This is a genomic window from Aeromonas sp. S12(2024) (assembly GCF_041402305.1).
GTDB classification, from domain to species: Bacteria; Pseudomonadota; Gammaproteobacteria; order Enterobacterales; family Aeromonadaceae; genus Aeromonas; species Aeromonas veronii.
The window spans coordinates 1-57671 of the sequence record NZ_JBGLRB010000005.1; the positions used below are offsets into that span (position 1 = coordinate 1).

Genomic DNA, 57671 nt, shown 5'->3' on the forward strand with positions numbered 1-57671 from the left:
ACGGTGGAGCGGCCCTGAATGCCATAACGCACCTGAGCCTGTTTGTAGGTGAGCTCGCCTTTTTCAATCTGCTCGACCAGTGCCAGTTTAAAAGTCAGCGAGTAATCGCGCTGTGTCCGTTTCACACCTTGTCCCATCGGGTTCTCCATTTATTGGGGGGAAAGGTGTAAACCATATTCAGGACGGGACACTGACATATAAAAAGCCCTGATGATCAGGGCTTTGTTGTTTCTTCTGTGCGCGTAATCAGCTCAGAGGCGGGTCGCCCGGATGGAGACCTGCGGCAGCGCCATCTCATGCTGTGCCGCCACCAGTTGCAGCTCGTAGGCCCCCGCCAGCCAGGTCCGGCTCAGTACCGCATCAACGCTGGCGTTGGTAAGTTCGAACGCCGCCACCGGGGTACAACCGGCCAGCAGATTGGCCAGCATGGTGGCGCTCAGCAGATCCCCCACCCCGATGGGGTGGCGAGCAAAAGGGTAGAGTGGGCGGGAGAGATGAAAGGTTCCCTCCTCGCACACCAGCAACATTTCGAAGCGGTCCATGGCAAAACCTGCCTTGCCCAGATGCTTGACCATCACCAGCTTGACCCCTTGCGCGCGCAGTTGCTGGCACGCCTCGATGGCCTCCGGCACATTGCGGATATCGCGGCCGGTGAGCTGTTCCAGCTCCAGCAGATTGGGAGCCAACATATCGGCGCAGGCCAGTGCCCGGTTTTTCAGAAAATCGGCGACGCCGGGTGCCACTATGCACCCCTTGTCGGGGTGACCCATCACGGGGTCACAAAAGTAGAGGGCGGCCGGATTGAGCGCCTTGAGCCGGGCCACCGCCGCCAGGATCTCCTCCCCCTGTTCGGCCGAGCCGAGGTAGCCGCTCAGCAGCGCATCGCACTCGGCCAGCACGCCGATCTCCGCCAGGCCGTTTACCAGCTGACGGATATGACCGCCGGGCATCACCATCCCCTGCCAGCCTTCGCGGTATTGGGTGTGGTTGGAGAACTGCACCGTGTTCATCGGCCACACCTCGATCCCGAGGCGACGCATGGGAAAAACGGCGGCGCTGTTGCCGGCACAGCCAAAGACTACGTGGGATTGAATGGAGAGCACTCGCTTCATGATTGGCGACTCACGCAATAAGAACAGGAATTCCGGAGGGAAAAACGGGCCTTGCGGCCCGTTGTTGTCACTTTCGACTGTTGTCACTGTCGATTAACGCAGCACCTTGACGGTGTAGCTGCCATCGGCCTGACGATAGAGGCCGTGGATGTCGGTCTCGAAGCCCGGGTAGTGGGCACCGATCTCGCACAGCATCTCGAGGAACTCGAGCACCGGCAGAGAATCCTGGGTCACCATCTCGCCCGGCAGAACCAGCGGTACTCCCGGCGGGTACGGCAGGATCATGTTGGCGCTGATGCGGTCAACCATGTCACGCAACGGCACCTCTTCCAGATTGCCCGCCAGCTCTTGCTGCCATGCAGCATGCGGGGTCATCTTCATCTCCGGCAGCACGTCGAACGCCTTGAACATCAGCTCCGGCAGACGGTATTTGCAGGTCAGATCGTGGATGCTCTGGGCCAGCTCCTGAATGCGCATCCCTTCGTAGAAGCTCGGGTCTTCACGATAGAGGCTCGGCAGGATGTTCTTGATGGTCAGGTTCAGGTCGTAGCCACGCTTGAACTCGGTCAGGGCACGCAGCAGCTGCATCGCCTTGGACTGATCGATACCGATAGAGAAGAGGAACAGCATGTTGTAGGGGCCGGTCTTCTCGACCACGATGCCGCGCTCGTCGAGGAACTTGGAGACCAGAGAGGCAGGGATGCCCTTCTCCAGCAGCTGGCCGTCACGACCCATACCCGGAGTCAGCAGGGTGACCTTGATCGGATCCAGGTACATGTGGTTGTCATCGATGTCCTTGAAGCCGTGCCAGTCATCTTTCGGATCCAGCTTCCAGCACTCGACGGTGTCGATGTTGTCCGGCTGCCATACGTCGAAGAACCAGCCTTCGCTCTGATCACGCAGACGCTTGATCTCTTTGCGGAAGGAGATGGCGCGATCGATGGAGTCCTTGATCAGACGCTTGCCGGTGTTGCCACGCATCATGGCAGCGGAGATCTCGGTCGATGCCACGATGCCGTACTGCGGCGAGGTGGAGGTGTGCATCATGAAGGCTTCGTTGAAGGTCTCCTCCTCCACGTCACCCTTGATGTGGATCATCGAGGCCTGGGAGAAGGCCGCCAGCAGCTTGTGGGTGGACTGGGTTTCGTAGAACACCTTGCCCGGCATCGCTTCGCCGCTCATGCCGCACTTGCCTTCATAGATCGGGCTGAAGTTGGTGTAAGGCACCCAGGCACTGTCGAAGTGGATGTAAGGGGTATCCAGACTCTCCTTGATGAAGCCGGTGTTGTAGAGCAGGCCATCATAGGTGGAGTTGGTGACAACGGCGTAACGGGGAGCCTGGGCACCCGGTGTCGCGGCGACCTTGGCAGCGATGGTGTCGCGGCTGAATTCGCTCTGCGGGATACCACCCAGAATGCCGTAGGCGTTGCGGGTCGGACGGAAGTAGATCGGGGTCACGTCGTTCATCATCATCAGGTGAGTGAGCGACTTGTGGCAGTTGCGGTCAACCAGCACTGTGCTGCCCGCCGGTGCGGAGAACATGCCGACGATCTTGTTGGCAGTGGAGGTGCCGTTGGTGACGATATAGGAACGATCAGCGTTGAAGGTACGGGCGATGTACTCTTCGGCTTCCTTGTGCGGACCCGAGTGATCCAGCAGGGAGCCCAGCTCCGGCATGGAGATGGAAACGTCAGCCTTGAACGCGTTCGGGCCGTAGAAGTCATAGAAGATGCTGCCGGCCGGGCTCATCTGGAAGGCGGTACCGCCCATGTGACCCGGAGTACAGAAGGTGTATTTACCCTCTTCCACGTACTTGAACAGCGCCTTGGTGAACGGCGGCAGGATGGCGTCCTGATACTCCTGAGTGGCCTGACCCATCTTGAGGGCGATGTCGTCAGCCATGCCGAGACGGTACTCGAAGAAGTGCACGTTCAGACGCAGGTCGGTCAGGTGAATGTCCAGGGTGGACTGGTCGTTGGCGAAGGCGAAGATCGGCAGCTTCTCGTTGCGATCGTGGATCTCCTTGCACAGGCCCAGAGAGTATTTGTCCCAGTCGAAGATGGCGCCGCAAACGCGGGGGTTCTTCTCGATCAGTTTCAGCAGGTCGGCCACATCGACCGGATAAACAACCTCGAAACCCTTGCGCTCGAGGGAGGCTTGCAGCTGGCGAATGGGTTCTTCTTTAAAGAAAACGCCCAGGTGGTTGAGGATGGCAATGATATTCATCGTAATGCTCCACACGTAAAGGGGCGCTCTCCATCAGGGATGGTGAGTGAAGAGCGCTCGGAAGATAAAAGGGGGAATTAGTTGCTGGGTTGTTCGTTCAGCAGGGCGTCGTGCTGACGCAGACCCTGTTTTTTGGCGTAGAACATCAGGATGATGAGCGACACCACGAAGGTAGCGGTGAGGTTGGAACCCTTGGCACCCATCAGGGCTACCAGACAGAAGACACAGGCCACACCGGAGAAGATCATCGCGCCGATGCTGCGGGAGGTCATGCCCTCGAAGCGGATCAGGTTAATGCTGGAGTAGAAGTAGGGCAGCATGGTCAACAGCACCGCATCTGTGGTCAGCACGTTGAAGAGATCGGCTGCGTGAGCGGACTGGGAAGTGAAGGCGGTCAGGCCAACCATCAGGGCAGTCATCTTGAGGGAGCCCAGGATCAGACCCTTCTTGGCTACGCCGTTCTTGTCCACTTCGCCATAGATTTTCGGGAAGTTGCCGTCGTTGGCGGCACGCTTGCCCGCCTCGCCCACCAGCATCATCCAGGAGCCCAGCGAGGTGAAGCAGGCCAGGGCGGTGAAGGCAGAGACGAACGGCGCAGACCAGCTACCGAAGATGGCGGAAGAGGCCATTGCAAACGGGGCGCCGGAAGCAGCCACTTCACCGGCCGGGAACATGCCGCTGATCACCTGGGTAGAGAGGATGTAGATAACACCCGCGATACCGGTACCCAGCATGGTGGCAAGCGGTACAGTACGCTTGGGATTCTTCACCATGCCGGAAGAGACGGCGGCAGATTCAACACCGACGAAGGACCAGAGGCAGATCAGCACGGCGCTGATGACCGCATGCAGGTCGCTGCCGCTGGTGGTGTTCCAGTTCTGGCTGTAGACGGTGGCATCAAAATGACCCCAACCCATCACCGCAGTACCGACAACCGGCAGCAGGATCAGCACCAGACCCAGGGTACAGAGTCGGCTCACCCAGCTACCGCCAAGCAGGTTGACGAAGGTGAAGATCCAGACGGCAGCGATGGTGGCTGCGGCGGCCGGAATTGGGCTGTTGAGAATGGGGAAGAAGACCGAGAGGTAGGAGACACCGGTAATGGCGATGGCCAGGTTACCGATCCAGTTGGCGTGGTAATAGAGCACTCCGGTCTGGAAACCGAACACCGGAGAGATCTCGCCAGCGTAAGCAATGGGGCCACCCTCTTGCGGGTTCTTGGTAGCCAGGCGGGCGAAGACAAAGGCGAGGCCCATGGCGCCTACCAGACAGATTGCCCAGCTAAAAACAGAGATGGAGCCGATGGTGGCCAGTGCCGAAGGCAGCAGCGCGATGCCACTCCCCATCATGTTGCCGGCCACCACACCTGTACAGGCGATAAGGCCAATCTTCTTGCTCGTATCGAGGGACATAAGATCTCCGGTTCTATAAAAGGTCGGGTCGTCACATACACATTTGGCGGAACGCCCCGCCAAAGAATGGGCACAGACTAGGCCTCTCATCCCCGGAAAACATAAAGACCAGCTAAGGGATAAAAATATGAGGCAACTTTTTTCGCCGCCTCATCGTTTTTGATAAAAACCATTTAAAAACAGTAAATTGACATCACATCACACAGCCTTCTTGATAAAACCTTGATATCCGGCCAACCCGTTTTTGCCCCTTGATAACCCCCTTATCTCGCCGTCTTGATATTTTTGGTCAGATAAACCCGGGATAAAGCAGCGCCCATTGCGCCCCCTCCCCTTGTAACCATCCGAACGCCCAGCTGACCATCACCCTGAGTGGCCGCTCACCTTCTGTTCGCCCCTCCGCTCGTCTCATCACAATCCAAACTCAGAGGTAAAGCGCAACGGCGATAACCGGTAAGCAATGAGAAATGGGTCGAGACAGACAGCTTATCCCGCAACCGACAATGAGCAGATGTCACAAGCTGCGTGCGCGGCGTGAAGCCGAACAAACGCGAGTGCAGCGAATGCCGCGTGCAAGACAAAGGCAGATAGTGGGGAACTGCGGGGGGATAAATCGGGCCGCACCAGAGCGACTATCCCCGGTGGCAAACAAGCAGGATTGAAACAAGCAGAAACCGCACAGGCCGCCCGAAGGCAGCCTGTGGATGAGGTCGGCAACCGCACCGACCGGGGGAAAACCAACACTGCGGTGTTAGAAGAGCTTCACCTTGCTCTGGCCCAGCGCATTGAACAGAGCCGGAGTGAGGCTCTCCATATTGCTGTAGAAACCGAGCTGCTGGCAGAGCAGATAGGTCTGCTCGGTCGCCTCCATCAGGAAGGCCTGACTGTAGGCATCCCCCGCCGCCTCGGGGCGACCATCCAGCTCCGCCAGCTTGCCCTGCAGTATGTAGTAGAGCACCGAGCGGCCGCGACTCGCCGCCTTCTCCAGCAGATAGTTGGCCTGCTGTTGCTGGCCGTTGAGGATCGCCTGCAGGGTCAACGCCTCCCACACCCGAGCAGGGAGAGCACCGCTGTTTTGCACCACGCTGGCGAGATGAGTGCCAATCCCCTGCAGCCGCTCGCTCTCGGATTTGCCCGCCAGGGTGGCCAGCGCCTCGCCAGCCAGATAGCGCTCCGCCAACAGCAGCGGCTGATCCGGATGGGCAATCAACGCCTGCTCCAGCAGATCAATCCCACGCTTGAGGGCGACCGGATCCCGGCTGTTGATGTAGTACTGCGCCTCCATCATCGCCATCAGGGAGGCATCATCGGTCGGCCAGCCCATCCCCGGCTCGGCATCGGGTTGGTCGAGGGCGCGCAGCAGATCCTGGCTGCTGGCCTGCAACACGCCGTGCACACTGTGGCGACTGAGCTGGTACTGATGGCTGAACAGCACCCGGTTGGTGTTGATATTGCGATACTCCAGATCGAGATAGGTGCCACGGGGCTGGCGGGTGACCCGCACACTCAGCTCCTTGCCGGGCATGATGCCCCCCATCAGAGTGGTGGCGCCGTACTGCACCCGCAGCGGCGTAGCCACGGCCACCTCCCCCATCAGGGCGCGGGTAATGCCATCGGCGAGGCGCACGTTCTCGTTGTTGTCATCCATGCCGGAGTGGAAGCGGAACACCAGCAGATTGGGATCCAGCATGGCATGCACCTGGGGGCTGGTGTGCTGGTAGCTGAGCATGCTGACAATGGCGATCAGCACGATGGCCACGAAGATATCGAAACTCACCATCTTCCAGCGGCTGCGGGCATCCTTGGCATGGGTGGAGATGGCGCGAGTCAGGGGCCCGGCGGGAAAAGGGGCAACATTGGGCTGTGCATCATCATCCTGCTCAGCCGCGGGCGGGCTCAGATCGGAGAGCGTCGGGTTGTCTGAGAGAGTGGTATTGACCGCGGGCTGCTCGTCCGCCATCACTACGGAAACCACCTGCAGCGGCCGCACCGGTGCCACCAGCTTGTAGCCGCGCTTGGGTACGGTGACGATATAGTCGGTCGCATCGGTGCGACCATCTTTGAGGATCTTGCGCAGTTCGAAGATGGACTGGGTCACCACCTGATCGGTCACCTCGGCGCCATCCCACACCTCATTGATCAGGGCATCGCGGCCAAACACGGTGCCGGCATTGTGGGCCAGAAACCGCAACAGATTGACCAGTCTGGGTTCGAGGTAGACCTCGCGGTCGGGGCGACACAACATGTTGTCGTCAACGCTCAGGGTCCAGTCGTGGATCTCAAAAACCGATTCGCTCATGATTCACTCGCTGCAGATGGTGACAATGCACGATGAGAGAGACGCAAAACCCGGGCTGACTGAACGGAACAAGGCGCTATCACCACAGGTGACAGATAAAAAGAGAACCGAAGCAATCACATCTCTGAGAGTCAGTCTGGCCAGGCCATCCTGTTTACGTCTGAAGGGCATCCTTGCGGGCATTCCGACCACCGGGATCGGAAGGGATCACTTTAAGCAAAACGGGAGCTGGATCCCACTTTTTTTGGCTATAAATCGCCGTTGAGTTGATCCGACACCGCACTTTTCGGCAAATAGCGTGCCAACTAGTATTCATATGAACATCCCATATGCCGTAATCAAAAAGCCCTGAACATCAGGGCTTTCTCATTTCTTCGACCATCGGGGAGACGTTACTTCGCTACCGGAAGCGCATCCTGCTGACGACTGCGGCGCAGATGACGCCGCCACAACGAGAACCCGCCGTAGCCAAGACTGAGCACCACCGCATAGAGCACCTGAGTGGCGAGCGCCACCAGCACCAGAGCGCAGAGCAGCACACTCACCCCCGCCAGTCCCTTGCCCACCCCGCCAAGCAGGCGCCAGCCCGCCGCCATGCAGAGCAGATAGACCAGCACGAAGTTGCCGTTGGCGTAGCGGATCAGCTCATCGAGCGGCAGTCGCAGCCAGATGATAAGGGTGATGCAGAGCAGACAGATGGCGAGCACCAGACCGAGCGCCCGCAGCGGTGCGCCGCGGGCGGTGAGCATGGCCAGCGAAGCGGGCAGCTTGCCTTCCCGCGCCATGCTCCAGATCAGCCGGGCAAAGCCCTGAATGTAGATGTTGATGCTGGCAAAACAGGAGAGGTAGCCGAGCACCGCCACCAGCCACTTGGCGGTGGGGCCAAACAGCAGCGCCAGCAGGGAGGGGATGGCGGTGGCGTTTTTCGCCTCATCGCCGTAGAGGCCATATTTGAGCACCACCAGCGAGTGCACCCAGTAGATAAGTCCCGCCAGCAGCACCCCGCCGAGCAGGGCGATGGGGTAGTCCCGCTCCGGCCGCTTGAACTCCTCCCCCATGTGGGCGAAGGCTTCCAGCCCGACGAAACACCAGAACATCACCGCCAGCGCCGTAGCCATGGCGGGCCACTCGTCCGCGCTCGGCAGCGGCCGGGCCGCATCGCGCCAGCTCACCTCTCCCTTGAACCAGATCAGCAGGGTGAGCCCCAGAATAGCCAGAGCTATCAACAGTTGCAGGTTGCCGGAGGAGCGCGCCCCGCGCAGCCCCAGCAGGAATACCCCGAGCAGGGTCAGCAGCTGGATGGCCCAGAGGGTCCACTCCCCCATCTCGAACAGGGCATGCCAGAAGCCGGCGGCAATCATCAGGGCGGCAGGCAGGCCCACCGGCAGCACAGCCAGAAACAGGAAGGCGGAGAAGCGCTCGGCGCCGTTGCCAAAGGCGAGGCCAATCAGGTGCGGCGCACCGCCCGCATGGGGATAGCGACGGCCGAGGCGAGCGAAGGTAAAGGCGATGGGCAGCACCAGCGCTATCAGCAGCAACCAGGCCCAGAGCGAGGCCCCACCCGCCAGCGAGGCGGCAGTCGCCGGTACCACGAAGATCCCGGTGCCGAGCAGCGAGGTGGCGAGCAGCCCCATCCCCTGCCAGAGCCCGAGATCCTTTTTCAACCCAGACATATCCTTTTGTCCCGACTAGAAAAACATCCCGCCATGTTAGGCCTGCTCCGCCCCTTTGTTAAGCACGATGGTTAAGCGCGGCGGCGAGAATATGCAGCCTTTTATTCAGGCTCGGGCCCAGCTTGCAGGGATTCGGCCAGAAAATCCCCCAGCAGGGTGATCTTGAGCACCTGCCGCCGCGCCGCCGGATAGATGAAGTAGAGGGTCTTGGCCGGGCTCTGATAGCGGCCAAGCAGCGGCAGCAAACGCCCCGAAGCGATATGGTCACTCACCTGTTCGGCTGGCTGCAAGGTGATGCCAGCCCCCGAGAGCGCAGCCGTCAACAAGGCTGGCCAGTGATTGATGCGCAGGCGCGAGGCGACCCGCACCTCCTCGCTCTGGCCATCCTCACCGACAAACTGCCAGCGCTCATGCTCGCCCCAGTTGCCGTGCAGACACTGGTGGCGAACTAGATCGGCCGGATGACGGGGCACGCCGTGGCGATTGAGGTAGTCAGGGGCTGCGCAGAGCCAGTAGTGCTGGGTCAGCAGCGGACGGGCAATCAGCGCCTCATCCTGCGGGCGCAGGGTGCGGATAGCGGCGTCGAACCCCTCCTCCACCAGATCGACCCAGCGCGGGGTGAGCTGCAGATCCAGATCCAGCTTGGGGTAGCGGTCGAGAAAAGCGGGCAACAGCGGCACCAGCCGGTGGTGGCCAAAGCTGAGGGGGGCAGCGATGCGCAGCCGTCCGGCCGGCTCAGCCAACAGATTCTGGGTGAGCGATTCGGTCAATGCCAGCTCCTCCAGCACCCGCTGGCAGCGAGCCAAAAACAGCTGGCCTAGTTCGGTGAGGGTCTGCTGGCGGGTGGTCTTGTGAAACAGCTTGCCCCCCAGCCACAGCTCCAGTCCCAGCACATGCTTGCCCACCATCTGGGCGCTGATCCCCTCTTCGCTCGCCACCGCGCTGTAAGAGCCGAGATCCACCACCCGGATGAAGATACGCATGCTGGTCAATCGGTCCACAACCCCTCCTTTTTGCCCATTTCAAGGCCGTTTAGCCCGCGACAAGGGCCCTAATTCACAACCAAAAGTTTAGTAAGAAATGGATTTTAGCCAATTTATTCAACTTTTAGTTGCCAATACAGTGATGCCATCCCTCCCCCACAGGATAAATTCCCATGAAAAGCACCTATCTGGCCGCCCTGCTGGTCGGTCTGCTGGCCAGCGGCGCCAGTCAGGCTGCCGAGAGCAGCTTTATCAGCAACCACGATCAAGCCCCTGCCTCAGCAACTCAAGCCCGGCCCGATATTTTTAGGGTCAGCCTGCTCGGCACCGGCACTCCGGTACCCCAGATCAGCCGGGGCGGCTACAGCACTCTGGTCGAAGCGGGCAACCAGAAGCTGGTGTTCGATTTTGGCCGCAACTCCGCCACTCGCCTGTGGCAGCTGCATATCCCCATCGGCCGGGTCAACGCCTTCTTCCTCACCCACTTTCACTCCGACCACACCAACGGGCTGGCGGATCTCTGGCTGACCGGCTGGCTGCAACCGGCCTATGGCCAGCGCCACGCGCCGATGGAACTCTACGGCCCCAAAGGCACCACAGCTCTCGCCCGTGGCTTGCAGCAGGCCTACGCCACCGACATCGCCACCCGGGTCAAGGATGAGGGAACGCCGCTGGACGGGGTGGAGATCAACAGCCACGAGGTCACCGCCGGGGTGGTCTACAACCATGATGGGGTCAAGGTAACCGCCTTTGACAACGACCACGGGGTCAACATCAAGCCGTCATTCGGCTATCGCATCGACTACCACGGCCACAGCGTGGTGCTCTCCGGCGATACCCGCTACAGCCCCGAAGTAGTGAAGCAGGCCAAAGGGGCCGATCTGCTGGTGCACTGCGTCTCCATGACCTCTGCCGAGCAGATGAAGGCCAACCCCGGCTACAAGGCGATCGCCGGTCACCTCGCCTCCCCTGAGCAGGCGGCCCGGGTAATGAACGAAGCCAAACCGGCGCTGACCGTGTTCAGCCATATCGGCCTCAACGGCAAGATCAGGGTGAAGGATCTGGCGCAGGATCTGCGCGCCCGCTACTCGGGCCCCTTTGTCATCGGCAACGACCTGATGCAGATTGATCTGCCTACCACGGCCTCCGGCAAGGGCTATGCCCTCTGGCAGTCGGAGAATATCGACAACAAATAGAGGCACGGATGCCGGTCAGCCATGGCCGGCATCCGCAATCGACACCGGGGGCTATCTTTAAGGGGTGTTTGACCACAAGGAGTTATCCCTATGAGCCTGAAATGGAAGCACCTCGCCCTGGCCACTCTTCCCTTGTTCGGCATGTCGGCCGCTCAGGCGGCGGTGTTGACCAGCCTTGAATGGCCACCTTACACCAGCGCCAGCCTCCCTGAGCAGGGCAAGAGCAGTCAGGTGGTGACCGCAGCCTTTGCCCTGGCTGGCGACCCGCTGACCATCAAGTTCTACCCCTGGCAACGGGCCGTGGACGAGGCGACCAACAACCCCGAGGTACTGGGTTATTTCCCCGAGTATCTCGACCCCAAGAGCAGTTGCCTCTTCTCAGACCCCATAGGTAACGGCCCTCTCGGCTTTGCCCAGCGGGCCGATCAGCCGGTCACCTGGCAGAGCCTTGATGACCTCAAGGGCAAGAAAATTGGCGTCGTCACCGGCTATGTGAATACCACCGAGTTCGACGAAAAAGTGGCCAGCAAGGCACTCTCGGCCGATGCCACCAGCTCGGACAGCCAGAACCTGCTCAAGCTCGGCAACGGTCGGCTCGATCTGGCGGTTATCGACCAGAATGTGATGACCTATCTGCTGGAGAGCGATCCCCAACTCAAGGGCGTTGCCGCCAACCTCGGCTTCAACGGCAAGATCCTCGAGGACAAGTCCCTCCACGTCTGCTTTACCAACACCGCCAAGGGGAAAGAGGCGCGGGACAAATTCAACAAGGCGCTGACCAGTGACGAGGTGAAGAAGCTGATGAAGTAGCGATACCGCATCCGCTCGCAGCCCCAAACAGCCATAAAAAAGCCGCCTCTTGCGAGGCGGCTTCTTCATTCAACTTGGTAACCGGCGTTATCAGGCAATCAGCTTGTAGATGATACCGGACATGGCGATCAGGCCGATGATGGTCACGAAGCCGTTGCTGATGTTGCCAGCGTATTTGCGCATGGCCGGAACCTTGGTGATGGCGTACATCGGCATCAGGAACAGCAGCATTGCGATGATCGGGCCGCCCAGGTCTTCAATCATGCCGAGGATGCTCGGGTTGATGGTGGCGATGGCCCAGGTGGTCAGGATCATGAACACGGCAGTGACTTTGTTCAGTTGCTTGGTGTCAACGTTCTTGCCCTTCTCGCGCAGCGCCTTGGCCATCAGGCCGTTCATGCCTTCTTGCGCACCCAGGTAGTGACCCAGGAAGGATTTGCTGATGGCAACCATGGCGATCAGCGGAGCCACAGTACCGATAACCGGGTTATCGAAGTGGTTGGCCAGGTAGGACAGGATGGAGATGTTCTGTTCTTTGGCAGCAGCCAGGTCAGCCGGGGAGAGGCTCAGTACGCAGCTGAATACGAAGAACATAACGGTCATCACCATCATGACGTGGGCGCCCAGCAGGATGTTACTGCACTTCTTCTCGGCACCTTCACCGTAACGACCTTTGTTGTCCACCGCGAAGGAGGAGATGATCGGGGAGTGGTTGAAGGAGAACACCATTACCGGGATAGCCAGCCACAGGGTCTTGATGAAGTCACCGTTGAAGGCGTCGGACAGGGCCGGAGCTTCAGTGATGATGGCACCGTTCCAGTGCGGGATCAGGTAGAACGCCAGACCCATCAGGGTGAGCACGAACGGGAATACCAGCACGCTCATCGCTTTGACGATAACCTGGCCGCCCAGACGAACAACCGCCATCAGACCGAGGATCAGAGCCAGTGACAGAACGGCACGGGGAGGTGCAGACATGCCCAGCTGGTGAACAATCACACTCTCGACGGTGTTGGTGATGGCGACTGAATACATCAGCACGATCGGGTAGATGGCAAAGAAGTAGAGCAGGGTGATGAATTTGCCTGCGGTCTTGCCGAAGTGCTCTTCTACTACTTCAGTGATGTCGCCATCACGGGTAGAGCCGGACAGCACGAAGCGGGTCAGACCACGGTGAGCAAAGAAAGTCAGCGGCAGCGCCAGGATCAACATGGCAACCAGCGGCCACAGGCCACCTACACCGGCGTTGATTGGCAGGAAGAGCACACCGGCACCGATCGCGGTACCGTACAGACCCAGCATCCAGACCACATCGGCCTTGTTGACGCCGCGGGAGGTGTTGCTGGCTAAACGACCATCAGCTGCAATATTCATGTCAGACATACGTTGTTCCTGTCATCTAGGAAAATGGGATTCTTGTTTGGTCGGGCCTTGGCCCGGTTCCATCTCCCTGGAACGCCTGCTGTCCGTCCTTGATATTAACCTCTCGCCCCCCGGCAACCTGGCCATCACTCCTTGTGACAACAGGATTGCAACAAACAACAGTGCGAGATTTTGACCCTGAGGGTCGGCGCCCGTCTCACTTAACAACCGATTAACGTGCGCCACTCTTGATGGGCTGACTTTAATTAAATGCCCTTATTAATCACAGCGTTTTTTTGAATTAATCAACCAAAGTTTGATTTTGGTCGCCTTTCGGACGACCAAGATCACACTCAAAGCGCCTTATTGTGAGTTTTTTTTAACAATTCAACTTAGTTTCACTGGAATCAATGGCCTGCGAGCAGCTACATACTTGCAACAAGCCACCCGTTTAGCGCGGATTGTGTGCAGCACGGCCTTGGCGTACCCTTGTGACTCACGCCTTTTTGTTGATTGATGATGACCATTACCCGTACCGATCTCGCCGAACTGGCAGTGTTTGCCGCCGTCGCCCGTCACCGCAGTTTCAGCAAGGCCGCTCTCGAACTCGGGGTCTCCGCCTCCGCCCTCAGCCATAGCCTGAAGGGGCTGGAAGCCCGTCTGGGGGTGCGGCTGCTCAACCGCAGTACCCGCGCCGTGGTGCCGACCGAAGCGGGTCAGCGGCTGCTCAAGCAGCTGCTCCCCACCCTCAATACTCTTGAAGAGGCGCTTTGCGAGCTGGCCCGCAACAGCGATGAACCGGTGGGGCGACTCAAACTCTGCGCCCCCCGCGGCGCCATCGACAGCCTGCTGGCACCTGTGCTGATCGACTATCTGGCCCGTTATCCGCGGATGCAGGTGGAGGTGGTGGAGCAGGAGCTGATGCCCCGGCTGATTGAAGATGGCTACGATGCCGCGCTCTTTTATGGCGATCTGCTGCCCAAGGAGATGATCGGCATCCCCCTCGGCCCGCCCCAGCGTTATCTGGTGGTGGGCTCCCCGGCCTATCTGGCGGAGCACGGTACGCCGGAACACCCGAGCGAGCTGAGCCGCCACGCCTGCATCGGCTATCGCCTCACTCCGCACCATCACTATCGCTGGGCCTTTGCCGCCGACGGCACCATGCTGGAGATCGAAGTAACCGGGCCGCTCACCACCAGCACCCCGGCCCTCTATCTGGGCGCCGCCGAGGCGGGGTTGGGACTGGCCTACTGTCTGGAAGAGGAGGTGAGCCAGAAGGTCGCGGAGGGGAAACTGCTCACCGTGCTGGAGCCCTGGTGCCCTACCTTTGCCGGCTTTTACCTCTTCTATCCCAGTCGGCATCAACTGGGCAGCGGCCTGCGCATCCTGATCGACATGCTCAAGGCGCACTACCAAAACCCCGGATTAGTGAGTAATACTCAGCAATTCATCAAGTGAAACCCTGATTATCACCAAATAAGTATTAATCTAGACTAGCTGTTCGATAATCGAACTCCCCGAGAGAACAGATATGTCTGCCTATTTAACACTGCGGCAACGGGCCATGACCCGTCGCTTCTGGGCTTACGCCCTCCCCTCCATTCTTGCCATGCTGGTCTCGGGGGCCTACTACCTCATCGACGGCATCTTCGTCGGCCACTATGTCGGTGCCGCTGGCCTCGCCGGGATCAACCTGGTCTATCCGGTCATCATGGTGCTGATCGGCCTGGCCGCCATGATCAGCATGGGGGCGGCCACCGCCATCTCCTTCCAGCAAGGGGCGAAAAACGACAAGCTGGCCCGTCAGGCGCTGGTCAACGCCCTCTGGCTGCTGGCCGGACTCGGGGGCGTTGCGCCGGTGCTGCTCTATTACACCCACACCGATATCCTGCTGGGACTGGGGATTGAACAGGGCACCGAGACCTGGCAACAGGCGAGCGACTACCTCACCTGGATTGGCGGCGGTACCCTGCTGCTGGCCAGCAATCTGGCGGTCCCCTATCTGCTGCGCAACGATGGCCGCCCGAAACTGGCCATGGTGCTGGTGAGCAGCGGCGCCGTGCTCAATATCATCCTCAACTACATCATGGTGGGTCGGCTAGGGCTGGGATTGATCGGGACCGCGCAGGCCACCCTGATGGCAGAGGGTGCGGTGAGCCTGATCGGCCTTGGCTACTTCTTTACCCCCTGGGCGCGGCTTCGCCTCAGCTGGCGGGATCTGGTGCCCAACCTCCCCGCCATGCCGCACCTGCTCTTTACCGGCCTGCCAAGCCTGATTGCCCAGTTCAACCTCGGCCTGCTCTTGATGCTGCACAACAGCCAGCTGATGGTGTATGGCAATGTGAAGGATCTGGCGGGTTTTACCGTGGCCGGTTACACCGAAGCGGTCTTTATCGTCATCCTGCAGGGGCTGGCGTTCGGCATTCAGCCGCTCATCAGCAAGGCAGCAGGGGCCAAGCGCCATCGCAACCTCAAGTACCTGATGGAGATGGGGCTCAAGTTCACTTTTATCTACGGCATGCTGGTGTGGCTCACCATCCAGCTGCTGCCGGGACAGGTCGCCATGCTCTATACCGGCGACAAGGATCCCGAACTGCTGGCCGCCGCCATCAGCAGCCTGACCCTCAACCTCGGCGCCATTCCGCTGGAGGGGATCATCATGTTCGGCATCGTGCTGCTGCAATCCATGGCGCGTACCCGTCAGGCGCTGGTCATCTCCATCGCCAAAACCGTGTTGCTGCTGCCGCTCATCTTCCTGCTGCCGCAACTGTGGGGTCGTGATGGCGTGCTGATGGCCCAGCCCGCGACCGTGCTGCTGCTCACCCTGCCGCTCTGCTGGCTGCTGTGGCGCGAGTGGCTGCGCCTGAAGATGGCCTGCGCGCCAAAAGCCAAACACCGCCCACAACCGGCCCGCGCACGCACCGCCGTCCAGCTGGCCCGTTAAGGCCACCAGTCCCGCAAAACAATAAAAAACCGGCATCCATTGATGCCGGTTTTTGCTATATGGGCGGGTCTGCCTGCCCTTACACAAGGATTCAGGCCAGCACTGCTGCCTACACTTATGCCAATACTTCTGGCCTGAGCTGGGCCATCAGCCCCGGGTTGTCGGAGTAATCCACCGGAATGGCCACCACCGCAGGCCCCTCCACCGCCAGCGCGGCCCGCAGGGTGGCACGCAGCTCGTCGGCCGAATGCACCGCGAAACCTGCCGCCCCGAACGACTCGGCATAGCGTTTGAAATCGATGGGGCCAAAAGAGACGCCGGAGGTGCGGCAATACTTCTGCTGCTCCTGCATCGCAACCATGTTGTAGCCGTTATCGACCCAGATGATGTGGACGATATTGCTCTTGAGCCGCACCGCCGTCTCCAGCTCCATGCTCGACTGCATAAAGCTGCCATCCCCCGATACCGAGATCACCTTCTCACCCGGCCTTACCAGCGCCGCGCCGATGGCCCACGGCAGTGCCACCCCCATGGTCTGCTGACCATTGGAGATCAACACCTGACGAGCGCGGAAGCTGTAGAGGTAGCGGGCAATCCAGATATGGAAGCTGCCCATGTCGACGCAGAGGGTCATGTCGTCGCGCACCAGATCCTGCAGCTCGCGCACGATACGCAAGGGGTGAACCGGATTGCCGTGCAGATCGTCGGCCCGCATTGCCAGTCGCAGCCGCTGCTGGCGAACCCCTTGCAGCAGCCGATCCACCTCGGGGGGGCGGATTTTCGGATTGCCCATGATGCGGGTCAGCTGCAACAGGTTGGCGCGGATCGACCCCACCAGCTCGGCGGTCGGACAGTAGCTACTGTCGATATCGGCGGGCAGCACGTCGATATGGAGGATGCGCCGCTCCCGATCGCCATTCCACAGCACGGGGTCGTACTCGATGGGGCTGTAGCCGATGCAGATCACCAGATCGGCCCCAGCCAGCAGCTGATCCCCCGGCTGGTTGTTAAAGAGCCCCACCCGTCCGGCAAAGTCATCGAAGTGGCAGCTGTCCACCACCCCGGCGGCCTGATAGGTACCGGTCACCGGCAGCCGCGCCTTGTCGAGGAAGGCACGCACTGCCTCGGCATTCTCAGGCCGACTGGCCATCAGGCCGAGCAGCACCACCGGATTCTGGGCATTGCGCAGCAGGGTCAATGCCTGCTCCATATTCTGTTCGTCGGCGCAGCCCGGCTCCGGCACCTCGCGGGGCACCAGCACATTGCCCTGCACAGGCTTGTTGATGATATCCATCGGCAGGCTGACAAACGCCGCCCCCGGCCGTCCCAACTCGGCGGCGCGAAAGGCGTTGGCCATCACTTCCGAAATTGCCGCCCCGCTGTTGACCTGGGCGCTGAACTTGGTGACCGGACGGCAGAGGTTGACCGTATCCATGCTCTGATGAGTGAGCTTGAGGCCATCGGCACGGCGCACCGCACCGCCCAGCGCCACCATGGGGTCCCCCTCCGAGGTGGCCGTCGCCAGCCCGGTAATAAGGTTGGAGCAGCCGGGGCCCGAAGTGACCAGCGCCACCCCCGCCTTGCCGGTGAGGCGCCCCACGGCGGCAGCCATAAAGGCGGCGTTCGCCTCGTGGCGCACCACTATGGTCTCGATGGGGGAGTCCTCCAGCGCATCGAACACCCGGTCAATCTTGGCCCCCGGAATTCCGAACACCTGCTTGACCCCTTGCGCCTCCAGATGACGAACCACCAGCTCGGCACCGCACTTCCACTGTCTGTTTTCCATGATATTGCTCCTTGTCTATCAGCCTTCGGCGGCCTGAATGGCGCGATCGAGATCGGCAGGGTTGAGGTCGGCCTGCCGGAAAGCGGGATCCGATGGCAGGGCCAGATTGAGGTGACGCACCACAGAAAGCCGCAGGGTGCCGTGGGCCATGGTGTAGTCGAGCAGATGACCGCCCCCCTTGCGATCGGCGGTGATCATGTGCTCGTGAAAGCCCGCCACATTGACCCCCTGCACGAACGGCGGGCAGCGAAAACCCACCAGAGTCCCCGCCACCGCGGCAAAGCGGAACAGCGGTTGCTGTTCGATGGCTTCCAGCATGGGGCGATAGGGGGGTTCCTGACGCGGCACGGTTCGTACCTTGGCTGTTTCAAACTGGCCGTCGAGGCGCAGGGCGACAAAGACGTTGTCAGATCCCACCAGCCGATCCACCCACTGGTGGATCTCGTCACGGCTGAGGGGGTGATCGAAGCGACGCTCCAGACAGGGGCGAAAATGGGTCATCACCGCGAAGGGGGTCTTCTGATCGGCGCGGGCGGGCCGGGCCGAGCCATCGGAGCGCAACTGGTGGATCTGGCGCTCGAAGGCGATCAGCTCACCATCTAGGTGGTTGAAGGTGCCGAGGCCAAAGTCGCCGTGGCGCAGCAGCTCGCTCATGGTGGTCTCCCCTTCGTAGACCCCCGCCAGCAGGGCGCTCATCAGGGAACTCTGGTAGATCTCGCCACCGTCATGCTGCCTGCGCCAGCGGGAAAACTGCTGGCTCACTTCGAGGGCACAGCTGCACCCGGCACTGTCAGATGTTGCAATATGTTCCATTCGGGTTTCACCTCCACCGTGAATCCTGTTAGCGTTCGGATCCAATGGTGACTTGGTTCACATTTCAACACCAATACGCTGATCCCATGACTTTGAGACTCAATCGATATGGAACTTCGTACGCTCCGCTACTTCATGGCCGTTGTTGAAAAGCAGAATTTCACCCGCGCAGCCGAATCACTCAACATGGCCCAGCCGCCCCTGAGCCAGCAGATCCGCAAGCTGGAGGAGACCCTCGGCACCCCGCTACTGCGCCGTTTGACCCGCAGTGTCGAACTGACCGAGGCGGGCGAGAGCCTCTATCGGGATGCGGCGCAGATCCTGGCGCTGGCCGATGCGGCAAAACTGAAGGTAAAGCGGATTGCCCGGGGCGAGCAGGGGGCGCTGAGGATCGGCTTCGCCGGTTCCACCGTGCTCCACCCCGCGGTGCTGACCCTGCTGCACGACTATCGGGAGCGCTACCCCGAGGTAGCCCTCAGCCCGCAGGAGGGCACCATGCCGGCACTGGTGGAGGCGCTGCGCAACGATCGGCTGGATGCCGCCATCTTGCGGCTGCCCTGCCGCGGTAGCGAGGGCTTTGCCCACCACCTTATCGAGCAGGAGCCGCTGCTGATCGCCCTGCCGACCAGCCATCCCAAGGCCAGACCGGGCCCCTTGCCACTGGCCAGCCTGAAGGACGAGAGTTTCATTCTGTTCCCCCATGCCATCGGGCCCGGGCTCTATGACGGTATCGTGGCCCTCTGCCGGGAGGCCGGCTTCGAGCCGATATTGGGGCCCGAATGCCCGCAGGTGATCTCCACCGTCGGCATGGTGCAGGCTGGCTTTGGCGTGACTCTGGTGCCCAGCTCGGTGGCGGCGCTGCGCCCGCTCGGGGTCAGTTATCACCCCATTGAGGGCAACGGCATGATGACCAGCATCAGTCTGGCGACACGGCCACACCCAAGCAGTGCCGTGCTGCGGCACTTTATCGCCCAGATCCGTGCCGCCCAGATACAACAAGGCCTCCCGAAGGAGGCCCTGTTGAACAAGCTTGAACCGGTTTGATGACCAGCTTGCCTGATGCGACGGCTTATTTGACGGTACTGCTTATTTGACAGTCACGCGGGCAAACTTGCGCTTGCCGACCTGATAGACGGCGGTACCGGCACCGATGAGTGCCTTGCCATCTTCCAGCTTCTCGCCATCCACCTTGACCGCACCCTGCTTGATCATCCGCAGCGCTTCGGAGGTGGTGGCCACCAGATCGGCCTCTTTCAGCAGATTGGCAATGGCCAGCCCTTCGCCTTCCAGTGCCAGCTCGATTTCCGGCATCTCGTCCGGGATGGCGTTCTTGGAGAAGCGCTGGGTGAAATCTTCGTGGGCCGCTTCAGCCGCCGCTTCGTCGTGATAACGGGCGATGATCTCTTTGGCCAGCCAGATCTTCACGTCGCGCGGATTGAGAGTACCGGCAGCGATGCCTGCCTTGAACTCTTCGATTTCAGCCAGCGGACGGAAGGAGAGCAGCTCGTAGTAGTTCCACATCAGATCGTCGGTGATGGACATGATCTTGCCGAACATCTCGCCCGGAGCGTCGTGGACGCCGATGTAGTTGCCTGCGGACTTGGACATCTTCTTGACGCCGTCCAGACCCACCAGCAGCGGCATCATCAGCACGCACTGGGTCGCCATGCCGGCATCTTTTTGCAGCTCGCGGCCCATCAGCAGGTTGAACTTCTGGTCGGTACCGCCGAGCTCGACGTCCGCCTTCAGCGCGACCGAGTCATAGCCTTGCAGCAGCGGATAGAGGAATTCGTGAATCGCGATGGATTGGCCGCCGGTGTAGCGCTTTTTGAAGTCGTCGCGCTCCATCATGCGGGCCACGGTCTGCTTGGCCGCCAGCTTGATCATGCCGGTCGCCCCCAGTTCGCTCAGCCAGGTCGAGTTGTACTCAATGCGAGTCTTGGCCGGGTCGAGGATCTTGAACGCCTGCTCGGCATAGGTGAGGGCGTTGTGCTTGATGGCCTCTTCGGAGAGCGGCGGACGGGTGGCGTTCTTGCCGGAGGGATCTCCCACCATGGCAGTGAAGTCACCGATCAGCAGGATCACTTCATGGCCCAGATCCTGGAAGGTCTTCAGCTTGTTGAGGATCACGGTATGACCCAGGTGAATGTCGGGGGCGGTCGGGTCCATGCCCAACTTGATGCGCAGCGGGCGCCCTTCCTTCAACTTGGCGACAAGTTCTTCTTCAACCAGAATTTCTTCCGCTCCGCGCTTGATCTCGGCTAGCGCCACCTCGAGCTGGGACATTTTTTGACTCTCCATCACGATTCCACAGGGCCAAACATATTACTGGAATGGCGGGCCAATTGGAAAGGCTGTAAAATCCGTCCATTCTGCCCGACTTCATCTGCTTCTCATGGTTATTTGGCACGCCTTCAACGCACTCCCCCACTGGCACCGCAAGATGGTGCTGATCTTGAGCATCATGATCATGATGCTGGCTGCCTGGCCAAGCGAACAGGCAGTGGCAACACGGGTCGATGAAAACGGCAACGAAATTGCCCTGCGGGAACCGACCAACGACAACGCGCTGAACGACGAACTGCCAGCCGAAGCCGCCCAGCCCGTTACCCCGCCCAAGCCGCGCTACATCACCAAGCAGGTGAAGGTGCGCCGTGGCGACAACATGGGAGTCATCTTCCAGCGCATTGGCCTGAGCACCACGGATCTGCACCTGATCGATCAGCTCGAGGGCAGCGATCCCCTGCGGATGCTGCAACCTGGGCAGGAGCTCACCTTCAAGCTCACCGAGAACGGCGAGCTGCATAGCCTCTATTACCCCCACAGTCTGGAGCAGGCGCTCAAGGTAAGCCGCAAGGAGGAGACCTTTGTCGCCCGCAACGTCAAAATCGCCCTCGACACCCGCGAACAGGTGAGCAAGGGCGAGATCCGCTCCAGCTTCTGGGGCGCCGCGGTGGATGCAGGGATGACCGAAGATCAGATCATGGACTTGGCCGCCATCTTCGGCTGGGACATCGACTTTGCCCAGGATTTGCAGCCGGGAGACAGCTTCCGGGTGGTCTATGAAGACAAGTTCCGCGACGACGAGCGGGTCGCCTCCGGCGATATTCTGGCGGCAGAGTTCGTCAACCAGGGCACCGCCTACCGCGCCGTGCTCAATGAAGATGGCAACTACTACACCCCGGAAGGGAAGGCGATGCGCAAGAGCTTCCTGCGTGCGCCGGTCAACTTCAAATACATCAGCTCCAACTTCAACCCGCGCCGCCTCCATCCGGTGACCGGCAAGATCCGCCCCCATAACGGCATAGACTATGTGGCGCCGGTGGGCACCCCCATCATGGCGGCGGGCTCAGGCAGCGTGGTGGCTGCCGGTTACAACCAGTTCAACGGCAACTACGTCTTTATCAAGCATGCCGGCAACTATGTGACCAAGTACCTGCACCTCTCCAAGCGCACCGTCAACAAGGGGCAGCGGGTGAAGCAGGGGCAGACCATCGGCACTCTGGGTGGCACCGGCCGCGTCACCGGCCCGCACCTGCACTACGAATTCGTGGTGGGCGGCATTCACAAGAACCCGCGCACCCTCACCCTGCCGCAGGCAGAGACCCTGAGCGGACGCGAGCTGGCCAACTTCAAAAAGCTGGCGATGCCGCAACTGGCCAAGCTCGACAACCCCGAGCTGCAGCTGGCCCAGAACAAGCGGGATAGTCGCGGCAACTAAGCCATCAGAGCTGGCAGGGTGAAGGCCCTGCCAGCCCCTTTTATTGAACCCGCGCCAGGCAATCAGATTGAAATGAGTCCACTTTCGGACATAAGATGAGATGGAACACCGGGAGCGGCATGTGGCACGGAAGCAAGGGCTTATCTATCCTGTCTCTCTCACTCTTTTTCCGGTCCGCATTGAGGATGCAACATGGTTGAGCGTTATATCGGTCTGATGTCAAAGACCACGCCATGTGGCATGGGATGAAAGCCGTTCCCCTCTTCACCCTCTCTGCACACCGTATTTTCGAACAGCAATGTAAGGAGACACCATGGCTGAGCGCTATATCGGTCTGATGTCGGGAACCAGCATGGACGGCATTGATGCCGTGCTGGTGATGATCGCCGGGGATGAACTGCGGGTCGAAGCGGCGCTTTGTCACCCCTGGCCGCAAGAGACCGCCCGCACGCTGCATGCCCTCTGCACCCCGGGCGACAACGAAATCGACCGCATGGGGGTGGCCGATAATCTGGTGGCGCGAGAGTTTGCTGCCGCCACCCACGCGCTGCTGGCCAAGGCGAAGCTTGAGCCCAAAGATATTCGCGCCATCGGCAGCCACGGCCAGACTATCCGCCATCGCCCCCAGCTCGGCTTTACCCTGCAGATCGGCAACGCCGCCCTGCTGGCCGCCCTGACCGGCATCGACGTTATCGCCGATTTTCGCACCATGGATATGGCCCTCGGTGGTCAGGGGGCGCCGCTGGTGCCCGCCTTCCATCAGGCGCTGTTTGCCAAACCCGGCGCCCTGCGAGTGGTACTGAACCTCGGCGGCATCGCCAATATCTCGGTGCTGCCGGGCAATCCGGGCGGGGTATATGGTTTTGATACCGGCCCGGCCAACACCCTGCTCGATGGCTGGTATCGCCGCCATCAGCCCCACGGCGGCAGCTATGACACCGGTGGCAAATGGGCCGCCAGTGGCAAGCCCATCCCGGCCCTGCTGGAGAAGCTGCTGGCTCACCCCTACTTCGCCGCCCCCTCCCCCAAGAGCACCGGACGAGAGATGTTTACCCTCGATTGGCTCGATGGGGAGCTGGCAGACACTTCATACGCCCCCGTGGATGTGCAGCGCACCCTGCAGGCGCTCACCTGCCACAGCATCGCCCGCCAACTGCCCGCCCGGCCCGAATCAGTCGGTGCCAGCCAGCCGAAAGCCGAGCTGTTTGTCTGCGGCGGCGGTGCCCATAACGCCCCCTTGCTGAAGGAGCTGGCCAGCCTGCTGCCTGCATGGCGCATCGCCAGCACCGCCGAGCTGGGCCTTGCCCCCGACTGGGTGGAAGGCGCTGCCTTTGCCTGGCTGGCCATGTGCTTTGTTCACCGCAAGCCGGGTAACCTGCCCGCCGTCACCGGCGCCAGCCGTCCGGCTGTACTGGGGGCGCTTTATCCTGCCTGAGTGATGACAAGGGGGCTGCGGATCAGTGTGCTCCCTTGAACAGACGCACAACCTGTTGCCGGATCGGTGCAAACAGCGGAGGCTTTGGCGGCTCCAGATTGATATGGCGCCGCCCGGCACGGGTTTCACAGCGAAGCAGATTCTGGATGTAGTGGTGGTGGGAGCGATGGATCAGCTGTGAAGCCTGATACGCCCACTGTCTGGGAACGCCCCACAGAGTGCTGGCAATCGCCCCGACGATGCAGAAGAAAGCGGGCTCCTGAATTCCCATCCGGCTGGCGTTCTCCAGCGCCTCCTTGAGCGAGTTGGAGTGAGCAATACAGGTCATGATATTGACCATGAAGGCGTCGTAATCATCCTCCCCACCCTTGCCAACACGCGCCGTCAGGGTCGCCGCGGGCTGATAACCAAACTGATGGCCGATATTTTCCAACACCGTATTCCGCTGGCGGATCACCTTGCCATAAAACATCAGCATCACCATGCAGTCGATCGCCTTGCACAGCGCCTCGTAGTGGGGATGGCTCTTCTTGGGACGCGGCGCCGTGGCGAGAGCCAGCTCTTCAGAGATGGCCAAGAGGCCCACAGGTACGGCGGTGCTGACAAACGAGAGATCAATCGACAGCTCCAGCCCATCCTCCCCTTCCATGCGGGCCACAATCACATGTTCGCCAAACAGCCGACGCTGGCGCTCGATAAAGGCGCCAAAGACCAGATCACGAAACTGCTTTTGCGGATAAGGGGTATCGAGCAGGCTCTCGATGGTCATGATGGCGGCGGATACCCGGCCGCGCAGTCGGTAATCGGCAGGAATTGGAAAGCTCTTTCCCAGGCGAGGAGGTAACCGCTGCCCAGATGTTTGACAATACATATCGCCCAGAACGAAACCCAGCATAAATCCTCCACAGTCAGGTAATGATGATCGCGATGCGATCTCGCTTGCCAATCCTGGGCAATGGCCTGCCGGTGCATCGATGCTCTCCGTCAGGGCTCCTTGATCACCTTATTAATCATACGATTAATAGCGAGTGAAAAAAGCGACCTGACTCGCAATCACGCCACTAATTAACAGTTTCATCAAGAAACCATAAAAAGCGGTCGATAAATCCATTTTTTTACGTATTTCCTTTTAAAAACAATAAATTGAACTTTATGCCTGCGAAATCACCTGAGCTGTTCCCGAGCCCTGAAAACCATCCCAATCATCACAACCAGCCACAGATAAGAGGGAGCTCGGACAAAGCCACAGAAAAGTGGAAAAAGCGACGACGCGGGGCAACCCCACCCATCGGGGGATGCAACCGGCGTGAAGAGACTCGTATTGCCACCACCCTCCCCCTTCCTCATCCAACGCCACCTCTCATCCAGCGCCATCTCTCATCCAGCGCCACCGCTCCCGCACGCCGTCACGCCAACGCCAACGCCATGCCCCCCACTCCTGTGCAGCAGGGGCAGGTCCGTCGTGCAAATTCATGGCATAGAATTTTATGGCGTTAATAACAGATCCCGGCTGCCAGCAAGGCGTCACCGAGTATGCCGGAATTATCATTAACAGAGGGCAATGCAAAAGCCGTGAATTATATTCCAGAGGTATCTTTAATAAAGTTGATATGCATATTCACGGGAATTTTCATAGCCCCTTAAAAAAGCTGAAAACAGATATCCATGCACCATAATATGCATTATTTGCACATCGGCGCATAATATTAACCCTTTATTCACACGCCAATATCCCGAAGAGGGGGAGAGCAAACCCAGTCAGGGCAAGGCTGTCCGCCGGTTCGGCACCATTTGCGCACAAATTGGCTCCTATTTCGGGTGAATTGAATAGCAATATGATTAAATTTGCGCCCATTGAGCCATCTCATAGAAATGCAATCAGCGGTTTGCAACCCCTGATAGCCACTCATAGAATCACAGCGTCTGAAATATCTACCCTGTCCTATCTTCCCTTATTCCTCTCAGTAATTGAGTGGATCACAAATAATAACCGGGGATGCCGCCGCTGGCGCAGTGGCCGTGGCGCACAACAAGATGGGGTAAACCTGTACCTGAATGAACAACAAATATTAAAAAGAGGCATATCTATGAGTGGCACCATCATCAAGTCGGCAAGAAATACCCCCCATGCACCCCAGGATCTGGGCACCAGCACCCAAACGGTGGCGTTTTCTCATTACAACAATTTCTCCGCCCAGCTGCCGGTCGATCCCGCCACCGGCAAGATGGTGAGCGGCGATGTCACCGCGCAGGCCAGACAGTGCCTGAGCAACCTCAAGGCGATCATCGAGAGCATCGGCCATGTGATGGACGATATGGTCAAAGCGACCATTTTCCTGAAAGAGATGGCGGATCTGGAGGCGGTCAACGCCGTCTATCGCGAATTCTTCCCGGGCTATCTGCCGACCCGCACCACCCTCGCCGTCTCCGCCCTGCCGCTGGGTGCGCTGGTGCAGATCGATGCCATCATCTCCAACGGCGAAGGTACCTTCCCACAAGATCCTTGCCCGCTGGTGAAGCTCGCCCGCAACAGTGACAAGGCGCCGCACAATCCGCTCTCTACCCACACCGTGGCCTTCTCCCACTACAACAATATCGGCGCCCAGCTGCCGGTGGATGCGGCCTCTGGCCAACTGGTTGCCGGTGGCATCAAGGAGCAGGCGGGCCAGTGCCTGCGCAATATCAAGGCGGTGCTGGAGAGCATCGACGTGCCGTTTGACGATATCGTCAAGGTCACCGTCTATCTGACCGATCTGGCCGATCTGGAGGCCGTCAACGAGGTCTACACCACCTTCTTCCCCGATTCCGCCATCGCCCGCGCCGTCGCCTATCTGCCCGCCCGCTCTGTGGTCAGTGCCGCCGCCCTGCCCATGGGGGCACGGGTGCAGATGGATGCGGTCATCTCCCACGGTGACGGCACCCCGCCGCAACTGGTGGAAGACAGACACAATCTGGTGATCCGTGCCCGCAATACCGACAAGGCACCGCGCAGCCCGCTCTATTGCCAGACCGTCGCCTTCTCTCACTACAACCATCTCTCTGCCCAACTGCCGATTGACCCCGCCACCGGCAAGATCCTAGCTGGCTGCATCAAGGAGCAGACCGCCCAGTGCCTGAGCAATATCAAGGCGATTGTGGAGAGCATCGGCCATGTGATGGACGATATCGTCAAGGTCAATATCCAGCTCGGCAATATCGCGGATCTGGATGCGGTCAACGCCGTCTACACCAAATATTTCCCGGGTTATCTGCCTGCCCGCACCGTATTCGGGGTCAGTGAGCTGCCCGCTGGCGCCCTGGTGCAAATTGATGCGGTGATGTCCAACGCCGAAAGCACCCCACCGCAGGCGTAAGGGTTACGCTCAATAAAAAAAGAGACCGGCTGATGGCCGGTCTCTTTTCACATGCCAGACAAAAGGATGGCTCCTCAGCCCTCGATATCGCGGTTCCTGAGCGCCACTCTGACCGCCTCTGCCGTGGTGGCCACACCGAGTCGACGGCGGGCACTGCGCAGATGGTTCTCGACCGTGCGCACCGAAAGCTTCAGGGTGGTGGCGATATCGGCATGGCGCCAACCCCGGGAGACCCACTCCAGCACTTCGCGCTCACGCCCAGTGAGGCCACGCTCGTAACCCGCTACCGGCATCTCCATCAGGCGACGGGCTGCATGAAAAGCCGCAGCAGCGATCAGTGCAAGGCCAACCCGAGTGTGGGCACTGGCATCGATCTGATCGCCGCCAAAGCTCATCGCCCCTTCCAGCCCCAGCGGCCCATAGACGGGTACCTGCAAGCCATGTCGGCCCGGCCCCTCAGGCTGGCGAACGATATGGTACTGCTCGCCAACGGCACCAACCGTTTTGCTCCAGAAGAAGGGCTGGTCTCGCTCCCTGATATGCATCGCCATCGGGCACTCGCGCATATAGGCATGCAGGTCGACCGCCTCGCCGCTCTCCAGCCACTCCCCCTCCAGCCAGTAGAGATGCTCGACCACCCCCTCCTCGCTGGCACTGATGGAGAAGAGCGCAAAGCGGTGATACCCCAGCGGGGTGGCAAAAGCGCGCACCAGCTGCTGGATCTCCTCCAGCCGCTGACACCCTTCCAGCGCCACCGCGACCTGCAGCGCATTCGCTGGCGACGACGACAACCTCATCGCTTGGCAACCGCCTCCAGCAAGGTGGTAGCTGCCAGCTTGCCGAGGTTATTGCCCGCCAGCGGGCTGTCACCGGTCAGCAGATTGCGATCCCGGCACACCTCTCCCGAGATGCCGTTGTTGACGATCTCGAAGCCAATCTCTTTGAGCTTCTCGCCAAACTTCCAGGTGAGGTGGCCCGGCATATAGCCAATTGCTGGGGTCTGGGCATCCAGCTCGTCGGGGAAGGCGCAGATCTTGTAGCCCGCGAAGGTCTCTGGATTGGCCACCGCCAGCAGCGCAGCAGGCCCGTGACAGAGGGAGATGATGAAGCGATCGTTGACCATCGCCCACTCCAGCAGCGCTTTCACCTCGGCACTCTGCGGCAGCCCCATCAGGGCGCCGTGCCCGCCGGGAATAAAGACGCCGATATAGTCCGAGTCGGCGGCCAGCGCCTCTTTCAGCAGATCGGCCAGCTTGGCCGGTTGGCGGAACTGCGCCTGATATTTGCCATAGAGCCCCAGCACCTCTTCGTCTTCGCCGGGCATGGCCCACCACTCGAACTTGACCGGATTGCCGGAGAGGGTGGCCACATCAAAGGCAAAGCCCGCCTTGTCGAGGTGATACATGGGCAGCAGGGTTTCGACCGGATGGTTGCCGGTGGAAAACAGGGTGCCGTTGTCGGTGGGCAGATAGCGCTCATCGGCCCCGATCAGCAGGATCTTCCAGCGCCCCTCCCGATAGGGAGCGGGATAGTCGGCCCCGGCAAGGTCAGATTTGCGCGAGGTGAACTGGCTCAGGGAGTAGGGCGACGGGAAGAAGGCATTCTGCTCTGCCGGATCCGGGGTCGGTTGTTTATCGTCAACAAGCATATCGGTCATGGGTCAGGCTCCAGTAGTGGTGGACTCGGTCTCACAGTATTGACTGTCAGAGACCAAGTAAATGAGGGTTTTCCCTCAACCGCCATGACTATGGCAAGGGATGTGACAGTGCTGCGACAAAACCTGAACAGAGCGCCCGCCAGGGTTAGTCCATTGCGGCAAATGCCCTGACGATGGCATCCATGACCGCTCTGACCCGCGCGGCATGCTGCACATCCTGATGGGTCACCAGCCACACATCGTAGGATTGCTCTAATTGCCGCTCGGGCCAGACCCGCACCAACCCGGCTTGCTCGGCGAGCGGAACCGCCACCTCGCCAAGCCCCAGCCCCATCAGCAGGGCCTGACGCAGCATCAGGCTGGTATTGACCCCCGCGGCGACCGTGGCCCCCTCGGCCGCCTCTTCGAGCATCATTGGCGAGCGAGCGCTCTGCCAGTGGGGCTCATACACCACCAGCGAATGGCCCGCAAAACCGGTGCCCGCTTCGGGAATGCCATGGCGAGCCAGATAGTCGGCGGAGGCATACAACCCGACCGGCCAGGAGGCCAGCTTGCGAATAATCAGGTCGGGATTGTCCGGCTTCACCGTCCGGATCGCGATATCCGCTTCCCGCAGGGACAGATTGACCACCTGGGTCGAGGTATTGAGGATGACCCTGATATCGGGATAACGCTGATGCAGCTCGGTCAGGGCCGGTATCAGAAAATCCATCCCCAGGGTGTCTGTGGTCGCCACACTGACCTCCCCAACCAGGCGGTTGTCGACCCCTTGCGCCGCCCGCACAAAATCAATGGCTGCCAGCTCCATCTGCTGGGCGCTGGTCAGCACTATCTCTCCGACATGAGTCAGCACATACCCCTTGGATGTACGGAGAAACAGCGTGGCCGCCAGACGATGCTCCAGTGCGGCAATCCGTCTGCCAATGGTGGCCTGATCGACCCCGACCACACGGGCGGCGCCCCTCAGGCTCCCTTCCCGATGCAACGCCAGAAAAATTTTCGCATCATCCCAGTTCATCACGACTCCCGATTGAAATGCATTTTTGCATTACAGGTGAGGGATAATACTGCGTTTATTCATCAGCAATCTCCACTATCTTGGTGCTCATCCCATCCGGGGAACCTCATATCACCTCGTTACAGGAGCCGCTGATGCATAACGCCTATTCCATTCCCGCCACCATGAGCGCGGTAGAAATTACCCAGCCAGGTGGCCCCGATGTCTTGCAACTGACCACCCGCGCCACACCGGCGCCCAAACCCGATGAGGTCTTGATCCGGCACTATGCAACCGGCATCAATGGGCCGGATGTGATGCAGCGCAAAGGGCTCTACCCGCCTCCGGCAGGGGCATCGGATATTCCCGGGCTGGAGGTCGCCGGGGTCGTGGTCGCCAAGGGGGAGCAGGTGACCCATCTCAAGATTGGCGACAAGGTCGCCGCGCTGATTTCGGGTGGCGGCTATGCCGAGTACAGCGTCGCCCACCAGAGCAATGTCCTGCCCCTGCCGCCCGGATTGAGCTTTGTTGAAGCGGCGGCGCTGCCGGAAACCTTTATGACGGTCTGGTCAAATATGTTTGAACGGGGTCAGTTCAAAAAAGGGGACATTATCTTGATCCATGGCGGTGCCTCCGGCATCGGCACGACCGCCACCATGCTGGCCAAGGCATTTGGCGCCGCCAAAATCATCACCACAGTCGGCTCCCCCGAGCAGCAGGCCGCCAGCATCAAGCTGGGCGCGGATGTGGCCGTGCTCTACAAGGAGGAGGATTTTGTCGAGGCCGTGCATGCAGCCACCGATGGCCATGGCGCCGACATCATTCTCGATATCATTGGCGGAGAGTATGTCGCGCGCAACTATGCGGCGGCCGCCATCAATGGTCGCATAGTCCAGATCGGCATTATTGCGGGCGCCGCCCCCAATCTGGATCTGTTTCCCATGCTGCAAAAGCGGCTGACCCATATCGGATCCACCCTGCGCTCGCGTACTCCGCAAGAAAAAGCCGAACTGATTGCCCAGTTGCAAACTCATGTCTGGCCATTTATCGAACGCGGTGAGGTCAAACCGCAGGTTTACCAGACCTTCCCGCTGCATGAGGCCGCCGCCGCCCACCATTTGCTGGATTCAGGCCGTCATATCGGCAAGCTGGTATTAACCATGGCGCCGTTGTCGTCAGATTGATAAAGCCCATCGTGGAGCAGGCCGAGGTGGATGCGGTGATATCCAACGCCGAAAACATCCCACCGCATGTGTAAGGTTTGTTGAAATAAAAAAGAGACCGGCTATATGCCGGTCTCTTTTTTGGTAAAAGGGAGGAACATTATTTTTATTGATTCGCCTTAAAAACGCGAACGTCCGATTACGCTTCGCTAATCGAACCTACTAGCTACGTTCAATAATTAAAAAAGCACCAGCTTAGGCCGGTGCTTTTTCTGAAACGAAAAGAGAACAACAATATATTTTAATTGTCATTTGAATGATTTTTCATTCGTTCATAGACATGTTCATGGGCTGCACTTGAAATATCACACCCCATAGTCCTCCTTCCAAGGTTTTTGGCTGCAACCAAGGTTGAACCTGAACCAAAGAATGGATCTACAACCAAATCATCATGACTGGAGCTCTGAGATATAAGAGTCTCTAATAATGCAACAGGTTTTTCTGTAGGATAGCCACGATGCACTCGTTTACACTCCAGAACATCAGGTATACCCAAGTCGTTTAGTTTTCTTTTCCCTTTCTCAAAGAAAAGAATAAATTCATACTTGGCCCGATAATGATACCCCATACCAATTGCCATTTTATTCCAAACGATTGGTTTCCAAAATTTAAAACCAACCTTCTCCGCAATTGGTTTTACATAAAACATCGTTTCTTGATCGCAGAAAAGATAGAAATGTGAGTTTTTCTTTAACACTCGATAAAGCTCTAAAAATAAGCTTTCGAAACGTTCATTAGGGAAAATATCAAACCATTGATTACTTGATCCTTCACTTACTTTAAGACGAGTTGTCGTTCCTATTTTCCGATGCTTCTCAAGAGATTCATAAGGAGGGTCAGTAATAACAAGATCAACGCTTGCATCCGCAAGCGTCGACAACCATTTCACAGCATCATCACAAAATAGATTCATTTTATCTGCTTAATAAAGAACTACAGGGTCTACCATTCGAGTATACCGTTGATGGTGCCCCAGGGTCTAATGTCCGGCAATCGACACAATAGCTCTGATCACCCTGAGGATTAGCAGGTGTCCTACGTGCAGGTGTTTGTCCAAAAGCCTCCGGATGACGATGAAATACATGCTCCTGCCCATTGGTAGCAGAGCAACGAGGACATGACTTGTACTCATTACCCAATTCATCATACTTATGTAAAACACCAACATTTAAACGCTGGCCACAACATTGGCAAGGCATATCGAAGCTCCTTATTCTAGCTTTCAAGTCTAAGAGTAAATAAACACTCTAATTTAACAGTATTGACACATAACATATCAGCACTAAGACTCAAACTAACACCAGCTAAGGGCTATATGAAGCCTCTCACTCTTATTTTGAGATCCTCATCATTGGCGGATCAATATATATACAGCCGTGTGTTCCGATACACCTAAAAAAGCGCCTCCCAAGGGAGGCGCTTTTCAGTTCAATACAAAGCAATCAGGGATTACAGGGATTCAGCGGTCGCAACCACGTTTTCCACGGTAAAGCCGAATTCCTTGAACAGCAGCTCGGCCGGTGCGGACTCACCAAAGGTGGTCATACCGATGATCTTGCCGCCGAAACCGACGTACTTGTACCAGTAGTCAGCGATGCCGGCTTCGATGGCCACACGCTTGGTGACGGAGGACGGCAGGACGGACTCTTTGTACTCGGCAGACTGGGCGTCGAACACGTCGGTAGACGGCAGAGAGACCACGCGCACGGCACGGCCCTTGGCAGTCAGCTGCTCATAGGCGGCAACAGCCAGTTCCACTTCGGAACCGGTGGCGATCAGGATCAGCTCCGGAGTACCGGCGCAATCCTTCAGCACGTAGCCACCCTTGGCGGTGTCGGCCAGCTGCTGGGCAGTACGGTCCATCTGGGCCAGGTTCTGACGAGAGAAGATCAGAGAGGTCGGGCCGTCGGTACGCTCGATGGCGTGTTTCCAGGCGATGGCGGATTCAACCTGGTCACACGGACGCCAGGTGCTCATGTTCGGAGTCAGACGCAGGGAGGCGATCTGCTCAACCGGCTGGTGAGTCGGGCCATCTTCACCCAGACCGATGGAGTCGTGGGTGTAAACGAAGATGGCGCGCTGCTTCATCAGGGCGGCCATGCGCAGGGCGTTGCGAGCGTACTCCATAAACATCAGGAAGGTAGCGCCGTAGGGGATGAAACCACCGTGCAGGGCGATACCGTTCATGATGGCGGACATGCCGAACTCGCGTACACCGTAGTGGATGTAGTTGCCGGAGGCATCGTCGTTGGTCAGGGACTTGGAGCCGGACCACATGGTCAGGTTGGACGGAGCCAGGTCAGCAGAGCCACCCATGAATTCCGGCAGCAGCTTGCCGAACGCTTCCAGAGAGTTCTGGGACGCTTTACGGGTCGCAATCTTGGCCGGGTTGGCTTGCAGGGTTTCGATGATCTTGGCGGATTCAGCAGCCCAGTTGGCCGGCAGTTCGCCAGCGGTACGACGCTTGAATTCGGCAGCCAGAGTCGGGTGAGCAGCTTCATAGGCGGCGAACTTGGCAGCCCAGTCAGCTTCCAGTGCAGCGCCCTTCTCCTGAGCGTTCCACTCGGCAGCGATGTCAGCCGGGATAACGAACGGAGCGTGGTCCCACTTCAGGAAGGCACGAGCAGCGGCGATCTCGTCGTTGCCCAGCGGTGAGCCGTGGCAGTCGTGAGAACCGGATTTGTTCGGGGAGCCGTAACCGATGATGGTGCGGCAGCAGATCAGGGTCGGTTTGCCGGTCTCGGCCTTGGCGGCTTCGATGGCGGCATTGATGGCTTCCGGGCTGTGACCGTCAACAGCCGGAATTACGTGCCAGCCGTAAGCTTCGAAACGCTTGACAGTGTCGTCGGTGAACCAGCCTTCTACGTGACCGTCGATGGAGATACCGTTGTCATCCCAGAACGCGATCAGTTTGCCCAGTTGCAGGGTACCTGCCAGGGAGCACGCTTCGTGGGAGATACCTTCCATCAGGCAGCCGTCGCCCATAAAGGCGTAGGTGTAGTGGTCAACGATGTCGTGGCCCGGCTGGTTGAACTGCTCAGCCATGGCTTTTTCGGCGATCGCCATACCAACGGCGTTGGTGATGCCCTGACCCAGCGGGCCAGTGGTGGTTTCAACGCCCGGTGCATAGCCGTACTCCGGGTGACCCGGGGTGCGAGAGTGCAGTTGGCGGAAGTTTTTCAGATCGTCGATGGAGAGGTCATAACCGGAGAGGTGCAGCAGGGAGTACAGCAGCATGGAGCCGTGGCCGTTGGAGAGAATGAAACGGTCGCGGTCGGCCCACTTGGGGTTGTTCGGGTTATGTCTGAGGTGGCTACGCCACAGCACTTCGGCGATATCCGCCATTCCCATGGGGGCGCCCGGGTGACCGGAGTTGGCTTTTTGAACGGCATCCATACTCAATGCACGAATGGCATTGGCAAGCTCTTTACGAGAAGGCATCTGAATCTCCTGCGATTGCTTCATTTGATGGCCAAGATTAAGGCGCGTTATTGTCCCAGCAGGGCGCGCGGCGTGCAAATATTATCTGGATGAATAAAGTGGCTTTGGGAGGACAATCGCTTTTCTTGCCCTCTATTGACCAAAGCAACCAGAGAAAAACGTTTAATTTCCATCCCTTTCGGGATAGGAGAGCACCGCTTGTGACCCATTGGACACTGCGCGACAAAATAGTGCTGGCAATCGGGGGGGGCGCTAATTAAAATAGACGTCCAGATGTAGATACCTCTACACCATCCCATTCATCCGGTTATTGCCGTGGCGATAACCCAGACAAGCTGAGACTCTTATCATGGCAAAGCTGTTTACTTCCGAGTCGGTCTCCGAAGGCCATCCCGACAAGATTGCGGACCAGATCTCCGATGCGGTACTGGACGCCATCCTCAAGCAAGATACCAAGGCACGCGTTGCCTGCGAGACCCTGGTCAAGACCGGTATGGTCATGGTGGCCGGTGAAGTAACCACCTCTGCCTGGGTAGACATCGAGCAGATCGTGCGCGATACCGTGCGTGAAATCGGCTACACCCACTCCGACATGGGCTTCGATGCCGACTCCTGCGCCGTGCTGAACGCCATCGGCAAGCAGTCCCCGGACATCAACCAGGGCGTTGACCGCAGCGATCCGCTGGAGCAGGGCGCTGGCGACCAGGGCCTGATGTTCGGCTACGCCACCAACGAAACCGACGTGCTGATGCCAGCCCCCATCACCTACTCTCACCTGCTGGTGAAGCGTCAGGCTGAAGTGCGCAAGAACGGCACCCTGCCGTGGCTGCGTCCGGATGCCAAGAGCCAGCTGACCTTCGCCTACGACGACGCAGGCAAGATCATCGGTGTCGATGCCGTGGTGCTGTCTACCCAGCACGCCGAATCCATCAGCCACAAAGATCTGGTTGAAGCGGTACGCGAAGAGATCATCAAGCCGGTGCTGCCGGCCGAGTGGGTCAACAAGGACACCAAATACTTCATCAACCCGACCGGCCGTTTCGTTATCGGCGGCCCGATGGGTGACTGCGGTCTGACCGGTCGCAAGATCATCGTCGACACCTACGGCGGCATGGCCCGTCACGGTGGTGGCGCCTTCTCCGGTAAGGATCCGTCCAAGGTTGACCGCTCCGCTGCTTACGCCGCCCGTTACGTTGCCAAAAACATCGTTGCCGCCGGTCTGGCCGATCGCTGTGAAATCCAGATCTCCTACGCCATTGGCGTGGCCGAGCCGACCTCCATCAGCGTCGAGACCTTCGGTACTGCCAAGGTCGCCGAAGAGCTGCTGGTCAAGCTGGTGCGCGAGCACTTCGAACTGCGTCCGTATGGCCTGATCGAAATGCTGGATCTGAAGCGCCCGATCTACCAGGCTACCGCTGCCTACGGTCACTTCGGTCGCGACGAGTTCCCGTGGGAGCAGACCGACAAGGCCGAACTGCTGCGTTCCGCCGCTGGCCTGTAAGGCTCGCTGTTGTGATAAAAGGGGAGCCTGGCTCCCCTTTTGCTTATCCGCCATTTGACGAGATGTTGATGTCTGCCACTCCTGCCCAGCTTGTCGCCCTGCTGCAACAACGCGTAGAAGCCTGCTTTGTGCAGGCCGAGGCGCGCCTTGGCCGCACCTTCCCCCGCCCGCGGATCTACTGCAATATGCGGGGCCGGGCGGCGGGATCGGCGCGGCTGCAAACCTGGGAGCTGCGCTTCAATCCCGCCCTCTATCAGGCCAACCAGCAGGCGTTTCTGGATGAGGTGGTGCCCCACGAGGTGGCCCATCTGCTGGTACACGCCCTGTGGGGTGAAGGTCGCGGCAAAAGCCGGGTCTTGCCCCACGGCCGCCAGTGGCAGTCGGTGATGCGGGAGGTGTTCGGCCTTGAGCCCAGAACTACCCACAGCTTCGATCTGGCGGTACTGGCCCAGCGCACCGTGCCCTATCGCTGTCACTGCCAGCAGCATCAGCTCTCTATTCGCCGCCACAACAAGGTGGTGCGTGGCGAGGCCCGCTATCACTGTCGTCGCTGCAAACAGCCGCTGGAGCGGGAACGGCCGGAGCCAGAGCAGTAAGCCAACTTGTGTCGCGCCCCTGTGGTAGGGTGCCCGCCATCGTTCGTCAATCACCCCGTTTGCAAGGAATCTCATGCGTTTCATCTCCTCCATCGCCCTGACCCTGCTGGCCGGTTTGCCGCTGCTCAGCGCCCCCCTGCACGCCCAGACCTTTCGCGAAGCCAAGCAAGATCTGGTGAAGCTCTACCGCAGCCAGCCTGCGGTCACCACCTTCTACTGCGGCTGTGACATCAATTATCAGGGCAAGAAAATGAGCCCGGATCTCGCCAGCTGCGGCTATGAGCCGCGCAAGCAGGCCAAGCGCGCCGCCCGCATCGAGTGGGAACACGTGGTACCGGCCTGGGAGTTCGGCCACCAGTTGCAGTGCTGGCAGGATGGCGGTCGCAAGAACTGCGAAAAAGCGAGCCCGGAGTTCAACAAGATGGAGGGGGACATGCACAACCTCTTCCCCGCCATTGGCGAGGTGAACGGCGATCGGGCCAACTACCGCTTCTCCGACTGGAACGGCAAGCCGGATCAGTACGGCCAGTGCCAGATGCTGGTGGATTTCAAGGATCGTCGGGTGCAGCCGCCCAAGGGGCCGGTACGGGGCCAGATCGCCCGCGCCTACCTCTACATGAGCCAACAGTATGGGCTGCGTCTGGCAGCGCAACAGCGTAAACTGTTTGAAGCCTGGGATCGCCAGTACCCGGCAGAGGGCTGGGAGTGCGAGCGCAACCGCCGCATCGGCAAGCTGCAGGGCAATACCAATCCCTTTATTGAAAAGCAGTGCCAATAACCCCATTTGACCAGGGAGGGGGATCGCCCCTCCTATCATGAAGCCCTTCCCCACTGCCGCGTGAGCCTTGCTCGGCGCAGGATATGGAGGGTTTCCAAGCAAGAGACTGACAAGCAGCCATGCGCATTCCACGTATCTATGAACCGGCCACCCTGCAAGTTGGCCAGACCATCGCCCTGTCGGAAGACGGCGCCAACCATATCGGCCGGGTACTGCGCATGCAGCCGGGCCAGCAGCTCGAGCTGTTCAATGGCGATGGCAATCAATACCCCGCCACCATCGCCAACGTCGGCAAAAAGTCGGTGGAAGTGACCATCGACAGCTGCGACGTCCAATCAGTGGAGTCACCGCTGGCCATCCACCTCGGTCAGGTGATCAGCCGTGGCGACAAGATGGACTTCACCATCCAGAAATCGGTTGAGCTGGGCGTCACCTGCATCACCCCGCTCTTCTCCGAGCGCTGCGGCGTCAAGCTGCCGGCCGATCGACTGGAGAAGAAGCGCGAGCAGTGGCAGAAGGTGGTGATCAGCGCCTGCGAACAGTGCGGCCGCAACGTGGTGCCAGAGGTGCGCATGCCGATGGAGCTCGACGCCTGGCTGGCGGAAGAGACCAAAGAGCTCAAGCTCAACCTGCATCCGCGGGCCGAGTACAGCATCAACACCCTACCCGTTCCCGAGCACGGCGTGCGCCTGCTGATTGGCCCGGAAGGGGGCTTGTCGAGCGACGAGATCGCCCGTACCGTGCAGGAAGATTTCAAAGAGATGCTGCTGGGGCCGCGGGTGCTGCGCACCGAAACTGCCGCCCTGACCGCGATTACTGCGCTGCAATGCCGCTTTGGCGATCTCGCTTGATACTATCGGCCGCATCAATCAGCCTCATGGCTGCATCGACGCAGCCGCAAGCGGCCGATTACGCTGCGCTAATCGACCCTATAACCCTATCGAGCCATTAAAAAGGAACAGCGGATGACCATTAAACTCGGCATCGTGATGGACCCCATCTCGGCCATCAACATCAAGAAAGATTCCAGCTTTGCCATGCTCGAAGAGGCGCAAAAGCGCGGCTATGAGCTCTTCTATCTGGAGATGAAGGATCTCTACATGGAAGCCGGTCGCGCCTTTGGCACCATGCGCCCGCTAACCGTCAAATATGACTATGCCGACTGGTACACCCTGGGCGAGGTGGTGGATCAGCCCCTCTCCAACCTCGATGTGATCCTGATGCGCAAGGATCCGCCGTTCGACACCGAATTTATCTACGCCACCTACATGCTGGAGCGTGCCGAGGATGAGGGTTGCCTTATCGTCAACAAGCCGCAGAGCCTGCGCGACGCCAACGAGAAGCTCTACACCGCCTGGTTTGCCGAGCACACCCCGACCACGCTGGTGACCCGCCGCGCCGACAAGCTGCGCGCCTTCCACGCGAAGCACAAAGACGTGATCTTAAAGCCCTTGGACGGCATGGGCGGCGCCTCCATCTTCCGCATGAAGGAAGATGACGCCAACGTCGGCGTGATTATCGAGACCCTGACCGCCCACGGCAGCCAGTATTGCATGGCGCAGACCTATCTGCCCGCCATCAAGGATGGCGACAAGCGGGTACTGGTGGTGGACGGTGAACCGGTTCCCTACTGTCTGGCCCGCATTCCGGCGCAGGGTGAGACCCGTGGCAATCTGGCGGCCGGTGGCCGTGGTGAAGCGCGTCCCCTGAGCGAAGCGGACTGGGCCATCGCCCGTGCAGTGGGCCCGACGTTGAAAGAGAAAGGCCTTATCTTCGTCGGCCTCGACATCATCGGCGATCGGCTGACCGAGATTAACGTCACCAGCCCGACCTGCATTCGCGAGATTGAAGCCGCCTTCGATGTGCATATCACCGGTATGCTGATGGATGCCATCGAGCGTCGGCTGGCTCAGTGATCGCCAGTCGGGCTAACCAGCCTGTTCAGGGGTAACCCGCCCCCGACAAGCCCGAAAACAGAGAGGGTGGCCCGGCGCCACCCTCTCTGTTTCAAGACAATCCGGAAAAGGGCGGGATCTCGCCCAGCCCAAAAAGCGGTTTTTCCCATGGGGATCAACTGCCATAATTGACCTCAAATACCTTTGCACTATTTGGCCTCTATGCAAACACTGCAAAATCACTTCCTGCTTGCCATGCCAAGCCTGACGGATCCTTACTTCGAGCGCTCGCTGGTCTATCTGTGCGAGCACAACGAAGAGGGCGCCATGGGCTTGGTCGTCAACATTCCGGTCGAGATGTCGCTGGAAACCATGCTGACCCAGCTCCAGCTCAACCCGCCCAACAACCCGGAGCTCAAGCAGCCGGTGCTGCAAGGGGGGCCGGTTCACGCCGATCGCGGCTTCGTGCTGCACAGCTTCCGCCCCGGTTTCAACTCCACCCTGCAGGTGGGGGATGAGATGATGGTAACCACCTCCAAGGATATTCTGGAAACCCTGGGTACGAGCGAAGCCCCTGCCCATTGGCTGGTGGCCCTTGGCTATGCCGGCTGGAGCGCCGGGCAGCTGGAGCAGGAGCTGGTGGACGGCGCCTGGCTGGTGATCCCTCCCAATCCGGCTCTGGTGTTCAAGACCCCCATTCACAAACGTTGGCAGCAAGCTGCCGCCAGCATAGGGGTGAACCCGGTTCACCTCTCCAGCGATATCGGCCACAGCTGATCGGCTGGCCCGCTCCGCTCTCTATTTCGAGGATTTATCAGTTATGTCATCACGCAGCATCATGGGCTTTGACTATGGCACCAAGAGCATTGGCGTCGCCATCGGTCAGGAGCTGACTGGCACAGCCCAGCCTCTGCGCGCCCTCAAGGCCAACGACGGCATCCCCAACTGGGACGAGATTGAGAAGCTGCTCAAGGAGTGGCAACCGGATCTGCTGGTGGTCGGTCTGCCGCTGAACATGGATGGCACCGATCAGGAGATCACGGTACGGGCCCGCAAATTCGGCAACCGGCTGCATGGCCGTTTCGGCAAGCCGGTGGAGTTCAAGGATGAGCGACTCACCACCACAGATGCCCGCGCCCGGCTGTTTGAGCGAGGCGGCTATCGCGCGCTGGAGAAAGGCAGTGTGGACGGGGTATCGGCGCAGCTGATCGTCGAAGCCTGGATGGAAGAGCAGTACAACTAAGCCATCAACAGCAAGGCAAGGGTCGCAGCCCTTGCCTTGTCTCGCACAATCCCCTCATTACGCCTGTGATTGTCCCGCGACCAGCCCTTCGGCCTCTGTCGGGTTCGCATTCATCATCCGGTTGAGCCAGGGCACCATCAGCCCCATCACTACCGCAATCAGCAGGGTCGCCATCCCGATCTTGCCAAATACGCCGGTGTAAATGGGCAAAGTTTGCAGCGGATCCGTCATCCCTTGCGGCACGGCGGTAAAGGTCGCCACATAGCCACCCAGCAGGGACGCCATCGCTTGAGTCAGGAACCACATTCCAAGAATGAAGCCCATCAGGCGTTGCGGCACCAGCGCGGCGACCATCGCCAGTCCCAGGGCACTGATCATCAGCTCGCCCAGACTCTGGAACAGGTAGATAAGCACCATAAACCAGGGGGAGGTCAGCCCCTGCTCATCGGCAAACCACCAGCCGGATGCTGCCGCCGTCAGAAAGCCCAGCGAGCAGAAGAACATCCCGAGGGTGAACTTGAGCGGCATGGTGAGATCACGCCCCTTGCTGCCCATCCGGGTATAGATCACCGCCAGCACCGGGCTACCCACTACCACCCAGAAGGGGTTGAGCGCCTGGAAGCTGACCGGGTTGACGCTCATGCCCAGCATCTCATGATGCATGTTGTTGATGGCAAAGAAGTTCAGTGAAGTCGGCATCTGGGCGTACAGCACATAAAAGAGCACCGCCTCCAGCATCAGCACGAAGGCCACATACATCTTGTTGCGACCCACGGTGTCGAGCTTGAACGCCTCGCGGAAAAAGACAATTACCACGGCGATAGTCACCGTCATCAGCACCATGTTGGCGATCACCACGTGGTGCATTAACCAGGCACAGAAGAAGACCATGACCACCGAGCCAGCCAATACCATCAGCAACTTGCCGTAGTTGAGGGGCAGATGATCCGGCTCGGAGCCGATATCTTTCACCATATTGCGGCAGGCAAAGAAGGTGAGCAGCGCAATAATCAGCCCCACCCCGCAGAGGTTGTAGGTGACGGTATAGCCGTAGTGATCGGCGATGACCGGAGCCAGCGACAGGGAGATGAGCGAGCCGATATTGATCGACATATAAAACAGGGTAAAAGCCCCGTCCAGCCGCGGATCTTTTGGCTGGTAGCATTTTGACAGCAGGCTGGCCGGATTGGCCTTGAACAGGCAGTTACCAACTGCAATGGTGCCCAGCGCATAGAAAATCAGGTCGGGATTGTAGATAGAGAGGCCGGTCATAAAGTAGCCTATCACCAGCACCACGGCCCCGAGCACCATGGTGCGCTTGGTGCCGAGTACATGGTCGCCGACATAGCCGCCGACCGAGATCAGGCCATATACCAACGCAGAGAAGGCACCGAAAGTAATAAAGGATTGCTCTTGGGAAAATCCCAGTTGCTGCACAAAGAAAACCGCCAGGATTCCCTGCACGCCGTAATAACCAAAGCGCTCCCAGAGTTCGACGAAAAATATCATAAAGAAGGGTTTGGGCTGTTGTAACAACCCTGTGGATGCTGTTGCTGGACGCATATCAACCTGCCTTTGCTGAGATTTATTTTTATTAATCTGGTGGTGGCTGCCGCACTATTTTTTGCCCGCCATTGCCATAACGGGGAGCGCAGTCAGCCTGCCAATCTGGCTATTTTCGGGTGCACGGGCCCCGTTCGATGAAAGGTGTCTTTCATCTAGCCGGTTTCAATTACGGGTTATCGGGGGATGGTGAGTGGCGTCTCCCAGTACAGTTGCCGGCTCCGGGTTCTACCTTTGCTGCATCCCTTTACTCAAGCCGGTTTATCAACCTTGATGCTTATTCCCCTCTGCTCCGTCACTCATGGCTGGTGGCCAGATAGCCGGGGCATGGTACGGCCACAGACAACCTGTGGGGCTGGCTCACGCCGCGCTCTAATGGCAGTCACCTACGCAGGCGCTATCTAACCCCGCCATTCCAAGGGGTGTCATGCTATATCACTGGAAATACAGGAACTTAATGGTCGATCACACTTTAAAAGTGACCATCAGTGAAGTTTTCCAATGAAACCACATGAATTTTTTTCGTGAAAAGAGCTTCACTCGAGACGTGCAACCAAGGCCAATCTGTGCATAAAGAGAGTTGAATGGCACACAGTTAAACCCGAACTCGGCACTTAAGTCGTGCAAAAGCCCACTCATCCGGGCGATACGACAACAAAAAGCCGGAGCAGATGGCTCCGGCTGCTCGATGGGCACCGTCACGGCCACATTAGCGTGGCGATTCGTCGTTGTAGAGCCGCCGGATCTCGTTGCGCAGCCACATCACCTTGGCATCCTGATTGTGCCGTTTGTGCCACAGCAGGATGAAGGCGATCTCCAGCTGGGCGTAGAGCTTCTCAGGGAGCGGCAGCGGCATGGCGATCAGATTGTCGTGATGCCGACTGGCATAACCACCACAGTAAGAGGGCGCCACCGCAATCGTTCGCTTCCCACACCATGCTGATCTGGGGGCAGGCCAAAAAATTCTCCAGCGACCACTTCTGCTGGAGCAAGGGGTGATCCTTGCGCAGGAACACCACCGGGCGATCGGTGAACAGCACCTCGTGATCGATGTAATAAGGCAAGCGGTTGACCTTGGCCAGGGAGCGGCCATGGGTCTCGCGGGCGCAGAAGCCGAGATCCGCATCGCCATTGACGATGTCGTTGAGGGAGTGGTGATCCCACCCCAGCATCCTGACTACCGAGTTGGGGTACTTCTGGTAGATGGTCATGGGCAGATCGCTCAGGAAGCTGATGTAGAAGGGGGACTCCATCACCAGCGTGAAGCGGGCACCGTCGGGGATCGCCTCGCTATTGAGCGAGGTGATGCTGTCGGTGAGCTGGAACCAGACCTTCAGCTCCTCCTCCAGAGTCAGGGAGAGGTTGGTGGGCTGCAACCCCTGCCGCACCCGCACAAACAGAGGATCGTCAAACCACTCCCGCAATTTGGCCAGAGACTTGCTCACCGCCGACGGAGTGACACAGAGCTTTTTCGCTGCCCCTGCCACACTGCGCTCCTGCATCAGGTACTTGAACACCACCAGCAGGTTCAAATCGAGTTCACCCAGATTGCGCATATCCCCTCTCATCTTCCATCAGCCCTGCGACCGCGCTTCACGAAGCGCGAGCCATGGTAACAGCCCTTTGACAGCCAGGTAACTGAGCAGTGCCAGCAGCAGAGCGCAGATCAACATCTCGGTCGGGGCAAAGCCAAGTTGGCCCAGCAGCCAGATATAGAGGCCGGAGAGGCTGATCTGCATGATGCAGAGCACCGCGCTGGCAAAGGCCACGTTATGCTGACAACCATCGAGCGCCTCCCCCATCGCCACCCCGAAGCCACAGGAGAACCCGACACAGACCAGTCCAAAGCCGGCCAGCAGCAGTGCGACATCATTGCCCCGCAACCAGCTGCCCAGCAGCAGGCATGCCGCCAGCAGGTAGGCAAGGTGGGAGAGTGCCAGCACTCGCTGCTTGCCCAACCAGCGCAACAGCAGTGGCGTCAGGAAGGAGGTCGACATGCTCACTCCTGCCATCACCATCATGACGACGGAGTACTGCTCGGGGGAAAACCCATACTCCTGCATCAGGATCAGGGGAGAGACACTGACGTAGACCAGAATGGCGGTCACGCTGGTGCTGGTCAGCAGCGAAATCAGCATAAAGCGCGGGGAGCGCAACAAGGCAAAAGGCAAACCGCTGGCACTCTCCTGCCTGTTTGTCGGCCGGGTCTCCTTGAGCAGCAACAAATTCACCAGACCGCTGACGGCAGCCACCAGCGCCATCGCCACGAAGATCCCGCGCCAGTCAAAATGGGACAGGATGAGGTAACCGAGCACCGGCGCCAGCACAGGGATCACGCAGATCACCCCGTTGATCATCGAGAGCGCCATCGCCAACCGCTCCTCACTCAGCACATCCCGCAGCACGGTAAAGGTCATGATATAGAGCGCCCCCGCCCCGACTCCCTGCCAGAAACGGCCGAAATAGAACTGACTTATCCCCTCTACACTGCCTGCCACCAGCGAGGCGAGGACAAAAATCAGGGCGCCCCCGAGCACCACCCAGCGCCGCCCGTAGCGATCGGCAATCATTCCGCCCAGCAGCACGGTCGCCGCCATGCCAAACAGATAGATGGAGAAGGCGGTATGGATCTGCGCCTCGCTCGCCTGCAGGGTATCGGCAATCTGGGGCACGGCGACCAGATAGAGATCGATCCCGACCGGATAGAGGATGATCATCAGAAAAGTGTACAACAGGAATACAGGCATGAACGCTCCATAACAGATTGGCGTGCCGATGCCTGCCAAATCACAGCGACAGGCGAACAGTGGCGGGGCCAAGATGGCCACAAAGGCAGCAACGCAGCGCGTCGCAATGGGGCAACTATATGGGCGCCCACCGCTCTCACCTAGTGAAGAGATGGCGTTCGGTACATTCCAATCAGGAAATATTGTATTGAGCTACGTGCCTGGGCGGCCATATTTAATCGACCAGAGGCCGTAATAAACCGGGTCACCTCCCGCTCATAGCCATCCCTGCGCTGCACTTTACCGCCCGTCTGTTATCCGCCTTGGCCCTTGCGGGCGTATAAGCTGTAGGTGCGACGCAATACAGGGAATGTGTATGAAGGGAATGAAAAGAGAAGAGCAGATTGCCGGGCTGCTGGCGGCACTGGAGCAAGTCATTCTGGGCAAGCCGCTGCAACTGAAAATCGCGCTGGTGACCCTGCTGGCGCGCGGTCATCTGCTGATCGAGGATCTGCCCGGTATGGGCAAAACCACCCTGGCCCACGCGCTGGCACAGGTACTGGGGCTGGCATGCAGGCGGATGCAGTTCACCGCCGATCTGCTCCCCGCCGACCTGCTGGGGCTGCAGATCTTCGACCCCCAGCAGCAAACATTTCGCTTTCACCCCGGCCCCATCTTCACCCAGGTACTGCTGGCGGACGAGATCAACCGTGCCAGCCCCAAAGTACAAAGCGCCCTGCTGGAGGCGATGGCAGAGGGCAAGGTGAGCATTGAGGGGAATACGCATCCCCTCCCCGATCCGTTTTTCGTCATCGCCACCCAGAATCCGGCGGATCAGGCGGGCACCTATCCACTGCCGGAGTCCCAACTCGACCGATTCGCCGTGCGACTCTCGCTGGGTTTTCCACCGCGAGAAGCGGAGCGCCAGTTGCTGCGCGGCCAACAGCCGAGCGGCCCATTACCCGCCATGCTGGATGCTGCCGGACTCGCCACCTTGCAAAGCGAAGGGGATGCCATCCATGTTTCCGATGCCACCCTCGACTACCTGCTGGCGCTTGTGCACCAGAGCCGCTTTGATGGGGATCTGCCACAGCCCCTCTCCCCCCGGGCAGCCCAGACCTTACTGGCGGTGAGCCGGGCCTGGGCGCTGGTGGCGGGGCGGCGCTTTGTCACGGTGGAGGATGTGCAGGCAGTCTTCCCCTATGTGGCCGAGCATCGGCTGCGGGGCAGCTTTGGCGTGCAACACGGCGAAGCCTGTCCCCTGAGCCAGCGATTGCTGGCCAAGGTCGATCCGGACAATCCCTGATGAGCAAATTGCTAAACCGTTGGCAGCAGTGGCGAGCCCGCTGGCAGCGACGCTGGCTCGACCGCCGCATTCCCCCGGCCCGCCAGATCACGTTGGGTACCCGCAGCCTCTTTATCCTCCCCACCCGCATGGGGCTGCTCTATCTGCTGGTGCTGCTCGCCATCTATCTGCTAGGCACCAACTACCAGAACAATCTGGTACTGCTGCTGGCCTACTGCCTCGGCAGCCTGTTTATGGCAGCCATGTGGCTCACCCACCGCAACCTGCTGGGGCTGGAGCTGCTGGGTGGCCCGCTGGTGCTGGGGGAAGCGGGTAGCCAGCTGCCTATCCGTATCTTGGTGCAGAGCCCGCGCCCGGTACAGGCACTTCACTTTAGCCTCAACGAAGGCACCCTCTGGCTGGCACAGGCCGACGCTGTGGCCAGCTCAGTTATCCTGCCAGTATCGGGCTCTCGCCGTGGGCCAGTGCCCCTTGGTCGATTGCGGGTCGAGAGCCGCTACCCCCTCGGTCTGTTTCGCTGCTGGTCCCTGCTGGACTTGCAGCTGGAGGGCTGGCTTTCCCCCAAACCCGCGTTCGGGGCACTAAGAGGGGAACATGCGACCCAAAGCGAAGGGCATCAGGGCCAGCCCGCGCCAGCTCCCCTCGGTGACTTTGATACCCTGCGGACACATCAGGCCGGTGAGCCACTGAGCCGAGTCGCCTGGAAGCAACTTGCCCAAGGGCGCGGCCTGCTGACCAAACAGTTCCATGAACCGCAGCAGGATGACACTCACCTCACCTTGCAGCGGGTCGCAGGCGGGGATCTGGAGCAGCGGCTGGCGGTGCTGGCCTGGTGGTGCGCCGATTACGGCAAGCGGGGCATCCCCTTTACCCTGACGCTGGCAAACCAGACACTGGGGCCCGATAGTGGTGCCGCCTTTGTGCAGCGCAGCCTGCTGGCACTGGCTCAGTTCGATGCCACACCACCGAAGAGCAGGTCAGATGCTGCTCGATAACCGCCGCCTGCTGCCACTCATCGCCCTGCAACAGCTGCTGCTGGTCACGGCGCTCTGGCCCCAGTTGCAACTCTGGGTAGTGGCAGTGGGCGCCATCACCCTCGGCGTCCGGGCCATGATGCTGTGGCGCGGCTGGCCGCCCCTGCCTACCCGCGGGTTGGCGCTGCTGGCCATCACCACTGTGCTGTTGCTGGGGCTGCAGTGGCGCACATTGGGCACCCTGCCCGCCCTGATCAATCTGCTCTGGCTCGGCTATAGCCTCAAGATGATCGAGGTACGGCGCGAGCGGGATATCGAGCTGGTGCTTCTGCTCGCCTTCTTTCTGATCGCGCTGGCGCTGGTGCAGCGACAGAGCATCGGCTGGACGGTCGGAATGACAGTGGCGCTCTGGCTGGCCGTAACCACGCTGGTGGCCGCCATCGCTCCCGAGCAGAAACGGCCTTGGCGCAGCGCGGGCGGCGCCCTGCTGCTGGCGCTTCCCCTGCTCATCACTCTGTTTCTGCTGCTGCCAAGGCTGCCGCCCCTCTGGCAGATGCCCACCACCAGCCGCGCCCTGTCGGGGCTCTCGGAAGAGCTGGCCCCCGGCGATATCAGCGAACTGGTCAACTCATCGGAGCTGGCGTTTCGGGTCACCTTTGCCGATGGCCCGCCCCCTGTCCGCGAGCGCTACTTTCCGGTGATGCGCCAAGAAGTTTTCGATGGCCAGCGCTGGTTGCTGAGCCCCGAGGTCAAAGCATGGCAGCAGACGGTGCCGGTGCAGACCGGGCTGACCCTTCTGGCATCCTCTTCACAGGCCAACACTCAACTGGCAGATAACCCGTTACCCGCCGGGAGCTACGAGGTGAGCGCCGAGCCTCAGCGCCACCGCTGGGCCTTTGCCCTGAGTGCCCCCCGCCTGCTGGCGGGTCCGGTGCTGCTTACCCCTCTCGACACCCTCTATCGGCAGGGGAGCGGCGAGGTGGCGATCCGCTATCGCATTGGCAGTGGCGAAGCGCTGCCCGAGGATGACCACCAAGCCGCCCAGCGCAACCTGCAACTGCCAGCCGGAGGCAACCCGAGAGCGCGCGCCCATGGCCAAGGGCTGGCCGCACGCCATCCGGATCGCGCAAAGCTGGTCGCCGCCCTGCTCGCGCAGTTTCGCAGCCAATCCTATTACTACACTCTGACCCCGCCACGGCTTGGCAGTGACGGGGTGGATGAGTTCCTGTTCGATACTCGGCGCGGCTTTTGCGGCCACTACGCCATGGCGACTGCCTTCGTGCTGCGCGCTGCCGGTATTCCGGCACGGCTGGTCACCGGTTATCTCGGCGGCGAATGGAATCCCACCGGCAACTATCTGGCGGTACACCAGTTCGATGCCCATGCCTGGGTGGAGTATCTCGATGAAGGTGGATCATGGCGGCGAATCGACCCCACTGCGGCAGTGGCACCGGAGCGCATTGAAGATGGCGTGAGGGAGGCGCTGAGCGACGAGTTTACCGCCGCCGACCCGCTCGCTTTGCAGCGTTATCGCAACTGGGCCCTGCTCAATCAACTGCGCTGGTGGGGCAACAATATCGACTACCAGTGGAGTCGCTGGGTGATTGGTTACGATGCGGGCCAGCTCTGGCAACAAATTGGCCTGCGCTGGCCTGCACTGGCGGGACACACACCCTGGTTGATCCTCGTCAGCCTGATGCTGGTCGCCCTGCTGGTGAGCCTGCCCCTGCTGTTGCCCGCCCGCCTGCCGCCAGAGCGGCGTATCTGGCAGCCCCTGCTCAAACGGGGCAAACGCAGCGGCTATTCCCCAGAGCCTGCCGAGAGCATGGGAGCATGGTGCGAGCGGCTCGCGCGGCTGCGTCCCGACCTTGCCCATCCCCTGCTAAAGAGTGCGTGGCTCTATCGCCGCTGGCGTTATGCCTCCCTCAACGACCGGCAACAAGGGCGGTGCTGGCGCCAGTTGCAACGGCGTGTCAGACAGCTCGCCCAGCGCTGGGATCAGCCGCAGAAGAGCGGCTCATAAAAGAAGGGGGAGCCACCGGCTCCCCCTTCAGGTTTTAATCAAGAGGTTTGACTCACCGCTTGTTATTTTTTGGTCGGATTGTCCCAGATCCCCTCTTCCAGCTGGGAGCGGATCTCGGGGTATTTGTTGGCATCAAAGGTGGGCACCTTGCCCAGCCGGAGCTGGTCGTTGTAATCCTTGGCCAGCTTGATGGCGACGCTGGAGAGCAGCAGGATCGCCACCAGGTTGACGATGGCCATCAGCCCCATGGAAACATCCGCCATCGCCCACACAATCGGCAACTCACCCACGGCGCCGAACATCACCATCCCCAGCACGAACACCCGGAACAGCATCAGGCCGCCCTTGTGGTTGTGCTCGAGGAACACCAGATTGGTCTCGGCATAGGAGTAGTTCGCCACGATAGAGGTGAAGGCGAAGAAGAAGATGGCTGCCGCGATAAAGATGTTGCCACCGCTGCCAATCTGGGAGGAGAGCGCCCGCTGGGTCAGCTCGACACCGGTCACGCCGGAGCCCGGCTCAAACTGACCGGACATCAGGATGATGGCGGCGGTACAGCTGCAGATGACGATGGTGTCCATAAAGACCCCCAGCATCTGCACATAACCCTGGGAGGCCGGGTGCGGCGGATAGGGAGTGGCAGTCGCCGCGGCGTTGGGCGCAGAGCCCATCCCTGCTTCGTTGGAGAAGAGACCGCGCTTGATACCGTTGATCATCGCCTGGGAGATGGCATAACCGAGCGCACCCGAGCCTGCCTGCTCAATCCCGAAGGCGGACTTGATGATCAGCATGAAGACATGGGGCAACTCGGTGATGTTCATCGCTACAATGACCAGCGCCAGCAGAATGTAGGCCAGCGCCATAAAGGGCACCACCAGCTCGGCAAAACGGGCAATGCCACGAATGCCGCCGAAGATAATCAGGCCGGAGAGCGCCACCAGCGCCAGACCGCTGACCCAGTCAGGAATGCCAAACGCCACCTTCATCGCCAGACTGATGGAGTTGGCCTGCACCGCGTTGAACACCAGACCAAATGCCAGGATCAGGCAGAGCGAGAAGACCACCCCCATCCAGCGCATGCCAAGGCCTTTCTCCATGTAGTAGGCCGGGCCACCACGGTAGTTGCCATCCTCATCCTTGACCTTGTAGAGCTGGGCCAGGGTGCTTTCGACGAAGGCGGTCGCCATGCCGATAAAGGCAATCAGCCACATCCAGAAGATGGCGCCGGGGCCGCCCAGATAGATGGCGACAGCCACACCGGCCAGGTTGCCGGTGCCGACACGGGCGGCAAGGCTGGTACAAAGAGCCTGGAAGGAGGAGATGCCTGCATTGTCCGATTTACGGCTGTTTTTCAGCACGGAAAACATGTGGCCAAAGTGACGGATCTGGATAAAACCCAGGCGGAAGGTGAAAAAGATACCGACCCCGATGAGCAGGTAGATGAGCACGGCTCCCCACATCAGGTCATTTAGCATCGCAATCAAGGTGTCCATAATTCTCTCGTTGTTATTCACATCCATGGCCAGTCTGCGCTGACCGTTTTCTGTCTGTCGTTTAATTAGCGTTTCGCTAAAGGGGCGGAATCTAGCACAGCGGGAGAGCCCGGAATAGTGATCCCGGTCACGCGAGACACAAAAAACGAACGGTAAAAGCCCATAAAGCTCCATTTAAATCGCAAACTTTCAACAAACTCAATAATTCAATCAGACAGGCCACCATTAAGCCCCATAAGAGAACCATTTTGATATATCCCTGATGAGCTATGCGAAAACGCAAACGCTTGCATGAAATGGCTTTCAAATGGCGACATTTCGCCAAACGTTTTCGCTGTAATTAAATTTCAAGTACGTAGCGAGATAATTTATGTGATCGACGACACAAATATGGATATTGGCTAAAAAAGTTCAGCTGAAAGCAAACCGGAGCGAGGTCGAAGGGAAATGTAAAAAACCTTACTAATCATATAGTTTCAAGCCATAAAACGGGATAACTCAACAGCCTGAATGTTTAACAACCAAGCGCCCCTATTGCAGGATGCAGCACATCAGTATTAATTAGGCAGGCAATGACGATGGGCCGCCCCCATCGCGCTTTTCTGAGCCTGAGGCACCAAGATCCTGTAATTTTATTTCAGAACCACCGTCTCAAGCCCGCAACCCAGGGATTACTCCCTCATTAAGAGATGATATTCGCTATGGCCGATAAATTAACCCAGCTGAAAGCCCTGACCACTGTTGTTGCCGACACCGGTGATATCGAAGCCATCAAACGCTATCAGCCCATCGATGCCACCACTAACCCCTCTCTGGTTCTGAAGGCCTCCGAGATCCCCGAGTACGCTCCGCTGATCGAAGACGCCATCAACTGGGCCAAAGCCCAGAGCCAGGACAAGGCACAGCAAATCATCGACGCGGGCGACAAGCTGGCCGTCAACATCGGTCTGGAAGTGCTGAAGATCGTTCCGGGCCGTATCTCTACCGAAGTGGATGCCCGTCTCTCCTTCGATACCGAAGCCAGCATCGCCAAGGCCCGCAAGCTGATCCGTCTCTACAACGAAGCGGGTATCAGCAACGACCGCATTCTGATCAAGCTGGCCTCCACCTGGGAAGGGATCCGTGCCGCCGAGGTACTGGAGAAAGAGGGTATCCAGTGCAACCTGACCCTGCTGTTCTCCTTCGCCCAGGCCCGTGCCTGTGCCGAAGCCGGTGCCTTCCTGATCTCCCCATTCGTGGGTCGTATCCTCGACTGGTACAAGGCCAAAAATGGCCGTGATTACACCGCCAGCGAAGATCCGGGCGTGGTCTCCGTCACCTCCATCTACAACTACTACAAGCAGCACGACTACCCGACCGTCGTGATGGGCGCCAGCTTCCGCAACACCGGCGAGATCCTGGAACTGGCCGGTTGTGACCGCCTGACCATTGGCCCGGCCCTGCTGGAAGAGCTGAGCAAGACCGAAGGCGCCGTGGTACGCAAACTGGACTACACCGGTGAGCGCAAGGCCAAACCGACTCCGATGACCGAAGCCGAATTCCGCTGGGAACTGAACCAGGATGCCATGGCTCACGAGAAGCTGGGCGAAGGTATCCGCATGTTCGCCATCGACCAGGGCAAGCTGGAAACCATGCTGGCAAGCCGCCTGTAATCAGTTCTTTTTTCTGATAAAAACCGGGCCCCCACCAAGGGGCCCGGTTTTTTTCATGGGCTTTTTTAGCGCTGTCATAGAGTCGTCACGAAAACGTTTTAATTTCAGATTCGTTATGTTATACGGGTGGTGAAAACGATAAAAACCAAGGAGGGAGCCATGGAAATGTTCAACTTCGATTATGACGAGGTGGTTGAACTCGGTTCGCGTAGCCGCGGGACAACGGGAAAAAAACGTAAATGGCGTGAAATCGAGGCGTTGAAAGACAAACATCGCCTGCAGAAGGAGCTGCAATCCATCGATATCGCCTATGAAGGTCTTACAGACGAGATTGAACTGTAATACCGCCAGACACCTGTAAAAGCGCTCCGCACAGTCGGGGCGCTTTTTTTTGCCGCAATCGGATGAGCAAGCGGCTTGTCATGCCACCGCTAGCGATGCCAAAGGATGCTGCAGGCTAATGACAGTCATCACCAACAGCGTGGCATACCAACCCTGCCCCTCACCCTAGAATACTGACCTGCGCTGTTTCAGGGCGCATTGGGGCAATCACCGCAAGACAAGTCATCAGCAATAAAAAACCCCCGTCGATGACGGGGGCCTGAATACTCGGGGGTGACGGCTGCGCTTAGCAGTAACCGTAGCCCAGCAGACGCTGATAGCGCTGCTCCAGCAGTTGCTCGGTATCGAGCGGACGCAGTGCGTCCAGATCCTGCTTGATGCGGGCCTTGAGGTTTTTGGCCATCTTCTCCACATCGCGGTGGGCACCGCCGAGGGGCTCGTCGATCACGTGGTCGATCAGCTTGAGCTCTTTCAGACGCTGGGCAGTGATACCCATCGCTTCGGCAGCTACGGAGGCCTTGTCGGCACTCTTCCACAGGATGGAGGCACACCCTTCCGGCGAGATGACGGAGTAGGTGGAGTACTGCAGCATGTTGACACGGTCACCCACGCCGATTGCCAGCGCACCACCGGAGCCACCCTCACCGATCACGGTGCAGACCACCGGCACGGTCAGACCGGCCATCACTTTCAGGTTGCGGGCAATCGCTTCGGACTGGCCACGCTCTTCGGCACCGACGCCAGGGTAAGCGCCCGGGGTGTCGATAAAGGTGATGATCGGCATCTTGAAGCGCTCGGCCATCTCCATCAGACGCAGGGCCTTGCGGTACCCTTCCGGACGCGGCATGCCGAAGTTGCGCTTGATCTTCTCTTTGGTCTCGCGACCCTTCTGGTGACCAATCACCATCACCGGCTCGCCGTCGAGACGGGCGATGCCGCCGACGATAGCCTTGTCATCGGCATAGGCGCGATCGCCAGCCAACTCGTCGAAATCGGTGAAGATATGCTCGATATAGTCAAAGGTGTAGGGGCGCTGGGGATGACGCGCCATCTGGGATACCTGCCAGGCACCCAGATCACCGAAGATCTTCTTGGTCAGCTCTTCGTTTTTCTTCTCCAGCCGGCGGATCTCGTCTTTCAGATCCACGGCGTGATTGCCTTCACTCACATGTTTGAGTTCATCAATCTGCGCCTGCAACTCGGCAATCGGCTGTTCAAAATCCAGAAAAAGACTCATAGGGCCTTAGAACCTCTAATCAAAAACCAATTCAACCCGCTCTCGTCCAAGCAGGACTCGCAAGTCATCTATCAGTTGATCGGTGGGCGTCACCCGCCACTCGGTACCGAGCGTCAATCGCACCCGGGAGCCGGGGCGACGATAGTTTACCTGAACCGGACAGACTCCGGCACGGGCGGGCTCCAAAATCTCGCACAAACGCGGGAAAAAGCGATCATCAATCCGCTGTTCATCGAGGGAGATGCGGATTGCTCTGGCAAAACGCTCCCTCGCATCGTTGATATCCAGTAATTCTCGAGCCGACATTTTAAGGCCACCGGAGAAGTCATCAAAGCTGACCTGTCCAGAAACCACCAAAATGCGGTCTTTTTGCATCAATTCTTCATATTTTTCCAGCGCTTCACTGAACAGGGTCACATCGAGGCGACCGGAACGGTCGTCCAGGGTGAAGATCCCCATCTTATTGCCACGCTTGGTCACCATGCTGCGGGCCGCAATCACCAGCCCCGCCGCCGTGGTCACGGTATCGCGGGAGGTGGGATGCAGATCGCACAAGCGACCCGAGGTATAACGACGCAATTCGCTGCTGTACTGGTTGATGGGGTGGCCGGTGAGATAGAGCCCGAGAGTCTCGCGCTCCCCTTCCAGCCACACCTTGTCAGGCCAGTGCGGCACGTTGGCAAACGCCTTCTTGACGTCGTCAATCTCTTCGGTGAGCACGCCGAACATGTCGACCTGCCCCACCGCCTGCGCCTTGGCGTGCTGCTCGGCGGCACGCATCGCCTCCTCCAGGGTCGCCATCAGCGCTGCGCGGTGAGGGCCAAGTCGATCCATGGCGCCAGAGAGGATCAGTTTCTCCATCACCCGCTTGTTGAGCTTCTTGATGTCGACCCGGTTGCAGAAGTCGAACAGATCGCGGAACGGGCCGTCCTGATCCCGGGCGCTCAAGATCGCATCGATGGGGCCTTCACCGACCCCTTTCACCGCCCCGATCCCGTAGACGATATGGCCATCTTCGTTGACCGAGAAGCGATAGCGACCAGTGTTCACATCCGGCGGGATCACGGTGAGCCCCATCCGCTGACACTCATCTACCAGGGTCACGATCTTGTCGGTGTTGTCCATATCGGCGGTCATCACCGCCGCCATGAACTCGGCCGGGAAGTGGGTCTTGAGCCAGAGGGTCTGGTAGGAGACCAGCGCATAGGCGGCGGAGTGGGATTTGTTGAAGCCGTAGCCCGCAAACTTCTCCACCAGATCGAAGATCTTCATCGCCAGCTCGCCGTCGACGCCATTCTTGACGGCGCCCTCCTCGAAACCGGCCCGCTGCTTGGCCATCTCCTCGGGCTTTTTCTTACCCATGGCACGGCGCAGCATATCCGCGCCACCCAGCGTATAACCCGCCAGGGTCTGGGCAATCTGCATCACCTGCTCCTGATAGAGGATGATGCCGTAGGTGGGTTCGAGGATGGGCTTGAGGCTCTCGTGCTGCCACTTCTCGTCCGGATAGGAGATCGCTTCATTACCGTGTTTGCGGTCGATGAAGTTATCCACCATGCCTGACTGGAGCGGGCCCGGTCGGAACAGGGCCACCAGTGCGATCATGTCTTCGAAGCAGTCGGGACGCAGCCGCTTGATGAGATCCTTCATACCGCGAGATTCGAGCTGGAATACCGCTGTGGTCTCGTAGCGCTGCAGCAGGTCGAACGACTTCTTGTCATCGATGGGGATGGCGGCGATATCGACCGGCGGCTTGCCCTCTTTGGCAAGACGCGGGTTTATCATACCGAGCGCCCAGTCGATGATGGTGAGAGTGCGCAGACCCAGGAAGTCGAACTTCACCAGACCGGCGTATTCCACGTCGTTCTTGTCAAACTGGGTGACCGGGTGATGGCCCTCATCATCGCAGTAGAGCGGCGCAAAGTCGGTGATCTTGGTGGGTGCGATCACCACGCCACCGGCGTGTTTACCGGCGTTGCGCACTACCCCTTCCAGGCGGCGGGCCATGTCGATGAGGTCCTTGACCTCCTCATCCTGCTCGTAGAGCTCGGGCAGCTTGGGCTCGGCCTCGAATGCCTTGGCGAGCGTCATGCCCGGATCCGGCGGAATGAGCTTGGAGATGCGATCCACAAAGCCGTAGGCGTGGCCCAGCACCCGGCCCACGTCTCGCACCACCGCCTTGGCCGCCATGCTGCCGAAGGTGATGATCTGCGACACCGCCTCTCGGCCATACATGTCGGAAACGTGCTCGATCACTTCATCCCGTCGATCCATGCAGAAGTCGACGTCGAAGTCGGGCATGGATACCCGCTCGGGGTTGAGGAAACGTTCGAACAGCAGGTCAAATTCCAGCGGGTCGAGGTCGGTGATCTTGAGGGCGTAGGCCACCAGAGAGCCGGCACCGGATCCACGGCCCGGGCCAACGGGGATGCCGTTGTCCTTGGACCACTGGATAAACTCCATCACGATGAGGAAGTAACCCGGGAAGCCCATCTGGTTGATTACTTTCAGCTCGATATCGAGACGCTCGTCATACTCGGGACGACGCTCGGCCCGCACCGCCGGATCCGGGAACAGGAACTCGAGACGCTCCTCCAGACCCTCTTTCGACTTGGCCACCAGAAAATCTTCGGTGGTCATGTCGCCGGTCGGGAAGTTGGGCAGGAAATATTCGCCGAGACGCACCGTCACGTTGCAGCGCTTGGCGATCTCCACCGTATTCTCGAGCGCCTCGGGGATGTCGGCAAAGAGCTCGCACATCTCCTCCTGGCTGCGCAGATACTGCTGGGGGCTGTAGCGACGGGGACGGCGCTTGTCCATCAGGGTATAGCCATCGTGGATGGCGACCCGGATCTCGTGGGCGTCAAAATCATCGGCGTTGAGGAACACCACCTCGTTGGTGGCCACTACCGGCAGCTCGAACTCGGTGGCGATGGCCACCGCCATGTGCAGGTAGACCTCTTCGTCGGGTCGACCGGTACGCAGCAGCTCGAGGTAGTAGGCATCGGGGAAGTGGGTCTGATAGAAGGCGACGCACTGCTCGGTCATCTGCCGGTTGCCCTTGAGCAGGAACTTGCCCACATCCCCCTCGCGCCCGCCGGAGAGGACGATCACCCCCTTGGCATGCTCGGCGAGCCAGCTCTTGTCGATGACCGGCCGCCCCTGTACGTGGCCGCGCTGGTAACCGCGGGAAATAAGCAGGGTGATGTTCTGGTAGCCGTCGTTATCCATGGCTAGCAGGGTGAGACGGAACTGCTCGTCGCCGAGCTCATCGCTCTGCACCCAGAAGTCGGCCCCGACGATGGGCTTGATCCCCTTGCCGTGGGCCACGCCATAGAAGCGCACCAGACCGCACATGTTCATCTGATCGGTCAGCGCCAGCGCCGGCATGTTGTTGGCCGCGGCAGCCCCGACAATGGGGTTGATCTTCTGCAGGCCATCGACCATGGAGAAGTCGGAGTGGACTCGCAGGTGGATAAAACGGGGGTCAGCCATCGTCATCTCCTCTCGCTGCTCAAACTAAATGGCATGGTCTACTCGATCCCCAGTGCGCGGCGCACCGGTTTGAAGCTCTTGCGATATTCGGGCAACGGGCCACGCTCGGCCAGAATGGCGAGGTGCTCCGCAGTCGGATAACCCTTGTGACGGGCAAAGCCGTACTCGGGATGGCGGCTGTCCAGCTCGGTCATCTCGCCGTCGCGGGTCACCTTGGCGAGGATCGAAGCGGCACTGATGGCGGCCACCAGACTATCGCCCTTGACCACGGCGCGCGCTTCCATCGGCAATGCAGGGCAGCGGTTGCCATCGATAAAGACCAGCTCGGGGGTGACCTTCAACCCCGCCACGGCGCGCTGCATCGCCAGCATGGTGGCATGCAGGATGTTGAGCTCGTCGATCTC

General features: G+C 59.5%; 43 protein-coding genes and 2 pseudogenes (1 of these 45 running past the window's edge). 21 read left to right on the top strand and 24 right to left on the bottom strand.

The window, feature by feature from the left end; genetic code table 11:
• The 7 genes and pseudogenes from ACB035_RS06310 to ACB035_RS06340 form a co-directional block, all read right to left on the bottom strand.
• A pseudogene (locus ACB035_RS06310) lies at positions 1-137 on the bottom strand (IS3 family transposase); the annotation flags it as partial.
• A gap of 114 nt (positions 138-251) precedes the next feature.
• On the bottom strand, positions 252-1112 hold the full coding sequence (pdxY, locus tag ACB035_RS06315; RefSeq protein WP_139735680.1) for a pyridoxal kinase PdxY: 861 nt from the start codon (positions 1110-1112) through the stop codon (positions 252-254).
• 93 nt (positions 1113-1205) lie between these two features.
• Complete coding sequence (locus ACB035_RS06320; protein WP_042079860.1) at positions 1206-3338, bottom strand: lysine decarboxylase CadA; 2133 nt, start codon at positions 3336-3338, stop codon at positions 1206-1208.
• A gap of 77 nt (positions 3339-3415) precedes the next feature.
• On the bottom strand, positions 3416-4750 hold the full coding sequence (gene cadB / locus ACB035_RS06325) for a cadaverine/lysine antiporter (protein ID WP_005347861.1): 1335 nt from the start codon (positions 4748-4750) through the stop codon (positions 3416-3418).
• A 751-nt stretch (positions 4751-5501) separates the two neighbouring features.
• Positions 5502-7049, bottom strand: coding sequence for a lysine decarboxylation/transport transcriptional activator CadC (gene cadC, locus ACB035_RS06330; RefSeq protein WP_167557814.1), 1548 nt, complete (start codon positions 7047-7049; stop codon positions 5502-5504).
• A gap of 392 nt (positions 7050-7441) precedes the next feature.
• Positions 7442-8722 (bottom strand): L-methionine/branched-chain amino acid transporter, encoded by a 1281-nt coding sequence (gene yjeH / locus ACB035_RS06335; protein ID WP_371166928.1) that lies wholly within the window; start codon positions 8720-8722, stop codon positions 7442-7444.
• Positions 8723-8823: 101 nt separating this feature from the next.
• On the bottom strand, positions 8824-9723 hold the full coding sequence (locus tag ACB035_RS06340) for a LysR family transcriptional regulator (RefSeq protein ID WP_371166929.1): 900 nt from the start codon (positions 9721-9723) through the stop codon (positions 8824-8826).
• A gap of 155 nt (positions 9724-9878) precedes the next feature.
• On the opposite strand from ACB035_RS06340, the gene ACB035_RS06345 reads away from it, so the two are divergent.
• Complete coding sequence (locus ACB035_RS06345) at positions 9879-10901, top strand: MBL fold metallo-hydrolase (RefSeq protein ID WP_108613122.1); 1023 nt, start codon at positions 9879-9881, stop codon at positions 10899-10901.
• Positions 10902-10991: 90 nt separating this feature from the next.
• A complete protein-coding gene (locus ACB035_RS06350; protein ID WP_371166930.1) occupies positions 10992-11711 on the top strand; it encodes a substrate-binding periplasmic protein in 720 nt (239 codons plus the stop codon).
• A gap of 90 nt (positions 11712-11801) precedes the next feature.
• Here ACB035_RS06350 and ACB035_RS06355 read toward each other — a convergent pair whose 3' ends face one another.
• A complete protein-coding gene (locus ACB035_RS06355) occupies positions 11802-13094 on the bottom strand; it encodes an HAAAP family serine/threonine permease (RefSeq protein ID WP_005338498.1) in 1293 nt (430 codons plus the stop codon).
• Positions 13095-13592: 498 nt separating this feature from the next.
• Between ACB035_RS06355 and ACB035_RS06360 the strand changes: the two genes are divergently transcribed.
• Both ACB035_RS06360 and ACB035_RS06365 read left to right on the top strand, forming a co-directional pair.
• Positions 13593-14531, top strand: coding sequence for a LysR family transcriptional regulator (locus tag ACB035_RS06360; RefSeq protein ID WP_042055187.1), 939 nt, complete (start codon positions 13593-13595; stop codon positions 14529-14531).
• A 73-nt stretch (positions 14532-14604) separates the two neighbouring features.
• On the top strand, positions 14605-16017 hold the full coding sequence (locus ACB035_RS06365) for an MATE family efflux transporter (protein WP_371166931.1): 1413 nt from the start codon (positions 14605-14607) through the stop codon (positions 16015-16017).
• 115 nt (positions 16018-16132) lie between these two features.
• On the opposite strand, the gene alsS is transcribed toward ACB035_RS06365, so the two are convergent.
• Entirely contained in the window at positions 16133-17803 is a 1671-nt protein-coding gene (alsS, locus tag ACB035_RS06370; protein WP_021229184.1) for an acetolactate synthase AlsS, read from the bottom strand.
• A gap of 18 nt (positions 17804-17821) precedes the next feature.
• Positions 17822-18616 carry an acetolactate decarboxylase gene (budA, locus tag ACB035_RS06375; protein ID WP_005338506.1) on the bottom strand — a complete coding sequence of 265 codons (795 nt, stop codon included), beginning with the start codon at positions 18614-18616 and terminating at the stop codon, positions 17822-17824.
• Positions 18617-18724: 108 nt separating this feature from the next.
• Here budA and ACB035_RS06380 point away from each other — a divergent pair, with 108 nt between their 5' ends.
• Positions 18725-19660: a LysR family transcriptional regulator gene (locus ACB035_RS06380; protein ID WP_371166932.1), complete on the top strand. Its 936-nt coding sequence runs from the start codon at positions 18725-18727 to the stop codon at positions 19658-19660.
• Between the two features lie 42 nt (positions 19661-19702).
• Here the strand turns inward: ACB035_RS06380 and tyrS are convergent, their stop codons facing one another.
• Positions 19703-20902, bottom strand: a complete 1200-nt coding sequence (tyrS, locus tag ACB035_RS06385) for a tyrosine--tRNA ligase (protein WP_005347884.1) — start codon at positions 20900-20902, stop codon at positions 19703-19705.
• 109 nt (positions 20903-21011) lie between these two features.
• Between tyrS and ACB035_RS06390 the strand changes: the two genes are divergently transcribed.
• Complete coding sequence (locus ACB035_RS06390) at positions 21012-22337, top strand: peptidoglycan DD-metalloendopeptidase family protein (RefSeq protein WP_204479939.1); 1326 nt, start codon at positions 21012-21014, stop codon at positions 22335-22337.
• Positions 22338-22650: 313 nt separating this feature from the next.
• Entirely contained in the window at positions 22651-23772 is a 1122-nt protein-coding gene (locus tag ACB035_RS06395; RefSeq protein WP_371166933.1) for an anhydro-N-acetylmuramic acid kinase, read from the top strand.
• A 22-nt stretch (positions 23773-23794) separates the two neighbouring features.
• Here the strand turns inward: ACB035_RS06395 and ACB035_RS06400 are convergent, their stop codons facing one another.
• The gene (locus ACB035_RS06400; protein ID WP_234821989.1) at positions 23795-24541 is read right to left on the bottom strand and encodes a hypothetical protein; all 747 of its coding nucleotides are present in this window, start codon (positions 24539-24541) and stop codon (positions 23795-23797) included.
• A 1318-nt stretch (positions 24542-25859) separates the two neighbouring features.
• Between ACB035_RS06400 and ACB035_RS06405 the strand changes: the two genes are divergently transcribed.
• Entirely contained in the window at positions 25860-27125 is a 1266-nt protein-coding gene (locus tag ACB035_RS06405) for a RidA family protein (protein ID WP_371166934.1), read from the top strand.
• A gap of 74 nt (positions 27126-27199) precedes the next feature.
• On the opposite strand, the gene ACB035_RS06410 is transcribed toward ACB035_RS06405, so the two are convergent.
• The 3 genes from ACB035_RS06410 to ACB035_RS06420 all read right to left on the bottom strand — a co-directional run bounded on the left by ACB035_RS06410 (position 27200) and on the right by ACB035_RS06420 (position 29800).
• Positions 27200-27922 carry a PA1136 family autoinducer-binding transcriptional regulator gene (locus tag ACB035_RS06410; RefSeq protein ID WP_304520121.1) on the bottom strand — a complete coding sequence of 241 codons (723 nt, stop codon included), beginning with the start codon at positions 27920-27922 and terminating at the stop codon, positions 27200-27202.
• Positions 27919-28782, bottom strand: a complete 864-nt coding sequence (gene hchA, locus ACB035_RS06415) for a glyoxalase III HchA (protein WP_304520122.1) — start codon at positions 28780-28782, stop codon at positions 27919-27921. Before hchA ends, ACB035_RS06410 begins: the two co-directional genes overlap by 4 nt.
• 145 nt (positions 28783-28927) lie before the next feature.
• Entirely contained in the window at positions 28928-29800 is an 873-nt protein-coding gene (locus tag ACB035_RS06420; protein WP_304520123.1) for a LysR family transcriptional regulator, read from the bottom strand.
• A gap of 134 nt (positions 29801-29934) precedes the next feature.
• Here ACB035_RS06420 and ACB035_RS06425 point away from each other — a divergent pair, with 134 nt between their 5' ends.
• A complete protein-coding gene (locus ACB035_RS06425) occupies positions 29935-30963 on the top strand; it encodes an NAD(P)H-quinone oxidoreductase (protein ID WP_005358734.1) in 1029 nt (342 codons plus the stop codon).
• A 280-nt stretch (positions 30964-31243) separates the two neighbouring features.
• Here the strand turns inward: ACB035_RS06425 and ACB035_RS06430 are convergent, their stop codons facing one another.
• Entirely contained in the window at positions 31244-31915 is a 672-nt protein-coding gene (locus ACB035_RS06430; RefSeq protein ID WP_041201823.1) for a site-specific DNA-methyltransferase, read from the bottom strand.
• Positions 31916-32451: 536 nt separating this feature from the next.
• Positions 32452-34443, bottom strand: coding sequence for a transketolase (gene tkt / locus ACB035_RS06435; protein WP_005338517.1), 1992 nt, complete (start codon positions 34441-34443; stop codon positions 32452-32454).
• A gap of 349 nt (positions 34444-34792) precedes the next feature.
• Here tkt and metK point away from each other — a divergent pair, with 349 nt between their 5' ends.
• The 7 genes from metK (at position 34793) to ruvX (ending at position 40456) form a co-directional block, all read left to right on the top strand.
• On the top strand, positions 34793-35944 hold the full coding sequence (metK, locus tag ACB035_RS06440) for a methionine adenosyltransferase (RefSeq protein WP_206900326.1): 1152 nt from the start codon (positions 34793-34795) through the stop codon (positions 35942-35944).
• Positions 35945-36012: 68 nt separating this feature from the next.
• Positions 36013-36540: a SprT family zinc-dependent metalloprotease gene (locus ACB035_RS06445; protein ID WP_058057891.1), complete on the top strand. Its 528-nt coding sequence runs from the start codon at positions 36013-36015 to the stop codon at positions 36538-36540.
• Between the two features lie 73 nt (positions 36541-36613).
• Positions 36614-37318, top strand: a complete 705-nt coding sequence (locus tag ACB035_RS06450) for an endonuclease (protein ID WP_371166935.1) — start codon at positions 36614-36616, stop codon at positions 37316-37318.
• 119 nt (positions 37319-37437) lie between these two features.
• Positions 37438-38169, top strand: coding sequence for a 16S rRNA (uracil(1498)-N(3))-methyltransferase (rsmE, locus tag ACB035_RS06455; protein ID WP_064337084.1), 732 nt, complete (start codon positions 37438-37440; stop codon positions 38167-38169).
• A gap of 114 nt (positions 38170-38283) precedes the next feature.
• On the top strand, positions 38284-39234 hold the full coding sequence (gene gshB, locus ACB035_RS06460) for a glutathione synthase (RefSeq protein WP_005358722.1): 951 nt from the start codon (positions 38284-38286) through the stop codon (positions 39232-39234).
• Positions 39235-39435: 201 nt separating this feature from the next.
• Entirely contained in the window at positions 39436-39990 is a 555-nt protein-coding gene (locus ACB035_RS06465; protein WP_005349793.1) for a YqgE/AlgH family protein, read from the top strand.
• 43 nt (positions 39991-40033) lie between these two features.
• Positions 40034-40456, top strand: coding sequence for a Holliday junction resolvase RuvX (gene ruvX, locus ACB035_RS06470; protein ID WP_005343821.1), 423 nt, complete (start codon positions 40034-40036; stop codon positions 40454-40456).
• 57 nt (positions 40457-40513) lie between these two features.
• Here the strand turns inward: ruvX and dtpB are convergent, their stop codons facing one another.
• The 3 genes and pseudogenes from dtpB to ACB035_RS06485 all read right to left on the bottom strand — a co-directional run bounded on the left by dtpB (position 40514) and on the right by ACB035_RS06485 (position 44766).
• Entirely contained in the window at positions 40514-42019 is a 1506-nt protein-coding gene (gene dtpB / locus ACB035_RS06475) for a dipeptide/tripeptide permease DtpB (RefSeq protein ID WP_371166936.1), read from the bottom strand.
• Between the two features lie 709 nt (positions 42020-42728).
• Positions 42729-43575, bottom strand: a pseudogene (locus ACB035_RS06480) (LysR family transcriptional regulator).
• Positions 43576-43593: 18 nt separating this feature from the next.
• Positions 43594-44766, bottom strand: a complete 1173-nt coding sequence (locus ACB035_RS06485) for an MdtL family multidrug efflux MFS transporter (RefSeq protein WP_371166937.1) — start codon at positions 44764-44766, stop codon at positions 43594-43596.
• 355 nt (positions 44767-45121) lie between these two features.
• Here ACB035_RS06485 and ACB035_RS06490 point away from each other — a divergent pair, with 355 nt between their 5' ends.
• Genes ACB035_RS06490 through ACB035_RS06500 form a run of 3 tightly spaced genes read left to right on the top strand, consistent with a single transcriptional unit; the run spans position 45122 to position 49048 of the window.
• Complete coding sequence (locus tag ACB035_RS06490) at positions 45122-46051, top strand: AAA family ATPase (protein ID WP_371166938.1); 930 nt, start codon at positions 45122-45124, stop codon at positions 46049-46051.
• Positions 46051-47046 carry a DUF58 domain-containing protein gene (locus tag ACB035_RS06495; RefSeq protein WP_371166939.1) on the top strand — a complete coding sequence of 332 codons (996 nt, stop codon included), beginning with the start codon at positions 46051-46053 and terminating at the stop codon, positions 47044-47046. The genes ACB035_RS06490 and ACB035_RS06495 overlap by 1 nt, the downstream gene beginning before the upstream one ends.
• On the top strand, positions 47033-49048 hold the full coding sequence (locus tag ACB035_RS06500) for a transglutaminaseTgpA domain-containing protein (RefSeq protein ID WP_371166940.1): 2016 nt from the start codon (positions 47033-47035) through the stop codon (positions 49046-49048). Before ACB035_RS06495 ends, ACB035_RS06500 begins: the two co-directional genes overlap by 14 nt.
• Positions 49049-49110: 62 nt before the next feature.
• On the opposite strand, the gene ACB035_RS06505 is transcribed toward ACB035_RS06500, so the two are convergent.
• Complete coding sequence (locus ACB035_RS06505) at positions 49111-50541, bottom strand: sodium:alanine symporter family protein (RefSeq protein ID WP_013724018.1); 1431 nt, start codon at positions 50539-50541, stop codon at positions 49111-49113.
• A gap of 701 nt (positions 50542-51242) precedes the next feature.
• Between ACB035_RS06505 and tal the strand changes: the two genes are divergently transcribed.
• A complete protein-coding gene (tal, locus tag ACB035_RS06510) occupies positions 51243-52193 on the top strand; it encodes a transaldolase (RefSeq protein WP_005338545.1) in 951 nt (316 codons plus the stop codon).
• A gap of 159 nt (positions 52194-52352) precedes the next feature.
• Positions 52353-52535 (top strand): DUF3545 family protein, encoded by a 183-nt coding sequence (locus tag ACB035_RS06515; protein WP_005338547.1) that lies wholly within the window; start codon positions 52353-52355, stop codon positions 52533-52535.
• Positions 52536-52821: 286 nt separating this feature from the next.
• Here the strand turns inward: ACB035_RS06515 and accA are convergent, their stop codons facing one another.
• The 3 genes in view from accA to rnhB are tightly spaced (at most 38 nt apart) and all read right to left on the bottom strand, a layout consistent with a single transcriptional unit that may run on beyond the window.
• A complete protein-coding gene (gene accA / locus ACB035_RS06520; RefSeq protein WP_005338549.1) occupies positions 52822-53772 on the bottom strand; it encodes an acetyl-CoA carboxylase carboxyl transferase subunit alpha in 951 nt (316 codons plus the stop codon).
• Between the two features lie 15 nt (positions 53773-53787).
• On the bottom strand, positions 53788-57267 hold the full coding sequence (dnaE, locus tag ACB035_RS06525) for a DNA polymerase III subunit alpha (protein WP_371166941.1): 3480 nt from the start codon (positions 57265-57267) through the stop codon (positions 53788-53790).
• A gap of 38 nt (positions 57268-57305) precedes the next feature.
• Positions 57306-57671, bottom strand: the 3' portion of a protein-coding gene (rnhB, locus tag ACB035_RS06530; RefSeq protein ID WP_371166942.1) for a ribonuclease HII. Its footprint extends 225 nt past the window's final position; 366 of the gene's 591 nt are visible here — the last part of the coding sequence; its start codon lies off the right edge, out of view; the stop codon is at positions 57306-57308.

Excerpts from the sequence above, each read along its gene's own strand:
- pdxY (WP_139735680.1), bottom strand. The coding sequence starts at position 1,112 with ATGAAGCGAGTGCTCTCCATTCAATCCCACGTAGTCTTTGGCTGTGCC.
- ACB035_RS06320 (WP_042079860.1), bottom strand. The coding sequence starts at position 3,338 with ATGAATATCATTGCCATCCTCAACCACCTGGGCGTTTTCTTTAAAGAA.
- cadB (WP_005347861.1), bottom strand. The coding sequence starts at position 4,750 with ATGTCCCTCGATACGAGCAAGAAGATTGGCCTTATCGCCTGTACAGGT.
- cadC (WP_167557814.1), bottom strand. The coding sequence starts at position 7,049 with ATGAGCGAATCGGTTTTTGAGATCCACGACTGGACCCTGAGCGTTGAC.
- yjeH (WP_371166928.1), bottom strand. The coding sequence starts at position 8,722 with ATGTCTGGGTTGAAAAAGGATCTCGGGCTCTGGCAGGGGATGGGGCTG.
- ACB035_RS06345 (WP_108613122.1), top strand. The coding sequence starts at position 9,879 with ATGAAAAGCACCTATCTGGCCGCCCTGCTGGTCGGTCTGCTGGCCAGC.
- ACB035_RS06350 (WP_371166930.1), top strand. The coding sequence starts at position 10,992 with ATGAGCCTGAAATGGAAGCACCTCGCCCTGGCCACTCTTCCCTTGTTC.
- ACB035_RS06355 (WP_005338498.1), bottom strand. The coding sequence starts at position 13,094 with ATGTCTGACATGAATATTGCAGCTGATGGTCGTTTAGCCAGCAACACC.
- ACB035_RS06360 (WP_042055187.1), top strand. The coding sequence starts at position 13,593 with ATGACCATTACCCGTACCGATCTCGCCGAACTGGCAGTGTTTGCCGCC.
- ACB035_RS06365 (WP_371166931.1), top strand. The coding sequence starts at position 14,605 with ATGTCTGCCTATTTAACACTGCGGCAACGGGCCATGACCCGTCGCTTC.
- alsS (WP_021229184.1), bottom strand. The coding sequence starts at position 17,803 with ATGGAAAACAGACAGTGGAAGTGCGGTGCCGAGCTGGTGGTTCGTCAT.
- budA (WP_005338506.1), bottom strand. The coding sequence starts at position 18,616 with ATGGAACATATTGCAACATCTGACAGTGCCGGGTGCAGCTGTGCCCTC.
- ACB035_RS06380 (WP_371166932.1), top strand. The coding sequence starts at position 18,725 with ATGGAACTTCGTACGCTCCGCTACTTCATGGCCGTTGTTGAAAAGCAG.
- tyrS (WP_005347884.1), bottom strand. The coding sequence starts at position 20,902 with ATGTCCCAGCTCGAGGTGGCGCTAGCCGAGATCAAGCGCGGAGCGGAA.
- ACB035_RS06390 (WP_204479939.1), top strand. The coding sequence starts at position 21,012 with ATGGTTATTTGGCACGCCTTCAACGCACTCCCCCACTGGCACCGCAAG.
- ACB035_RS06395 (WP_371166933.1), top strand. The coding sequence starts at position 22,651 with ATGGCTGAGCGCTATATCGGTCTGATGTCGGGAACCAGCATGGACGGC.
- ACB035_RS06400 (WP_234821989.1), bottom strand. The coding sequence starts at position 24,541 with ATGACCATCGAGAGCCTGCTCGATACCCCTTATCCGCAAAAGCAGTTT.
- ACB035_RS06405 (WP_371166934.1), top strand. The coding sequence starts at position 25,860 with ATGAGTGGCACCATCATCAAGTCGGCAAGAAATACCCCCCATGCACCC.
- ACB035_RS06410 (WP_304520121.1), bottom strand. The coding sequence starts at position 27,922 with ATGAGGTTGTCGTCGTCGCCAGCGAATGCGCTGCAGGTCGCGGTGGCG.
- hchA (WP_304520122.1), bottom strand. The coding sequence starts at position 28,782 with ATGACCGATATGCTTGTTGACGATAAACAACCGACCCCGGATCCGGCA.
- ACB035_RS06420 (WP_304520123.1), bottom strand. The coding sequence starts at position 29,800 with ATGAACTGGGATGATGCGAAAATTTTTCTGGCGTTGCATCGGGAAGGG.
- ACB035_RS06425 (WP_005358734.1), top strand. The coding sequence starts at position 29,935 with ATGCATAACGCCTATTCCATTCCCGCCACCATGAGCGCGGTAGAAATT.
- ACB035_RS06430 (WP_041201823.1), bottom strand. The coding sequence starts at position 31,915 with ATGAATCTATTTTGTGATGATGCTGTGAAATGGTTGTCGACGCTTGCG.
- tkt (WP_005338517.1), bottom strand. The coding sequence starts at position 34,443 with ATGCCTTCTCGTAAAGAGCTTGCCAATGCCATTCGTGCATTGAGTATG.
- metK (WP_206900326.1), top strand. The coding sequence starts at position 34,793 with ATGGCAAAGCTGTTTACTTCCGAGTCGGTCTCCGAAGGCCATCCCGAC.
- ACB035_RS06445 (WP_058057891.1), top strand. The coding sequence starts at position 36,013 with ATGTCTGCCACTCCTGCCCAGCTTGTCGCCCTGCTGCAACAACGCGTA.
- ACB035_RS06450 (WP_371166935.1), top strand. The coding sequence starts at position 36,614 with ATGCGTTTCATCTCCTCCATCGCCCTGACCCTGCTGGCCGGTTTGCCG.
- rsmE (WP_064337084.1), top strand. The coding sequence starts at position 37,438 with ATGCGCATTCCACGTATCTATGAACCGGCCACCCTGCAAGTTGGCCAG.
- gshB (WP_005358722.1), top strand. The coding sequence starts at position 38,284 with ATGACCATTAAACTCGGCATCGTGATGGACCCCATCTCGGCCATCAAC.
- ACB035_RS06465 (WP_005349793.1), top strand. The coding sequence starts at position 39,436 with ATGCAAACACTGCAAAATCACTTCCTGCTTGCCATGCCAAGCCTGACG.
- ruvX (WP_005343821.1), top strand. The coding sequence starts at position 40,034 with ATGTCATCACGCAGCATCATGGGCTTTGACTATGGCACCAAGAGCATT.
- dtpB (WP_371166936.1), bottom strand. The coding sequence starts at position 42,019 with ATGCGTCCAGCAACAGCATCCACAGGGTTGTTACAACAGCCCAAACCC.
- ACB035_RS06485 (WP_371166937.1), bottom strand. The coding sequence starts at position 44,766 with ATGCCTGTATTCCTGTTGTACACTTTTCTGATGATCATCCTCTATCCG.
- ACB035_RS06490 (WP_371166938.1), top strand. The coding sequence starts at position 45,122 with ATGAAGGGAATGAAAAGAGAAGAGCAGATTGCCGGGCTGCTGGCGGCA.
- ACB035_RS06495 (WP_371166939.1), top strand. The coding sequence starts at position 46,051 with ATGAGCAAATTGCTAAACCGTTGGCAGCAGTGGCGAGCCCGCTGGCAG.
- ACB035_RS06500 (WP_371166940.1), top strand. The coding sequence starts at position 47,033 with ATGCTGCTCGATAACCGCCGCCTGCTGCCACTCATCGCCCTGCAACAG.
- ACB035_RS06505 (WP_013724018.1), bottom strand. The coding sequence starts at position 50,541 with ATGGACACCTTGATTGCGATGCTAAATGACCTGATGTGGGGAGCCGTG.
- tal (WP_005338545.1), top strand. The coding sequence starts at position 51,243 with ATGGCCGATAAATTAACCCAGCTGAAAGCCCTGACCACTGTTGTTGCC.
- ACB035_RS06515 (WP_005338547.1), top strand. The coding sequence starts at position 52,353 with ATGGAAATGTTCAACTTCGATTATGACGAGGTGGTTGAACTCGGTTCG.
- accA (WP_005338549.1), bottom strand. The coding sequence starts at position 53,772 with ATGAGTCTTTTTCTGGATTTTGAACAGCCGATTGCCGAGTTGCAGGCG.
- dnaE (WP_371166941.1), bottom strand. The coding sequence starts at position 57,267 with ATGGCTGACCCCCGTTTTATCCACCTGCGAGTCCACTCCGACTTCTCC.